Origin of the sequence: Curtobacterium sp. MCSS17_006 (genome assembly GCF_003234215.1) — a bacterium.
Classification (GTDB): Bacteria; Actinomycetota; Actinomycetes; order Actinomycetales; family Microbacteriaceae; genus Curtobacterium; species Curtobacterium flaccumfaciens.
In genome coordinates this window covers 288,358-344,124 of the sequence record NZ_QKSO01000002.1, presented here as the reverse complement: position 1 = coordinate 344,124, position 55,767 = coordinate 288,358, and the positions used below count along the sequence as shown (strand labels likewise).

Genomic DNA, 55,767 nt, shown 5'->3' with positions numbered 1-55,767 from the left:
CGACCGGAGGACGGACGGGAGGCGCGGTGCCAGCTGGCACCGCGCCTCCCGTCCGCCAGTGGGTCGCGTCTACGCGACCGCCGCCTGCACCTGCCGCTGGACGCGGCCGAGCATGCCCACCATGCCGCGGATCCGCAGGGGGCTGACCGCCTCGGAGAGGCCGATGGTCAACGGGTAGTCCGTCGGGACGGCGAGCACCTGCTCGACGGTCAGGCCGGACAGTCCCTGTGCCAGGATCGAGGCGAAGCCGCGGGTGGTCGGTGCCTCGCGCGGGGCGGTGGCGTGCATCCGGACCACATCCGGGGCGTCGCCGTCCTCGCCCACCGTCACGGTGATGAAGACGGGGGACTGGCACTCCTCCACGCGTTCGAGCTCGTCCTCGTGCCCCTGCAGGCGTTCGGGCAGTGCGGGCAGCTCGTTCGAGAACTCGAGCAGGAGCTGCAGGCGGTCCTTCTGGCCCAGGGCGAGGAAGTCGTCGCGGATCTCGGCGAGGGTGGCGGGGAGTGGTGCGTCGGTGCTGGCGTTCATCGGTTCGGAACAGTACCCGGCTCGGATCCCTGCACGATGGGGACGCGGACGGCGCTGCCCCACTCGGTCCACGAGCCGTCGTAGTTGCGGACGTTGTCGTAGCCGAGCAGGTGCTGCAGGACGAACCAGGTGTGGCTCGAGCGCTCACCGATGCGGCAGTAGGCGATGACCTCGTCGGCGTCACCGATGCCGGCGCCGTCACGGTAGACGGCGTCGAGCTCGGCGCGCGACTTGAAGGTGCCGTCGGGGGCGGCGGCCGTCGCCCAGGGGATGTTCACGGCGGTGGGGACGTGGCCGCCGCGCAGCGCGCCCTCCTCCGGGTAGTCGGGCGCGGTCGTGCGCTCCCCGCTGTACTCCGGGGCGCTGCGGACGTCGATGAGCGGCTTGCCGAGGTGCGCGAGGACGTCGTCCTTGAAGGCGCGGACGGGCTCGTCGTGGCGCTCGACGACGGGGTACTCGACGGGCGTGACCGGGGTCTCGTCGGTGGTCAGGGCACGGTCCTCGGCGATCCACTTGCCGCGACCGCCGTCGAGCAGGCGGACGTCCTCGTGGCCGAACAGGGTGAACACCCAGAGGGCGTACGCCGCCCACCAGTTGTTCTTGTCGCCGTAGATCACGACGGTGGTGTCGCGGCCGATGCCCTTGCCGCCGATGAGCTCGGCGAAGGCCGCGCCGTCGATGTAGTCGCGCTGCACCGGGTCGTTGAGGTCGGTGTGCCAGTCGATCTTCACGGCGCCCGGGATGTGCCCCGTCTCGTAGAGCAGGACGTCCTCGTCGGACTCGACGACCACCAGGTCGGGGGCGCCGGCCCCGGCGTCGAGTTGCTCCTGCAGCCACTCGGTGGACACGAGGCGCTCCGGGTGCGCGTAGGCGGCGAACTTCTCGGACGGGTCGACCGGTGCGGTCATCGGGGGTACCTCCAGGGGTGCGGGGGAGCGTGGTGCGGGGCGAGCGTGGTGCGGGGCGAGCGTGGTGCCCGGGTGCGTGCTGCCGGCGCCGGACTAGGATCGGGCGTCGGTGCCTGTGGGCAACGGTACGCGGACGTACCGTGCCCCTGACGCAACGTGACACCCCACGACATGCTTCCCGGAAGGGTTCCCCGATTGCCCGCTCACCTCGTCGACCGTGATCCCCAGGTGACGCCGCAGCAGATGGCTGCGGCGCTCGTGCCCCCGCCGCAGTTCACGGACGCGTCGTTCGACTCGTACCGGCCGGACCCGGACTACGACTCGCAGGCCTCGGTCCGCGATGCCGTCGCCGCGTTCGTGGCCGCGGGTCCCACCGAGGCCCCACGGCGTGGGCTGTTCGGGCGTCGGAAGCAGGCGCCGGACCCCGCGGCGAAGTCCGGTGTGTACCTGGACGGCGGGTTCGGCGTCGGCAAGACCCACCTGCTCGCAGCCGCTTACCACGCGGCCACCGGCCGGAAGACCTTCGGCACGTTCATCGAGTACACCGCACTCGTGGGCGCCCTGGGGTTCCAGGGCACGGTCGACCTGCTCCGCGGCACCGCACTGGTGTGCATCGACGAGTTCGAGCTCGACGACCCGGGCGACACGATGGTGATGACCCGGCTCATCAAGGAACTGACCGAGACCGGCACCCGCTTCGCCGCGACGTCGAACACGCCCCCGGGAGCCCTGGGCGAGGGGCGCTTCGCCGCGCAGGACTTCCTGCGCGAGATCCAGGCGATGTCGGACCGGTTCGACACCATGCGCATCGACGGCCTCGACTACCGCCGCCGTGCCGTGGACGAGTCGGCGCAGGTGGTGTCCGATGTGCCCGCCGCGCTGCCGTCCGGCACCGTGACGCTCGACGACTTCGGCGCGGTGGTCGCCCACCTGGGTTCCGTGCACCCGTCGAAGTACGTCGCGCTGGTCGAGGACCTCGACGCCGTCGGGCTCACCGACGTCCGGGCGTTCACCGACCAGACCGACGCGCTGCGCTGGGTCGCCCTGGTGGACCGGTTGTACGACGCGCAGGTGCGCATCGTCGCGTCGGGCACCCCGCTCGACCAGGTGTACCCCGACGTGATGCTCGAGGGCGGGTACCGCAAGAAGTACCTGCGCGCGGCGTCCCGCGTGGTGGCCCTCACCCGCGCCTGAGCACCCCTTGCCGTCCGGACCGATCTGTCCACGGCGGTCTCCTGCCCCTCGTGCAGGGGACATCGGGCCGTCGGAAACACGACGTTTACAAACGGCGTGGTCGCGTTACATCCGCGAAACAGTTCGTGCTCCCTCGTGAAACCTCGCCTCGCCAGACTCTGTGACACCCGAGGCGGTCCAAGAGCCGCTCGTGCAATCGAGAGGTGAGCAGATGCTTGATCAGGGCAACACGACGTTCGTGTTGGTGATGGCTGCGCTGGTGTTGTTCATGACACCCGGCCTGGCCTTCTTCTACGGCGGCTTGGTGAAGGCCAAGTCCGTCATCTCCATGATGATGATGTCGTTCGGTGCGATCGCGCTCGTGAGCGTGCTCTGGGTGGTCTACGGCTACGCGATCGCCTTCGCCAACCACGGCGACGGCACGGCGGTCTCCGGCGTCGTCGGGTTCTTCAGCATCGACTGGAACCAGATCGGCCTCGGCCAGGCCTTCGAGGAAGCGCAGTCCTCGAACATCCAGGCGGCGTACCCGTCGATGGCCTTCGTCGGGTTCCAGGCGACGTTCGCGATCATCACCGTCGCGCTCATCTCCGGCGCCATCGCCGACCGCGCCAAGTTCGGCGCGTGGATGGTCTTCGCCGGCGTCTGGGTCACGGTCGTCTACTTCCCGGTCGCCTCGTGGGTCTTCAACCTGACCTCCGGTTGGGCCGCCACGTGGGGAGTCATCGACTTCGCCGGTGGCACCGCGGTGCACATCAACGCCGGTGCGGCGGGTCTCGCCCTGGCGATCGTCCTGGGCAAGCGCGTCGGCTTCGCCAAGGGTGCGCACAAGCCGCACAACCCGCCCTTCGTCCTGCTCGGTGCCGCCATCCTGTGGTTCGGTTGGTTCGGCTTCAACGCGGGCTCCGAGGGTGCTGCTGACGGCATCGCCGCGATCGCCTGGGTGAACACCCTCGCCGCCCCGGCCGCCGCCATCCTCGGCTGGCTGCTCATCGAGAAGCTCAAGGACGGCAAGGCCACCTCCGTCGGAGCCGCCTCGGGTGCCGTCACCGGCCTCGTCGCGATCACCCCGGCCTGCGCCGCGCTGACCCCGGGCTGGGGCATCCTGCTCGGCTTCCTCGCCGGCATCGTCTGCTGCTTCGCCATCGACTGGAAGTACCGTCTCGGCTTCGACGACTCGCTCGACGTGGTCGGCGTCCACCTGGTCGGCGGCATCTTCGGCACGCTGTTCCTCGGCTTCTTCGCCAACGACACCGGCCTGATCTACTCCGGCTCGTTCGAGCAGCTCGGCAAGCAGGCGGCCGCAGCGGGCGCCGTCGGCGCGTACTCGTTCGTCCTGGCCTTCGTCATCGGCTGGATCATCGAGAAGACGATGGGCTTCCGCGTCAAGACCGAGGACGAGGTCGCCGGCATCGACACCGCCGTCCACGGCGAAGAGGGCTACGTCCTCTACGAGCAGACCGACGACAGCCCGGTCAGCGTCCGCTAGTCACCAGGCACCACCCGCACGACGGCGGGCCCCGCGCACACAGCAGCGCGGGGCCCGTCGTCGTTGCGTTGGTCGCGTTCTCGACGTGACCACGGCCGGGAGGCGCGGTGCGGGTCCGGCCCGCACCGCGCCTCCAGGCAGATGGTCGCGTCAGCGACCCGTTGGTTCCGTTGGTTCCGTTGGTTCCGTTGGTTCCGTCACCAGGCGTAGTCCTCCGGCGAGGTCTCGTGCCCCGGGAAGATCTCGTCGAGACGGTCCAGCGCACGCTGGTCGAGGCGGATGTCGACGGCGCGCACCGCGGACTCCCACTGCTCCATCGTGCGGGGGCCGGTGATCGGCGCCGTGACGCCGGGCTGGTGCAGCAGCCAGGCGAGGGCCAGCTCGCCGGGCGTGTGGCCGAGCTCCTTCGCGAGCGACTCGTACGACTGCAGCTGGTCACGGTGCGCGTCGACGTACTCGGCGCTGCGGCCGGACAGACGGCGGGAGCCGTTCTCGGTCTTCTCGATGACGCCGCCGAGCAGGCCGCCCTGCAGCGGCGACCAGGGGATCACGCCGAGCCCGTACGCGCGGGCGGCGGGCAGGACCTCGCGCTCGACGTCGCGGACCACGAGGTTGTAGATCGACTGCTCGCTGACCAGGCCGAAGGTGTTCCGGCGCTTCGCTGCCTCCTGCGCCTGGGCGATGTGCCACCCGGCGAAGTTCGACGAGCCGACGTACAGGACCTTGCCCTGCTGCACGGCGACGTCGATCGCCTGCCAGATCTCGTCCCACGGCGTCGCACGATCGACGTGGTGGAACTGGTACAGGTCGATGTGGTCGGTCTGCAGCCGCTGCAGGCTCGCGTCGAGCGACTGCCGGATGTTCAGGGCGCTGAGCTTGCCGCCGTTCGGCCAGTCGGTCATCTCGCCGTAGACCTTCGTGGCGAGGACCGTCTTCTCGCGGCGACCGCCACCCTTGGCGAACCACCGTCCGATGATCTCCTCGGTGGCGCCCTTGCCCACCGAGCCCCCGTAGCCGTTGGCGGTGTCGAAGAAGTTGACGCCGAGCTCGTGCGCCCGGTCCATGATCGCGTGCGAGTCGTCCTCGCTGGTCTCCGGGCCGAAGTTCATCGTGCCGAGCACGGCGCGGGAGACGGACAAACCGGTGCGACCGAGGTGTGTGTAGTCCATGAGACGGGTCTACTCGTGACGCGCTGGTGGCGCCAGGCCCTGGGAGTACCGGTCGGTGCTTGGCTCTCGTTGTGCTGGTCGGAGTAGTCAGGGAGGACCACTCGAGAGGAGCAGCCATGCCAGCCAAGGACGAGATCCCGAGCACCCTGCAGCGGTCCCCGGAGCACGCGCAGGAGATCTTCGAGAAGACACTGGACTCGGCGAACGAGACGTACGGCCCGGGCGAGCGCGCGCACCGCACGGCCTTCGCCGCCGTGAAGCACGAGTACGAGAAGGTCGGCGACCACTGGGAGGAGAAGGAGTCCTCCGGGCCGTCCGACTCCGGTGCCGCCGGTCCGCGTGGTGCTGGCTCGGGCTCATCCGGGAAGACCGAGGGCGGTGTCGACGCGAACGCCTCGAAGGCGCACCTCATGGACGTCGCGAAGCGGCTCGACGTCAGCGGCCGCTCCAAGATGACGAAGGACGAGCTGGTCGAGGCGATCGGCAAGGCGAACGACCGCGCGACCGCTGCAGCGCGGAAGTGACCATGGGCGAGTGGGCGCCGTGCATGCCCCGCTCGGCATGCGGCGGTGGGGTGAGGGGGTAACGTGCCGACGATGAACATCCCAGCACTCCGCGGCAGCCGGATCCTCGGGTTCGGACACCACCAGCCCGAACGCGTCCTGACCAACGACGAGCTCTCGACGATGGTCGACACGAACGACGAGTGGATCCGCACCCGCACCGGGATCCAGACGCGTCGGATCGCCGGGCCGGACGACACCGTGACGTCGATGGCGATCGAGGCCGGACGCCGTGCCCTCGCCGACGCCGGGGTGTCACCCTCGGCCGTCGGACTCGTCATCGTCGCCTCCACCACCCACCAGGACCGCGCCCCGTACACGGCAGGCCGCGTCGCCGCCGCACTGGGCATGACGAACGGGCCGGCGCCGATCGACATCAACACCGCGTGCAGCGGGTTCGAGTACGCGCTCGGGCTCGCCGACCAGTCCATCCGCACCGGTTCGGCCGACGTCGCGCTCGTCATCGGGTCCGAGGTGCTGTCCGGCATCGCCGACTGGACCGACCGGTCGACGTGCGTGCTCGTCGGTGACGGGGCCGGTGCCGCCGTGCTCGGGGTCGCCGAGACGCCCGAGATCGGCCCGGTGTCGTGGGGGAGCGTGCCGCACCTGCTCGACGCCGTGCGTGTCGAAGGGTCGCCGGGGCGGTTCAACCAGGAGGGCCGCTCGATCTACCGGTGGGCCATCACCGAGGCCGAGGGGCACGCCCGCAAGGTCGTCGAGGCCGCCGGGCTCACGATGGACGACATCGAGGTGTTCGCGTTCCACCAGGCGAACCTGCGGATCATCGAGCCGCTGGTCACCGCGCTCGGCGGGGAGTCGAAGTTCGTCATCCGTGACGTCGTCGAGTCCGGGAACACCTCGGCCGCCAGTGTGCCGCTCGGCCTGTCGAAGGCATGGGAGCGCGGTGACCTGCCGGAGGGGGTGCCGGCCCTGCTCTTCGGGTTCGGTGGCGGGTTCGCCCACGCCGGGCAGGTCGTGACGACGCCGGTGCGGTCCTTCTAGGACACGGGGTTCGACACAGACACACGAACGGCCCGGGCAGCGTGCCCGGGCCGTTCTGCGTCAGCGCTTCGGACGCTGGTTCAGCGCTTCGCGCAGGGGTTCATCGCTTCATGCCGCGGTCGTCGTTGCCCGGCTCGGTCCAGAGGTCCTGGTCCTTGCCCGCGCCGCGCTTCCACGGCAGGGCACGCCGGGTCTTCTCGGCAGTCGGTGTGACCGTCAGCACGATCGGGAACTCCGCCGGCGGCATCCCGAACCCGGTCCGCGACGCCTGGATCACCTTGCGCCCGAGGGCGTGGTTCCCCAGACCGCCGACAGCCGCTCCGATGCCGAACGGCAGCGCACGTCCGAGGACGGAACCGCCCTGCCGGATGGCGAAGCGCTTGATGAACTGGTCACGGACCTGTCCGCCGATGCCGTTTACCATCTGCTTCGGGAGTGACGAGGTCACCATCTCGCCCCAGAACGCGGTCCGGACCTGGCCACCGGCGATCTGACCACCGAGTTGCTTGATCAGCTGCGTCCCCGGGGCGCCGAGGATCATCGCCATCACCAGCGTGCGGGCACGCTCCGGGTCGTCCAGCGCGATCCCGTGCACCTCGGTCACCGACTGTGCGAACAGCGCCGTGGTCTCGAGGAACCCGATCGTCTCTGCACCGCTCAGTCCGAGCGCGGCCACCATCCCGACGCCCGGGATCACGGCGCTCGCACCGACGGCGGCACCACCGGTCGTCACGGCCGTGAGGTACTGCCGCTCGAGGATCTGGATGACCTCGGCGGGCGTGGCATCGGGCTTGCGGCGGCGGATCGCCTTGACGTGCGCAACGACGGCCGGCCGCTGCACGCTGATGGCACGGTCGAGCAACTTGACCCATCCGGCGGGTTGCTGTGGTTGCGGGGTTCTGGAGTCGTCTGACGTGGGGGAGACCTGGGCGTTCGGCAGGGGCACGATCGCCTGGTCCTTCGGGGAGCGGGCCATGCGCTCACCGTACGCCGGGCATGTGGGAGGCTCGCTGGATGGACAGCGACCGGACCGCGCGAGCCCTCGACATCGCTCGCCGCTCCGCTGGGTTCCTGACCGTCCACGAGGCCACCGCGCTCGCACCGGACGTCCGCGTGCTCGACCCCGGGTCCGTCCTGATCGGGGCGGGCGTTTCCGTCCGGCCCGGCGCCGTGCTGTACCCGTCCACGACCCTGGAGACCCGTGACGGAGGCGTGATCTCCGTCGCTTCCGGAGCACGACTCGGACCAGGGCCGGTGACCATCGTCGCGTCTGCGGCGACCGTGCACATCGGGGAGGGCGCCGAACTCGGCCCGGGCCCCGTCACCGTCGTCGCGGACGGGTCCGACGTCGTGATCGGCGGTCGGGCACGCCTGACGGCCGGGTGCTTGGTCGAGGGGCCGGCGCGGATCGGCGCGGCGCGCAGGTGCTCGGTCCGGTGTCCGTGCGCGACGTCGAGCTCGAGGACGGCGGCGACCACCGCGAGCCCGACCCGGACCACCGCGGCGGCGTGGTCAAGGGCACCGGGCCGGTCCGTGGTGTGCGCGTGGGACTCGGCGAGGTCGTGGTCGGTGGGGTGGCGCACGCCGGTGAAGCGTCCGGTCGGCCGCGGATCGAGCGTCAGCGCACGTACCACCCGGATGCGCCACGCCCGCGCTGATCGTCGGGCGTGCAGTCTCAGCACGGGACACCCGCACGCCGCAGGGCAGCCCGCACCCGGTCGGGCTGCATCAGGTCGGCCCACGAGAGCCGCACGACCGCGCGGACCTCGGGGAACGACCGGATGAAGTCCTCACGCCGCTTCTCGCGCCAGTGCGCGTCCGCGGTGGAGCGCCCGTCGAGCAGCACCGGGTCCTCGTACTTCGCGCGGCCGTCGACCTCGACCACGACGCCTTGGTCCGGGAACCAGAAGTCCACGATCGCCGTGGCCGATCCGGCCCGGGCGAACACGTGCTGCTGCACCGGCTCCGGCACACCGAGCTCCCGGAACCGCACCCGGCACACCGACTCCGCGGGTGAACCCGACAGCGCCGACCCCATCCCCACCGCGATCCCCGCCTTGTCGTGACCCGCGGGTGCCGTCGTGGCGAGTTCGTCGAGCAGAATCTCGGGCAGGAGACGCCGGTCGTGGAGTGCCTGGTCGATCATCGGCAACGCGAACTCGAGGGTGGACGACCCCGCGATGTCGACGAGGGTCCGTGCCAACGACGTGACGGGCGCTCCGTCGATGTCGGCGGGCGTGGCCGCGGGCAAGTCAGTCCACCGTGAGTCCGTCGTCGGCGCGTGGACGAGCGGTCCGGGGTGGAGCCGGAGGTGTGCGGACGTGTCGGAGCGTTCGCGGCGCGGATCGACGACGTCGAGTTTCGACGGCGGGGCATGGACGAAGGGCAGTCCGTGCACGGCGGCCGCTGCGGAGCGCGCGAACGCCCTCGGTGCGTGGATCATCGGCGCGGTCGCGCGCACCAGGAGCAACAGGTGGTCCTCGGGCCGGAGTCCGACGACTGACGACGGGGAGACCAGGACCCCGGGACGGACCGCGAGCAACTCCCCCCGACGGACCCGGCGCTGCAGGGCCCGGCGTTCGGCGCTGGGCTTGCCGGTCGTGCGGATGAGGGGGATGGTGCGTACGCGGTCGTCCATGGATCAACCATCGATCGCCGGGCCCGGCCACGGGGCGGCGGTGGGCCGATCTGTGGATGACGAGCCGGGCCTCCAGGCTGTGGAGGGATGAGGCGGACGCAACTTGCGACGATGTCGATGTCGGACGACGGCGACTCTGTCGCTGTCCCGCGTGCACAACAGTTGCAAGCGCGGGGGTGCGACATCACCGATGTCGTACGACGTCGACAGTGTCGTTCCGCGTCGACCAGCCCGAAGCCCGCCGGCCCGGCCCGGCCCGCCAGCCCGCCCGCCACCTACACCCGCGCGAGCTCCGCCCGCAGCGGCAGGTCCTGCGCCTCGAGGATGACCTGCGCGCCCACGGCCGTCCGGGCGTTCACGACGATCGGCGCGAGCAGGTTGACCGTGGTGCCGGACGCGCCGGGGTTCGCGACGACGAGCAGCATCGCGTCGGCGGGGTCGGTCAGCCCGAGCCCGGCAGCCTGCTCGTCGGTGAGCTCCGGCGCGTACGACGGCAGGTGCACCGCTGCGTCGAGCAGGAACAGCCGTGCGTCGTCGCCGACGAGCGTGAACAGCCCCTCGGCGCCGACGACCGGCGACAGCTCGAAGGCCGCGGCGGGAGCGAGCCCGAACGGCGGGACGGCGAAGGTCAGGGAGATGCTCATCGGAGGTAGTCCATCAGGGTCGGCTGCAGGACCTTCGCGGTGACGGCGAGGGCTGCCTGGTAGTTGGTCTGCTGCACCTGCAGGTCGAGGACGGCCTTGGCGAGGTCGACGTCCTCGATGTCGGCGCGACGGCTCTCGAGCGAGACGGTCGCGGACTTCAGCGAGTCCTGCGCCGTGAGCGCGGCGGCGTGCCGGATCCCGACGTCGGCCTGGGCGCCGCGGACGGTCCCGAGTGCGCCGTCCACGTCGTTGATCCGAGCGTTCACGTTCACCCCGTTCTGCAGGTCGTTGACGATGGAGTCGATCACCGCGAACACCGAGTCGTCGCCGGAGCCGAAGACCGCGGTGCCGGCGGTGTCGACGCGCACCGTCGTGCCGTCCCCGATCCGGCGGGACACGTCGGTGCCGGCGGCCGCCCAGCCCGTGGCCGGGTCGTAGGCAGCAGCGGCGGTCGACGATCCAGCGAACACCGAACGGGTGCCGTAGGTGGTGTTGGCACGTGCCTCGAGGTCGGCCTTGAGCGACCGGAACTGCGTGACGAACGCGTCGCGGTCGGTGTCGCTCATCGTGCCCGAGTTCGCGGCCCGCACCGTGAGGTCGCGGACGTTGTTGAGCACCGAGTACACGCCGGACAGCGCGCTGTCGGTGGTGGCGAGCCATGCTGCGGCGTCGTTCGCGTTCCGCGAGTACTGCGCGGCAGCGGCCTGCTCCTTGCGGACCTGCATCGACGACGCGGTGCCGACCGGGTCGTCCGAGGGCTTCTGGATCGCACGCAGCGTCGTGGCCTGGTCGGTGAGCTCGGCGACCCTCGCGGCACCGGCCTGCAGCCGGGCCGACGCGGCCGCCATCGACATCTGGGTGGTCACACGGGTGATCACGATCAGCCCCTCCCGACGAGTCCGACGCGGTTGATGATGGTGTCGAGCATCTCGTCGACCGCGGTCAGGACGCGCGCCGCGCCTTGGTACGCGTGCTGGTAGCTCAGCAGGTTGACGTTCTCCTCGTCGAGGTCGACGCCGGCACTCGACTGCTGCTGGGTGCGCGCGTTGGTGAGCGCGAGTCCGGTCATCGTCGATTCCGACATCGCCGACCTGGAGGCTGTGCCCACCCCCGCCACGAACGTCGCCCAGACCTGGTCGGCACCGTCCGACGACGCCCCGAGTCGCGCGAGCGCGTCGGCGAACGAGTCGTCGAGTTCCCCCGCCGCGTTCCGCGTCGCCAGACCACCGGCGTCCGTGGGGACGACGCCGAGCGCCTGGGCGGCCGGGACCCCGGCGGCCAGGGAGAAGAACGGTGCGCCGGTGGTGCCGGCCGGGGTGGTCCCGGCGGCGTGCAGGGCGTTCACGGTGGTGGCGAGTCGCGTGGCCACGGCGTCGTAGGACGCCGAGGCCTCCGCGAGTGCGCCGCCGGTCCCGGTGCCGGACGCCGGTGCGAGGACCGCGAGGGCCCCGCCGATCGACCCGCCGCTCAGCCCGACCGCCCCGGCCGTGCCGGTGGTCCAGGTCAGGGTGACCGCAGTGCCGTCCGCCAGACGCTCGCCGCCGCCGAGCGCGACCGAGCGGGCGTCGGTGCCCTGCACGAGCGGGTTGCCGCCGAGGAGCACGTCGACCGTGCCGTCGGCGTTCGTCCGGGTGGTGCCGCCGGCGAGCGTTGCGATCTGCTGCGTGAGCTGGTCGCGCTGGTCGAGCAGCTCGTTGGCGTTGCCGCCCGAGGCGAGCGCGGTGCGGATCCGGCCGTTCAGGTCGGCGACCTGCTGCGCGGCACCGTTCAGCTGGGCGACCTGCCCGGTCAGGGTGCCGCGCACCGAGGACCACTGCGCGTCGACGGCCTTCGAGCCCGCGGCCAGCGCGGAGACGACGGTGCCGGCGGCCCCGAGCACGGCACTGGCGGCGCCCGGGTCGTCGGGGTGGCTCGCGAGCTCGCTCCAGGACGACCAGAACGCGTCGAGCTTGGCGCTCAGGCCGTCCTTGCCGGGCTCGTGCAACCCGGTCTCGAGGGCGGAGAGCGCCGTGGCGCGGGCATCCGCGTAGGCCGACGAACCGGCGGCGACGCGGACTCCGGCGTCGAGCGTGAGGGATGCCAGGCGGGCGATGCCGTCGACCGAGACGCCCTGGCCGGCGAGGGCCGCGGTGCCCCGCATGAACCCGGTCTGGGTCGCGGGGATCGAGTTCTGCGTCACGCGCTGCCGCGTGTAGCCCGCGGTGCCGGCGTTCGCGATGTTCTGGCCGGTGACGTCGATGCCGGCACGGGCCGCGGCGAGGCCGGAGTAGGCGGTCGCGAGGGATCCGAAGGTGCTGACCACGGTGTTACAGCGTCCCCTCGAACAGGCGGGCGCCGTCCTGGCCTGCTCCGGACGTGCCACTGGCGTCGTAGGTGGCGGCACCGGTGACGGTCCCCGCCAGGGTCTCCTCGGTGGCCTGGGCGGCGGCACGGAGGAACCGGTCGTTCTCGTCGCGCAGTGCGCCGATCTGGGTGGTCAGCTCGACCATCGCGGTGAGGTGCGACGACAGGATCTCGCCCCACGGTCCGTTCGGTGCCGCGGCGACGACGTCGCGCAGGGGAGCGTCGGCGGGGACGCCCCACTCCTCGGCGACCTCGGCGCTCTGCGCGGCGCGCTCCAGACCGGTGCTGCGGAGCCGGTCGAGGACCTGCTCGACCTCGCGGCTGGCGTGCGACACCCAGCGGGAGCGGCCCGCGGTGAGCAGGAGCTGCTCCTCCTCGAGCTTGAAGGTGAGCAGTTCGAGCAGCTCGCGTTCGCGCCAGAGCACGGCGGACAGGTCGTTCACGCTCATCAGCTCCTCCCAGGTGGTGGTTCGTCGGGGTGGCCCCCGGTCCGTCATCCTGCGGACACCGGGACCTATCGACTCGGTGTCCGCGACCGTAAGCCCCGGCGGCCGAGTGGCGTCACCCGTACTCGTCGACGCTGTGACCCGATGACCCCCGACGGGGGACAAGAACGACCGTTCCCGGCCCGGAGTCCCCCCAAATGCCGACCGGGAACGGGGTCTGACACCCCCGCATTGGGGACGGTTGAGCACCTGCTCAGGGCATTGCCAGCCGATACATTCAGAACGCACCCGGGGGACACCCGGAACCGCTCGGGAACGATGCGGGGTGCACCGCTCGGAGGGACCCGGGCGGGTCTTCGGCGTACGCACCGGCCATCCGAGGCCGGCGTCCGTCGCGCCCACGGACGGGTGAGCCGACACACGTCAGGTCGACCAGGGGAACAGCATGGACCGCACCGAACGCAACGCGATGATCGTGGAGCACCTCCCGCTCGTGGGCTACATCGTGGCCGACGTCCGCTCCCGGGCGACGCACCTGGACCGCGACGACCTCGCCGCCGTCGGATCGCTCGCGCTCGTCGCAGCCGCCGAGGCCTTCGACCCCACCCTCGGCGTGCCGTTCGGCGCCTACGCCCGCACCCGGATCGCCGGCGCGCTGGCGGACGACATGCGCTCGGCCGACTGGGCCTCCCGCGGCACCCGGAAGCGGATCCGCGAGACCCTGGCCACGCAGGAGGCCCTGTCCGCTCGCCTCGGCCGGAGCGTCGGTGCGCAGGAGATCGCCGATGCCATGGGCGTCGACAAGCAGACCGCCGTCGACGCGATGAGCGACGCCGCCCGGACCGTCGCGCCGCTCGACGAGACCGTGCACGACCTCGTCGCCGCGGACCTGCCGCTCCCCGGGGACGACCTGCTCGAGACCGAGAAGCGCCGGTACCTCCGCGCTGCGGTCGAGGCCCTGCCGGAGCGGATGCGCTTCATCGTCGAGGCCGTCTACTTCGGTGACCGCTCGGTCACCGACGTCGCCGCCGAGCTCGGCATCACGCACTCGGCCGTCTCGCAGCAGCGCTCCGAGGCGATGCGCCTGCTGCACGACGGCCTCGCCGCCCACTACGGCGACGGCACGACCGTCGAGCCCGCGAGCCGCACCACCGCGGCCCGCCGCAGCGCCTACCTCGCCCGTGTCGCCACGAACGCCGCCGCCGGTGTCGCGCGTGCCGTGCACGACGCCGCATCGGGGCCGGCCGTCGCGGCGAGTTGAGACGTCGGCGGAAATATCTCCGCCGATCCCCTAACGACTCCCGGCAACCGGTCGAGAGTCATCCATGTCAGCCCACGGACGGGCCGACGCACGACCCACATTCACGGAGGAAACCACCATGGGTATGTCCATCAACACCAACCTCTCGGCACTCAACACGTACCGGAACCTCAACGCGACGCAGAACGACCTGTCGAAGTCCCTCGAGAAGCTCTCGACCGGTCTCCGCATCAACCGTGCTGCCGACGACGCTGCCGGTCTGTCGATCTCCGAGGGGCTGAAGTCCCAGGTCGGTGGCCTCACGGTCGCCGCCCGCAACGCGCAGGACGGCATCTCCGTCGTGCAGACCGCTGAAGGTGGCCTCACCGAGACCCACTCGATCCTCCAGCGCATGCGCGACCTGGCCGTCCAGGCCGGTAACGACTCGAACAACGCCGACTCGCGCGCCGCGATCACCACCGAGGTCGGTGAGCTCCAGAAGGAGCTCGGCCGCATCTCGAGCTCGACGAACTTCAACGGCATCAACCTCCTCGACGGTTCCGCTGGTACCGCCAAGGACGGCAAGCTGACCTTCCAGGTCGGCGCGAACGCCGGTGACTCGTCGAAGATCGAGGTCGACCTCGGCAAGGCGAACGTCAAGGACATCGCGGCGAACCTGACCGTGGCCGCCGGGACCGACGCCGACGGCGGTGCGGTCGCGGCGAAGATCAGCTTCGCGAGCAACGCCGACGCGCAGGCCGCGATCACCACGATCGACGCGCAGATCAAGACGGTGTCCGAGGCACGTTCGAGCATCGGTGCAGTCCAGAACCGCTTCGACCACGCCATCAACGTGACGAACGTGGCCAAGGAGAACCTCACCGCTGCCGGTTCGCGCATCACCGACGTCGACATGGCGCAGGAGATGGTCAAGTACACGCGCGACAACATCCTGAGCCAGGCCGGCACCTCGATGCTCGCGCAGGCGAACCAGAGCACGCAGGGCGTGCTCTCGCTCCTGCGCTAGCCATCACGACGTCCGTCCTCCGCGCCCGACCGGGCCCGGAGGACGGACGTCGCCATCCTGACCACCTCCACGACGCCAGGGAGTGTCGACGATGTCCTCGTCCGTGTCCTCGAGCACCAGCCTCGCGATCGACGGTCTGGTCAGCGGTCTCAAGACGACCGACCTCATCAACTCGCTGATGAGCGTCGAAGGGGTCCCGCAGACCCTGCTCAAGAACAAGCTCACCAGCACCAACACGTTCATCTCGTCACTGCAGACGATCAACGGCTTGATCCAGGGTCTCGCCACGAAGGCCGCGGACGCCGCGAAGACCTCGTCGCTCGACCTCTTCGCCGCGACGAGCACGGCTCCGAGCGTCACCGCCGTCACCGGTACCGGGGGGACCGCAGGCTCCATCAACTTCACCGTCGGCTCGACCGCCGCGGCCCAGGTCGGGGTGACGGCAGCCATGTCGACGTGGTCGTCGGCCGCTCAGCCGATCACGGTCGTCGGCGCCGACGGGAAGTCCACCACGGTGACGCCGGCGTCCGGTTCGCTCGACGACGCCGTCACCGCACTGAACAAGTCCGGCGCGGGCATCACCGCGACGAAGGTCTCCGCCGGCACCGACGTCGACGGCGCCAAGCTCCACCGCCTGCAGCTCACGTCCGCCGAGACCGGGGCGGCCGGTGGCTTCCAGGTGTACCGGGGCGGCGCCGATGCCGTGGCCGCGGGCACCGCGACGAACGTCCTCACCGAGACCGGTGCCGCCGTCGTCACGGCCGCGAAGGACGCGAGCGTCACCCTCTGGGCCGGTACCGCGGCTGCGCAGACGGTCACGAGCAGGACGAACACCTTCACCGAGCTCGTGCCCGGGCTCGACGTCACCGTGTCCAAGGCCACCGAGGAGCCGGTCACCGTGACGGTCGCTCAGGACACCTCCAAGGCCCAGGCAGTGGCCTCGGGACTCGTCGACGCGATGAACGCGATCGCGTCGTACTACAAGACGAACACCGCGGTGTCGAGCACCACGAGCGCGACGTCCGGCACCACGACGACGAAGGCGGGGGTCCTGCTCGGCGACGGTGCGACCCGCAACGCCGTGCAGCGTCTCGCGAGCACGCTCTCCGCTCCCGTCGACGGCCGGTCTCCGTCGGCGATCGGGATCGAGATCACCAAGGACGGCAGCTTCACCTTCGACGCCGAGGTCTTCCAGAAGGCCCTCGCGACCGATCCGAAGGCCACGCAGTCGATGCTCTCCGGCGTCGCGGCGAACGTCGGCGCGGCCGCCACCGCGGCGTCCGACAAGTACAACGGGTCGATCACCACCACGATCACCGGGCAACAGGCCGTCGCCAAGGACATCACCACCCAGATCGACAGCTGGACGGACCGTCTGACGTCGCGCCGGGCCGCCCTGCAGACCCTCTACTCATCCCTCGAGACCAGCCTCAGCAAGCTCCAGTCGCAGTCGAGCTGGCTCGCCAGCCAGCTGGCCTCGACGTCGAGCTGACGGGAACGACCATGACCTTCGACTTCCAGGCCGCCGCCTTCCGCCAGGCCGCCCAGCCGCGCACCGTCACCGACCAGCGTCGTGCCCAGTACACGAACGAGGCCGTGTTGTCGGCGACCCCGGCCCAGCTCGTGACGATGCTCTACGACCGGCTGCTGCTCGACCTGCACCGTGCCGAGGCCGCGCAGGTCGCCGCCGACTGGGAGTCGGCCCGCGAGCAGCTCCTGCACGCCCAGGCGATCGTCGGTGAGCTCTCGAGCACGCTCCGGATCGACGTCTGGGACGGCGGCGAGGGGCTGCTCGCCGTCTACAACTACGCCTCCACCTCGCTCATCACGGCGAACGTGCACCGCGACGTGCAGGCCACCCGCGACTGCATCCGGATCCTCGAGCCGCTCCGTCAGTCGTGGCACGAGGCGGCCGCGTCGCTGCCCGCGACGTCCGCCACGCAGCAGCCGACCGGGGGAGCCCTCGGTGTCGCCTGAACCGTCCGCAGCGCTGTCGCCTGAGCAGACCGACGGGCGGGCCGCCTGGGAGGCCCTCCTCGCGTCCCTGGAGCACGACGCCGCCGGGCAGGCGGCCGACTCCACGGCCCTGGCCGGGTGGTCGGAGCCGGCCGGGCTGGGACCGCTGCCGCGGGACCTGGTGGGACGGGCCTCCCGGCTGCTCGCCGCGCAGCGGGACCGGATGACGGTGCTCGAGGCGGACCGCCGCTCGACGCTGGAGCACCTCGGTGCCCTGCGCGCCGTCGACGCCACGCGCGAGCCCCGCGGCTCCGTATACCTCGACGCTTCCGCCTGACCCGCGCCCCCGAGCGACGATGTCGTCGTCGTACGACGGCGACCCTGTCGCTTACGCGCGCTTGCAACTACGGGCGCGCGCAACCGGCGGCGTCGACACGGAGCGACGATGTCGCTGTCGTACGACATCGACTCTGTCGCTCTCGCGCGCGTGCAACTGGTGGCGCGTGCACGGGGCGACGATGTCGTCGTCGTACGACGGCGACCCTGGCGCTTGCGCGCGCGTGCAACTGGTGGCGCGCGCAACGGGCGACGTCATCGCTGTCGTACGACAGCGACTCTGTCGCTCCCGCGCGCGTGCAACGAACCGCGCGCGCAACGAGCGACACCGGCCCGCACCCGCACCCGCACCGCACCGCCCCCCGTTCGGGGCGACGCCTAACGCGGCGGACGACGGGCTCCGATAGCGCCACTCGAGCACGGATCGCTCACCAGTTCGGCCAGGGATCGGCCACCACCGCACGGCGACGTCGCACCGACGACGCCTGACGAGGGGACCCCCGTGTTCGATTCCGTGACGAGCGTCGCGCTGCAGAGCGCACTCGACGGCCTGTCGATGCGCCAGAAGGTGATCGCGAACAACATCGCGAACATCAACACGACGAACTACCACGCCGAGAAGGTCCAGTTCGAGGACGCCCTGGCGAAGTCGATCGTGGACGGCGACGGCGCCACCACGCCGACGATGGCGCGCAGCCTCGAGCCGACGAACACGAACGGCAACAACGTCAACCTCGACGAGGAGACGCTGTCGAACATCGACACCGTGCTGCGGTACCAGTTCGCCACGCAGGCGATGAACTCCGAGCTCACCAGCGTCCGTGCGGCGATGCGGACGAACTCGTGACGACCTTCGACGCGATCGGCATCGCGAGCACCGGCCTGACCGTGCACCGGAAGTGGCTCGACGCCGTCTCGGACAACATCGCGAACGCGAACACCGTGAAGTCGATGGACGACACCGCGTTCCAGGCGCGCTACGTCGAGGTGCAGGAGGGCGCCGGCGTCTCCGGCGCCTACGTCAAGGGCGCCGCGTTCGGCAGCGCCGCCGGCCGTGTGACCTACGACCCGGACAACCCGCTCGCGAACGAGGAGGGCTACGTCCGCATGCCCGACATCGACCTCGGCACGCAGATGGCGGACCTCATCATGGCCCAGCGCGGCTACCAGGCGAACGCCGCCGTGGTCGACCGTGCCAAGACCGCCTACGAGGCGGCACTGCAGATCGGGAAGAACTGATGCCCATCGACGCCGTGAACGGTGTGACCACCAACGCGATGACGAACGCCCTGACGAGTGTGTCGGGGACGTCCAGCGACAGCACGAACGCGACCGGTGCCGCCGGCGCGACGACCGACGGCAGCGGGTTCGCCGCGAGCCTCGGCAACGCCGTCGACGGGCTGCAGTCGCTGCAGAGCGACTCGAAGACCCTCGCGCTCAAGGCCGTGACCGGCAACCTCGACGACATCCACGACGCCACGATCGCCGCCACCCGCGCGCAGGTCACGCTCGAGCTCGTCTCCGCCGTCCGCAACAAGGGCGTCGACGCCTTCAACGAGATCATGAGGATGCAGGCCTGATGCCCGTCGCCGTCAAGAACGTCTTCGCGCGCCTCAGCGCCTACGTGAAGGGCTTCTCCGCAGCCCAGCGCACCATCGCGATCCTGGCGATCGCGGCGCTCGTGCTCGGTGGGATCGCCCTCGCGTCCTGGCTCGGCAAGGCGTCCTACGCCCCGCTCTTCACCGGGCTCGCCGCGGCCGACGCGAGCTCCATCACGGACCAGCTGCAGACCGACGGTGTGCCGTTCCAGCTCACCGACGGCGGCGCGACGATCCTCGTGCCGCAGGCGCAGGTGTACTCGGAGCGGCTCAAGGCGGCGTCGAACGGCCTGCCGTCGTCGAACGAGGGCGGCTACTCGCTGCTCGACGAGATGGGCGTGACGAGCTCGGAGTTCCAGCAGGACGTCACCTACAAGCGCGCCATGGAGGGCGAGCTCGCCAAGACCATCGGCGCGATGGACGGCGTGCAGACCGCAACCGTGCAGCTCGCGATCCCGGAGAAGTCGGTGTTCGTCTCCGAGGAGAAGGACCCGACCGCGTCGGTGTTCATCGCGACCGAGAACGGCACGCAGCTCAGCACCGACCAGGTGCAGGCCATCGTGCACCTGACGAGCGCCTCGGTCGAGGGCATGCAGCCCACCGACGTCTCGGTCGTCGACGCGAAGGGTCAGACCCTGTCCGCCGTCGGCACCGGTGCGACCGGCAGCGGCGCGGACCAGGCCGCCGACTACGACGCGGCGACGAGCAAGAAGATCCAGGACCTGCTCGACACCACGCTCGGTGTCGGCAACGCGACCGTCGTGGTCTCCGGGACGATGAACCAGGAGTCCGGCACCCGGACGTCCGAGAGCTACACGAGCCCGACCTCGGGTCCGGTCGCACTGAACGAGTCGAGCACCACCGAGGAGTACGGCGCCGGCTCCGGCGCGGGGAGCGGCGCGACGGGGGTCCTCGGTCCGGACAACATCGCCGTCCCGAACGGCACCGCGACGAGCGGCACCGGCGACGACGGGTACAAGAACGAGTCGGCGACGAAGAACAACGCCGTCGACCACACCACCGAGACCACGCAGATCCCCTCGGGCGGGCTCGACCGGCAGACCATCTCGGTCGCGCTGAACTCGAAGGCCGACGCCGTGCAGAACGCGAACCTGCAGAGCATCAACGACCTGGTGTCGGCCGCCGCGGGCGTCGACCAGGACCGCGGCGACCAGGTCAAGGTCGCGATGATGGACTTCGACACGAGCGCTTCCGACCAGGCCGCCAAGGCCCTCGAGGCCCAGCAGAAGGCCGACCAGCAGGAAGCACTGTGGTCGTCGATCCGCACCGCCGGCATCGTGATCGGCATCGTCCTCGCCGTCATCGCGATCATGTTCTTCGTCGCCCGCCGCAACCGGAAGCAGGAGCGCGAGGCCGTCGACCTCGGCGAGCTCGACGCCTTCGCCGGTGAGACGTTCCAGCTGCCGCTCGCGATGGACGGCGTCGACGACCGGGCGACGCTCGGTGCCGGTGACGCGCCGACCGCCGTGCTGTCGGCGATGCCCGCCGGTGACGCCCCCACCGAGGTGCTGACGACCGAGGAGATCTCCGCCGAGCGCCGCCGCCAGGACATCTCCGCCCTGGCCGAGCGCGACCCGAAGCGCACCGCCGAGCTCCTGCGCGGGCTCCTCGACGACCGGGCACCGGTGTGAGCGCCCTCATGCCGAGCCCCGGCGGCGGTTCCGGTCCGAGCGACCGTGCGCTGACCGGTGCGCAGAAGGTCGCGCTCATCCTCATGCAGATGGAGACCGACCGCGCCGCCGAGGTGATGAAGCAGTTCACCGAGATGGAGGCCGAAGAGATCTCCGCCGAGATCGTCCGGATGCGCCGCGTCGAGGACACCGTCGTCGACCAGACGCTGTCGGAGTTCCACCGGATCACGATGAGCGGCCGGCTGCAGAAGCGCGGCGGCAAGGAGACCGCCCTCGGGCTGCTCGAGGCGTCGTTCGGCGCCGAGCGGGCCGCCGGCGTGATGGACCGTCTGGCCTCGAACCTCGCCGGCCAGTCGTTCGACTTCCTCGACGACGCCGAACCCGGGCAGGTCATCTCCCTGCTCGAGGGCGAGCTGCCGCAGACGATCGCCCTCGTGCTCGCCCACCTGGGTCCGGGGCAGGCCAGTGCCGTGCTCGCCGGGATCGACGAGCGCGTCCGCACCGACGTCGCCCAGGCCTTCGCCACGATGGGCAGCGCGACCCCCGAGGCCGTCGGCATCGTCGCCGGTGTGCTGCGCCAGCGCGCCGGGGCCGTCGTGTCGCCGCGCGAGAGCGTCGAGGTCGTCGGTGGCATCGCGCCCCTGGTCGACATCATCAACCGCTCGGACGTCGCGACCGAGAAGGCCGTGCTCGAGGGACTCGAGGCCCGCGACCCGGAGCTCGCCGAGGACATCCGCTCCCGCATGCTCACCTTCGAGGACATCGTGAAGCTCGAGTCCCGCGACATCCAGCAGGTGCTGCGCGGCATCGACTCGAAGATCCTCGCGACCGCCATGAAGGGCGCAGCCGGGCCGGTCGTCGAGACCATCCGCGCGAACGTGTCCGAGCGCAACCGCGAGCTGCTCGACGACGAACTGCAGGCCATGGGCCCGGTCCGCGTCTCGCAGGTCGAGGAAGCCCGTGCCGAGGTCGTCCGCTCCGTGCGCGAGCTCGAGGCCCAGGGCGTCGTCACCGTGCACCGCGCCGAGGAGGACGAGCTCGTTGACTGACACCGTCGTGCACCGCGTCGCCTTCCCGGTGCTCGCCGACCCCGCCGGACGCGAGCGTGCGTCGAGCGCGGACGTCCGCGGGCACGCGGCCGGGTACACCGCGGGCCTGCGGGCCGCGCAGGCCGAGACGGACGCCCTGCGCGCCCGGCTCGAGGCAGAGCACGCCGCGCGGGTCACCGCGCTGCAGGCCGACACGGCACGCCGGATCGCGGTCCTCGACGCCGCCACGAACGCCATGCTCTCCACGGTCGCACCCGTCCTGGCGGACGCCGAGGCGTCGGTCGCGAGTGCGGCAGTCGACCTGGCCGAGGCGATCGTCGGCAACGTGGTCCGCGCCTCCAGGCCCGCGCACGACGCGACCGTCGCCGACGGTCCGGACGGACCGGGCAGCCGGGAGGCCCGCATCGCGTCCGGCGCCGAGGCCACCGTCCGGCGGGCACTCGCGTCCGTCGACCGCACGGTCCCGGTGGCCGTCCGGCTGAGCCCGGCGGACGCCGCGCGCGTCGCCGGCCTCGACCTGCCGGTGCCGGTCGTCGCCGACGGCGCCCTGCGCGACGGCGACGCCGTCGTCGACCTGCCGGACGGCATGCTCGACGCGCGCATCGCCACGGCGCTCGACCGCGCCCGCACCGCCCTCGGTGTGGACGCGACGGGAGCCGACCGGTGACCGCCACGCTGCTCCGTCCGCGCGGCCTCGACGAGGCGCTCCTGCGGGCCGCCCCCCAGCGGGTCGGTGTCGTCACGAGCGCCGTCGGCCTGGGGCTGACGATCGCCGGGCTCGACGCCCGCGTCGGCGAGGTCGTCACGGTCGGCGCCGAGGACGGCGAACAGACCGCGGTCGAGGTCGTCGCCACCGATGCCTCGGGCGTCCGCTGCATGCCGCTCGGCCGCCTGACCGGCGTGACCGCGGGCACCCCGGCGCGTCCGACCGGCCGCCCGGTGCTCGTGCCGACCGGATCCGGTCTGTTCGGCCGCGTGCTCGACGGACTCGGCCGACCGATCGACGACCGCGGGCCGCTCGAGGGCCCCGGCGGCGGACCGGTCACCTGGGTCCCGCTCGACCACGACACGCCGAACGCGATGGCCCGGACCCGCATCGACACGCCGATGCAGCTCGGCGTCCGCGTGCTCGACACCCTCACCACCGTCGGCCGCGGGCAGCGCATGGGCCTGTTCGCCGGGTCCGGCGTGGGCAAGTCGTCGCTGCTGTCGATGATCGCGCGCGGGAGCGACGCGGCCGTCAACGTCATCGCCCTGGTGGGGGAGCGCGGCCGCGAGGTGCGCGAGTTCCTGGAGGACGACCTGGGACCCGAGGGGCTCGCCCGCTCGATCGTCGTGGTGTCGACCTCCGACGAGCCGGCGCTCATGCGCCTGCGTGCCGCGTTCGTCGCCACCCGCATCGCCGAGTCGTTCCGCGATGCCGGGCAGGACGTCGTGCTCATGATGGACTCGCTCACCCGCGTCGCGATGGCGCAGCGTGAGATCGGCCTGTCGGTGGGGGAACCGCCGGCCACCCGGGGCTACCCGCCGTCGACGTTCTCGGTGCTCGCCGGACTGCTCGAGCGCGCCGGGACCGACCGCGTCGGCAGCATCACGGGCATGTACACCGTGCTGGTCGACGGCGACGACCACAACGAACCGATCGCCGACGCGGCCCGCAGCATCCTGGACGGCCACGTCGTGCTCGACCGCAAGCTCGCGATCACCGGGCACTTCCCGTCGGTCGACGCCCTCGGCTCGGTGTCCCGCGTCGCCTCGAAGGTCACCCGACCCGAGCAGCGTGCCGCCGCCACCGTGCTGCGGAAGGTGATGGCCGCCCGAGCCGGGGCCCAGGACCTGCTCGACGTCGGTGCGTACCAGCGCGGGTCGAACCCGCTCGTGGACGCCGCCGTCGACCACCAGGGATCGATCGACGCGTTCCTGCGCCAGGGCATGGACGAGCGGGCCACGGCTGATGCGTCCTGGCAGCGCCTCGGCGGCCTCGTGCAGCAGCTGGGGGTGTCGTGATGGCCCGCCGTTTCCCGCTCGCCGGGCTCCTGCGCCTGCGCCACACCGAACAGGACCGTGCCGCCGCCACACTGGCCACCGCGAACGAGCGCGTCCGTGACGCCGCCGACGCCCGGATCGCCGCACGCCGCAGCCTCGCCGACAGCGAGGACGCCCAGCCGATCCAGGACGCCGCCACCCTGAGCGCCGTCGCCGCAGCCCGTGCCGCGACCCGCGGGATGCTCGAGGAGCTCGACGCCGTGGTGCAGAACCGCCGTGCCGACGCCGACCGGGCACAGCAGGACTACACCGCCGCCCGTCGCGCCGCCGTCGGCCTCGAGAAGCTCGAGGGCAAGCACACCGAGCAGCAGGCGGCCGAGGAACTCCGGACCGAACAGAACGCCCTCGACGAGATCGCGGCACGACGCCGCACGGAAGGTGGTGCCCGATGAGCGTCGAAGCGGTGCTCTCCCGGATCTCGGAGATCCGGTCCCAGATCGACACGCTGCGCGGCGGGACGGCCACGGCTGCCCCGAGCGCGTCCGCCACCAGCGGTGCCGCGGGGTCCTCGGCCTTCGCCGACGCCCTCGCGACCGCCGACGGCACGACCGGCTCCGCGAGCGCTGCCGGTGCGACCGCAGCAGCGACCCCGACGGCCACCCGTGCCCCCGCGACCTCGGTGGACGCCGGTGCCGGCACCCTCGCCACCGGCAGCGGTGCGACCGGCGCCGACGTGGTGGCCGACGCGAAGAAGTACCTCGGGGTCCCGTACGTGTTCGGCGGGGAGACGACCGCGGGGATGGACTGCTCGGGCCTGGTGCAGACGGTCTTCAAGGACCTCGGGGTCACGATGCCCCGGGTCGTGCCGGACCAGGCGAAGATGGGCGTCGAGGTCGGCTCCCTGAAGGACGCGCAGCCCGGCGACCTGATCATCCCGAAGGGCGATGGCCACGTCGTCATCTGCGTCGGCGACGGCAAGGTGCTGCACGCGCCGCGCCCCGGCAAGGACGTCCGGATCGTCGACAACTGGTACTCCGACGCCGACATCGCGACCATCCGCCGGATCGTCCCCGCACAGGCGGCCCCGGCGGCCGTCGCCGCGCCGGCCGCCTCGGCAGCGCGTTCCGCGACCGACCTGCAGACCGCCGCGCTGCTGTCCATGATGCAGTCCGGGAGTGCCGCATGAGCCTGACCATCGCCACCCAGCCGTCCGTGCCCACCGCACCGGGCTCCACCCGGGGTGCGGCGTCCGACCCCGCGGCTGCCGGGTCCTTCGGTGCGGCACTGACCGCCGCCGTCGCGACCGAGCGGCGAGCCGGCGACGGTGCTGCCGGGCGGGACGACACCGAGGGCCGGACGGCGGACGGGTCGGCTGCGACGCCGGGCACCACCGCCACGCCGTCCACGTCTGCGGCCACGTCCGCGTCGGACCAGGCGGTGCCGAGCGACGCAACGCCCGTCGACGCGCAGGCGCTGCTCGCCGCCGGACTCGTGACCGTGGCCGCACCGATCGCTCTGGCCAGCCGCGCCGCCGAGACCCCCGACGACGACCCTCACGCCGTCGTGGCCGCAGGGGCGACCGCCGGAGCAATCGACACCACGACCACGGCACCGCCATCGGTGGAGGGGGACACCTCGACGCCGGTCCCGTCGACCCCGGCGCCGACCACCGCTCCCGCCACGGCGACCCTGCAGCAGGCACCGTCGTTGGGCACGGCACGGGGGACCGCTGCCGCAGCCACGACGGGCCCGGCGACCGCCACGACCCCCGCCGTGACACCCGCTGGCACCGCGTCTCCGGCCGCGCCCGCGACGACCGTCGCCGGCGCAACCCCCACGACGACCGCTGCGTCGACGACCGCAGCCGCGACCGACCCGGCGACCACCGCCCCGACGGCCGCTGCCGCGATCGCGGCCCCCGCTGCGACCCGCACCGCCGACAGCGACACCGCCACCGCGACCCCTGCTCAGGCACCGGTCGTGGCGGCCGCCGCCCCGCCAGCCGGCACCGGCTCCCGAGCCGGCCACGGGACGGAGCAGCAGGCGTCGACGCCGGGTGATCCGGGCCTCCCGGCCGTCGCCCCCAGCCGCGGTGGCGAGACGCCGTTCGTCATGTCGACGACGCCGACCGCCGCGCCCGCCGCGGCGACCGCGCCGGCCCCGGCACCGCTCGCCCAGCAGCTGGCGCGACCGGTGTTCTCGCTCGCACAGGCCGGCCCCGGCGAGCACGTCGTCACCGTGCAGGTCGTGCCGGACAGCCTCGGCCCGGTCACGGTCCGCGCGCACGTCACCGCCCACGGCATGCACGTCGAGCTGTTCGCCGCGTCGGACGCCGGTCGCGAGGCCGTCCGCCAGGTCCTGCCGGACCTGCGGCGCGACGCGGCCGGCACCGGTGTGAGCACCACGCTCGACCTGTCGTCGCAGAACCAGCCGCAGGACGCGCCGGGTCGCGACGAGCGCCCGGCCGCGCGTGCGCTGCCTGGCGACCCCGGTCTGGAGGCGCGGGTCACCCCGCGCATGCAGCCCACCGCCCACACGCCCTCCATCCGCACCGCGGGACTCGACGTCCTCGCCTGATCCGGCTCACGAACAGGAACGCACCATGCCCATCGACGGCATCACCGGCAGCGTCGACCCGACCGCGCAGGCCGCGGCCCTCGCCGCGAACTCCACCGCCCAGAAGTCCCAGACGATGGACTCCGAGGTCTTCATGAAGCTGCTCGTCACGCAGCTGCGCAACCAGGACCCGTCGTCGCCGATGGACACCAACCAGATGATCGGCCAGCAGACGCAGCTCGCGATGATGGAGCAGATCACCAACCAGACCACGACGGGGAACGAGAACTTCTCGCTCCAGATGCGCATCGCCGCAGCGAACCTCGTCGGCAAGCAGGTCAGCTACACCGACGCCGACTCGGGCAAGTCCGTCACCGGGACCGCCTCGGCCGTGTCGTACGCGAACAGCGTCCCCACGGTCACCGTGAACGGGAAGGAGGTCGCTCTCGACGTGATCTCCGGCATCACCACCACCGCTCCGGCGTCCTGACGCCCGCTCCTCGCTTCTCCCTCGTACTTCCTCGTACTTCCTCGCTCTTCCTGCCTCTCCGAAAGGACGCACCATGCTCCGCTCGCTCTACTCCGGGATCTCCGGCCTCCGCTCCCACCAGCAGATGCTCGACGTCACCGGCAACAACATCGCCAACGTGAACACCGTCGGCTTCAAGTCGTCGACCACCGTGTTCCAGGACACCCTGTCGCAGATGACCCAGGGCGCCGGCGGACCGCAGACCGGCATCGGCGGCACGAACCCGGCCCAGATCGGCCTCGGCGTGCAGGTCGCCGGCGTCTCCACGAACTTCTCGCAGGGCTCGGCGCAGGCCACCGGCAAGGCGACCGACCTGATGATCTCGGGCGACGGGTTCTTCGTCACCCGCCTGGGCAACGACACCGTCTACACCCGCGCCGGGGCGTTCGACTTCGACGCGAACGGCCGCCTGGTCACCGCCGACGGCAAGATCGTGCAGGGCTACCCGGCCACGAACGGCGTCGTCAACGAGAACGGCCAGCTGTCCGACATCACGCTGCCGCTCGAAGCAGCGGCCCCGGCGGTCCGCACCACCGCCGCCACGGTCGCCGGGAACCTGCCGTCCGAGACCGCCGTCGGCCAGACCATCACCCGTGAGGCCACCGTGTACGACGCTTCGGGTGCCAAGCACACGATGTCGCTCGCGTACACGCGCACCGCCGACGGCTGGGACGTCACCGGGCGCAACGGCCAGGGCACCACGGCGACGACTTCGCTGACCTTCGGCACCGACGGCAAGCTGACCGCCGGCGGCACCCTCGCCGTCGGGGGCATCCGGGTCGACATGGGCGACCTGACCGGGTTCGCCTCGCTCAACACCGCGGCGATCGGCTCGCAGAACGGCCGCGAGGCCGGCGCGCTGCAGGGCTACTCGATCTCGAAGGACGGCACCGTCACCGGCACGTTCTCGAACGGTGCGTCACTCGCGCTCGGCCGCATCGCGCTGGCAACGTTCGCCAACCCGGCCGGCCTCGAGAAGACCGGGGCGTCGGGCTACCGCGCCACGGCGAACTCGGGCGGTGCGACGGTCGGCGGCCCCGGCTCGGCGGGCGTCGGTTCGCTCGCTGCGGGGACGCTCGAGATGTCGAACGTCGACCTGTCGCAGGAGTTCACGAACCTGATCGTGGCGCAGCGCGGGTTCCAGGCGAACGCCCGCATCATCACCACCTCGGACGAGGTGCTGCAGGAGCTCACGAACCTGAAGCGCTAGGCGCGGGGGCGGGCGCGGGTCGCGGGCGTCGCTGCGCTCGCGTCTCGCGTCGCGTCGCGGGCGCTTGGTGAGCAGGAACGGTCGGGTGCTGAAGGGGGACTCGACCGTTCCTGCTCACCATCGTTCGTGGTGCAGGGAGTTCGGCGCCGCTTCGTGACGAAACGGTGTGTCGCCACGTCTCATCGGTGCGATGCGCGAGAACCACGACACCAACCACCAGTCCGACCACCGCTGCTGCAGCGTCTTCGACCGCTGGCGGTGTGATCGACCACGCGGCCACGACGGCGTGCACGAGTCGCGTGCTCCTGGCGGCCGCACGAGTTGGAACGACGCGTTGACCGGGCGTCGGCTCAGGGAGGTCTGAGATCGAACGCTGCCCGGGAGCGCGACGCGTCGTCCGGATCGGCGGCGGTCTGGGCGTGGCCGGATGTATGGTCAGCGCATGCTGACCATTGCCTCGCGGCACGACGTGTTGAACCGTCTCGGGCGCGCGCTCTCCGACCCCACGCGTGCGCGGATCCTGCTCCGGCTGCTCGACGGACCCGGCTACCCGGCGCGGCTCGCCGAGGAACTCGAGCTGACGCGGACGAACGTGTCGAACCACCTGGCGTGCCTGCGCGGCTGCGGGATCGTCGTCGCCGTGCCCGAGGGGCGTCGGACCCGCTACGAGATCGCGGACCGCAACCTCACCCGCGCGCTCGAGTCCCTGGTCGCCGTGGTCCTGGCGGTGGAGGTCGCCGACGACGACGGATGCGAGGTCGAGCGGTGACCACGGCTGCGATGTCGCTCGCACCGGCTCGTGTCGGCGTGCTCCGGCGACGGATCCGGTGGATCGTCGCGGCGACCATCGCCTACAACGTGATCGAGGCCATCGTGGCGATCGCCGCCGGTTCGGTGGCGTCCTCCACCGCGCTGATCGGCTTCGGGCTCGACTCGATCGTGGAGGTCCTGTCGGCTGCGGCTGTCGCGTGGCAGTTCGCCGGGCGTGACCCGGAAGCCCGGGAACGAACGGCGCTGCGGGTGATCGCGATCTCGTTCTTCGGGCTCGCCCTGGTGGTCAGCGTCGATGCCGTCCTGACCTTCACGGGTGTCCGGTCGCCGGAGCACAGTCCGGTCGGCATCGTGCTGGCCGCGGTGAGCCTGGCGGTCATGCCGTTCCTGAGCCTCGTCGAACGGCGGACCGGACGCGAGCTCGGCTCGGCGTCGGCGATCGCCGACTCGAAGCAGACGCTGATCTGCAGCTACCTGTCGGCGGCGGTGCTGCTCGGCCTGCTGGCGAACAGCCTGTTCAGCTGGTGGTGGGCGGACCCGCTCGCCGGACTCGTCGTGGTGGTGTTCGCCGTACGCGAGGGACTCGAAGCCTGGCGCGGTGACGCGTGCAAGCAGCCCGTGTCGGCCCTGACGGGGGAGCGCGAGGGCGAGGGTTGCGACTGCTGCTGAACGAAGTCTGCCCGCGGCCGGCGGTTCAGTCGGCTTCGGTCTCGCGGACGTGGCTGACCGCATCACCGACGATGTGGGCGATGTGCTCGTCGTGCAACGAGTAGACGGCGTTCCGCCCGATGCGCTCGACCTGCACGATCCCCGCGAGCCGCAGCGTGCGGAGGTGCTGGGACACCAGGGGCTGCGACAGCTCGGTCGCTTCGGCGAGGGAGCCGACGTCGGAAGGCTGGGAGATCAACGCCGACAGGATCCGGAGCCGGGCGGGCGAGGACAGCGCCTTGAAGAGTTCGGCTGCTGCTTCGATCCCGTCTGACATGGACTCATGTAAGCGCACGCGCATACGTGCATGCAACACGACGGCCCCGGCGCGGTGCGTCGGGGCCGTCGTGCAGGTCCGTCGATCGGTGCTGATCACGGGCCTGCGCTGATCAGGAGATCAGTGCTCGTCGTAGTGGTCGCCGTGCTGGGCGTGCTTGTGTCCGTCGTGGACGAAGTCGACGTGGTCCTCGTGCTGGACCGTCTCGTGGCCGCAGCCGTCCTGGTGGGTGTGCTCGGCGACGGTGTGCTCTGCGCTGTTCTCGTGCTCGGCCATGGTGACCTCCTGCTGATCGTCGGTTGGGATGCCCTCAGCGTAGATCACATATGCAGAAGTAGCAATACATTTATAGATGAGAACGGATGTCAGCCCGGGAACCGCTGGGTTCCGGCGACGGCCGACGTCGGCAGCGCGTCCCCGGGGATCGCGACTCCGGCGGTGAGTGCCGACGTCCACTCCGCGGTCGGTGCGACCGCGGCGAGGTTCGACTGCAACAACGCCATGAGCGTGCGGTGCACCGTCTCGGCGGACACGGCCCCGCCGGCGTTGACGATGTTGATCGCGCCGGTCGCGTCGGACAGCACCTCGACCGAGACGCCGAGTGCCTCCGCCTCGGCTGCCGAGGCGATGATGCAGTTGTTCGTCATGAAGCCGACCAGGGTGACCGTGTCGATCGACCGCTCGTGCAGCCAGGCGAGCAGGTCCGTGTGGGCGAAGACGGAGCTGAACTGCTTCGTGACCTGATGCCACTGGGGTGTCCGTCGCCGCTCGATCTCGGGGTGCAGGGCGAACGCCTCCGTCGTCGGGTTGAACACCGGCGCAGCGTCACCGGCGGTGTGCTGGACGACGACGATCGGCGTGCCGGCAGCGGTCGCGGCGTCGATCGCGGTCGTGATCTGCGCGAGCGCGTCGCGGACGGGCGGGAACCGGACCTCGAGTGGACCGCTGAAGTACTCCAGCTGGATGTCGACGAGGACGAGGGCGCGCTGGGGATCGGACACGGGAGCTCCTTGGGTCGGTGGGCGTACTCGACGATCCTCGTCCGTCGATGCGCTCGGTGCGATTGGCACGCGTGCGTCGGTACGATGGATCCAGGCCAAACCGGAGGAGTCCCGCGTGCGGATCGCCATCTACGCCTTCGACGGCATCACGATGTTCCACCTGTCGGTCCCGCAGATGGTGTTCGACGAGGTCACCCGGCTCGGTCTCGCCGACTGGGAGACCGTCGTGTTCTCCGACCGGCCCGGTTCGGTCCGGACCGCCGAGGGACTGATGCTCGGTCCGGTGCAGGGGCTCGGCGCCGCGGCGGACGCCGACCTGGTCGTGGTGCCGTCCAGGACCGACGACGGCACCCGACTGCCGGCACCGACGGAACGGGCGGTCGTCGACGCGCACGCCCGGGGATCGGTCGTGGTCGGTCTGTGCCTCGGATCGATTGCCGTCGCCGGTGCCGGGCTCCTCGCGGGACGCAGCGCCGTCACGCACTGGCGCGAGGTCGACCGGCTCGCCGCCGCGCACCCCGACGTCACCGTGGACGCCGACGTGCTCTACGTCGACCACGGTGACGTGCTGACCTCGGCGGGCACGGCGTCCGGGCTGGACGCGTGCCTGCACGTCGTGCGGACGCGGCTCGGCGCCGAGGCAGCGAACCGGGCCGCGCGGAGCCTGGTCGTCGCGCCGCACCGCGAAGGCGGGCAGGCCCAGTACATCGAGCGGCCGGTCGTGCAGCGTCGGGGCGACGACCCGGTGGCGACGGCATCAGCCTGGGCGGTGGAGCACCTGGACGAGGAGCTCGGCGTCGACCGACTCGCTGCGGCGGCCCACATGAGCCGCCGCAGCTTCGTCCGGGCCTTCAAAGCGTCGACCGGCACCACCCCGGCGGCCTGGGTGCGGAGTCGCCGTCTGGACGAGGCCCGTCGGCTGCTCGAGACCACCGACCTGCCCGTCGACCGGATCGCCGCAGCGTGCGGGTTCGGCAACCCGGTCACGCTGCGGCAGAACTTCGCCGTGGCCTTCGGCAGCACACCCTCGAGCTACCGCCGAAGGTTCGACGCGAGGCCCTGACCGGCCGGCTGAACGAGCGCGTTCCATCCCATGACGGCTGCGATGGGAACGCGGAACGGGCATACCTGGTCAGAACGACCGACCGGGTACGCCCGTTTCGACCAGGTGTGCCCGGAGTCGCCCTACGACGACGTGGGCGGTGACGCCACTGATTCGATGCCGTCCAGCCGCGCCTCTTCCGCGTCGTACCCGGCGCGCACCTGACGCAGCACCAGGTCGTCGATCTCGTCGGCGTCGCGCAGGCGCAACAGGGTCCTCGCCTTGTGCTGGACCAGTGCGAGCTCGAGGGCGACCGCGTTGTCGTGCCGCTGCAGCGCCGGGTGGTCGTCGTCGTCCCCTTCGCGGGCCTCGATCACGTCGAGGTGCGCCTCGTAGTCCTTGCGCAGGCGATCAACGGTGGCACGATCGGCTCCGGTCGACCGTGCGAGACGGGGGAGTGCATCGAGCGCCTCCTCGATGGCGGTGCGTTCGGCGTAGCGACGTTCCTCGCTGACGGACTCGTCCTCGGGGAGCGCGGCACGGCGCAGGACGGCCGGCAGCACGAGGGCCTGCCCGACGATCGTGACGATGACCACGCCGGCAGTGACGAAGACGATGAGGTCCCGCTCGGGGAAGTCACCGCCGGACTCGAGGGTGCGCGGCACGGCGACGGCCATGGCGAGCGACACCGCGCCCCGGAACCCGGCGAACCCGCTGACGAGCCGGTCGCGGTGCCCCTCGCGGGGTTCTCCGCCGGTGCGTCGGGTGACGAGCCAGATGGTCCCGCCCGCGGCGTTGAGGAACGCAAACCGCACGATGACGAGCAGCACCGCGACCGCGAAGACGATCCCGGTCCCGCGCAGCAGGTCGGCGGGGTCGAGTGCACGTGCGGCGACCATCGCCTCGATGCCGACCAGGACGAACAGCGCGCCGTTGAGCAGGAAGGTCAGGAACGACCAGAACGCGCGCACCTGCTGGCGGGTCTCGGCTCGGTCGAGCTTGGGACCGACCTGGCTGACGACGATGCCGGCCGCCACGACGGCGAGCACGCCGGAAGCGCCGATGGCCTCGGCGGCCAGGAAGGCTGCGAAGGGCACGAGCAGGGTGACGAGGTTCTCGAGCACGACGGTGTCGACGCGCCGCAGCACCATCGTCCCGATCCACGCGGCCGCGAGCCCGGCGGCGACCCCGCCGATGTAGGACAGGACGAGCATGCCCGACACGCCCCAGAACGTGAGCTCCTGCGTGCCGACGGTGACGGCCACCGCGATGCCGTAGACGACGAGGGTGGTGCCGTCGTTCACCAGGCTCTCGGCGCGGAGCACCGTGACGTTCCGCCGCGGCAGCATCTTCGTGAGCACGCCGACCGCGGTCGCGTCGGTCGGGGCGACCGCGGCGCCGAGCACCCAGGCCGGCCCCCACGGCATCCCGAGAAGGTGCAGCAGCACGGCGACGGCGCCGGCGGTCACCACGACGAGCAGGGTGCCCATCAGGACGATGCCGCGCAGGTTCTTCCGGATCTCGCGGAGCGACGTCGTCAGGCTCTCCCAGTAGAGCAGCGCCGGCAGGAACAGCAGCAGCACGGCCTCGGCGGGGAGCTCGACGTCCGCGAACTCCGGCACGAGCCCGAGCAGCGCGCCGAAGACCAGGAGCAGCACGGGTGGTGCGATCCGGATCCGGTCGGCCACGGCCGCCGTCAGTGCGATGGCGAGGCCGAGCACGACCACCAGTTCCGGTCCCAGCACGTGCACTCCGATCGTCGTCCGACCCGCCAGTCAACGCCGATCCACGGTGGATCCTTCCAGAACAGCCGGACGACGCGCCGCACACAGCCGGACGACGCGCCGCGCACAGCCGAACGACGCGCCGCACCACACCGCACGACGCGTCACAACCCGCCGCTCACACCGCCCGCGGCCGCCGCACCACCCGCCGCCACCACGCCCGCCACGGCAGGGAGCTCACCAGCGCCGACCCGATCACGACGGTCCCGAACCACCCCACGACGACGCCCGGGATCGGCACGAGCAGACTCGCCCACAGCAGCACCGACAGCACCCCGAGGACGTACGCCGCCCCGGCCTTCAGGTACCGAAGCCGCTTGAGCCCCGCAGCCTGGTCGACCCGCGAGGTCAGGCGGGCCAGGAACACCGCGCCCACCCCGATCGCCCCGATGGCGACCGCGGCCTGCTCCAGCGCCCCGAGCCCGTCCGACCCGAGCGGCCCGGACCCCGACAGGCTGTACACGCCGTCGAGGATCTCGAAGAGCATGAACACGACGAGCCCCCGCTCGAACACGACCGTCGACGCGTACAGGTGGATGCGCCAGGCTCCGCGGCCGACCCCGATCGACGCCGTGTCCGACCCGCCGCCGCCGGGGCCGCTGCGCAGCGCCCACGCCGCGGTCCGCTTCGACACGAGGTACGCCGCGATACCGGCCACCCCGCCGAGCGCGACCGGCAGCAGCGCACCGGCGGCCCAGCCGGAACGCGACCCGACGAGCACGGAGGTCACGACGACCCCCGTCGCAGCGGTGACCAGTGACCAGACGCGCGGTCGCGCGACGGAGGCGAGCCGCGCCTCCAGGCTGCCCAGCCACGACCTGCGTGACGCGCGGTCGGTGTTGAACAGGTACTCGGCGAAGACCTGCCAGATGAACGCGGCGCCGAAGGCGGCGAGGGCCGGACGCACCTCGGCCAGGTGTGCGGAGAACGAGCCGGGCGCGAAGACGGCTTCCTCCACCGAGCTGGCCGGGTCGGTCGCGTCACCGACCGCGACGGCGGCCGGCGGCAGGAGCAGGCGCATCGCGAGCACGCCCGCGACGATCCCGAGCGACAGGAACAGCCGCCGGGCGGGGGAGTGCAGCCGGCCGGCGATGCCGGCCATCGGCACGGACGAGTCCGCGGCCATCGCGATCTCGAGGAACGCGAGGGCGACGAAGGCGAGCGCTGCGGCGGGGCCGAGCACCAGCCAGGCCGCCGCGGCGGCCGCGACGGTGTTGAGCAGGGGGACGGTCAGGAGTGATCTCGTGGCCATCTGCCCATCCAGCACGGTCGGGCTGGGCGGCGCATGGAGCGCTCCTGGGCATCGGCCTGGAGGCCCGTGGGGACCCCGCAGAACGGGTGACGGCCCGTCCCCACTTGCGGGGACGGGCCGTCAGGGGGAAACGCAAGACACCGGTGTTCGCGTGCTGAACCGCGGTCTGCGCGTGTTCAACCGGCGAACACCGGTGTCTTGCGGGGGTTCAGCGTCAGTCGTGAAACGTCTCGATGGACGCGCCGAGCGAGTTGAGGCGCTCCTGCAGCTGCTCGTAGCCACGGGCGATGATGCCGACGTTGCGCAGGACGCTCTCGCCCTTCGCCGCGAGCATCGCCAGCAGGATCACGACGGCGGGACGCAGCGCCGGCGGGCAGCTGATCTCAGCGCCGGAGAAGTGCGTCGGCCCGGTCACGTCGAGGCGGTGCGGGTCACGCAGGGTGACGCTCGCGCCCAGGCGGGTGAGGTCGAGCAGGTGGATCGCCCGGCCCTCGTAGACCCAGTCGTGCACGAGCGTGGTGCCCTCGGCCATGGCCGCGATGACGACGAAGAACGGCAGGTTGTCGATGTTCAGGCCGGGGAACGGCATCGCGTGGATCTTGTCGATCGGCGCGTGCAGCTCGGACGGGTACACCGTGATGTCGACGAGGCGGGTGCGGCCGTTGGCGGCGGCGTACTCCTCGGTGACGTCGAAGCGCAGGCCCATCTCGGCCAGGGTCGCGAGCTCGATCTCGAGGAACTCGATCGGCGCCCGGGTCACGGTGAGGGTCGACGCGGTGACGATCCCGGCGGTCAGCAGGCTCATCGCCTCGACCGGGTCCTCGCTCGGCCAGTAGTCCACGACCTCGTCGATCTTGCTCTTGCCGGTGATGCGGAGCGTGGTGGTGCCGATGCCCTCGATCTGCACCCCGAGCAGCTCGAGGAAGAAGCAGAGGTCCTGCACCATGTAGTTGGGGCTGGCGTTCCGGATGACGGTCTCGCCGTCGCGGGCCGCGGCGGCCAGGATCGCGTTCTCGGTCACGGTGTCGCCGCGCTCGGTGAGCACGACCGACTTGGTGGGGACGGCCTGGTTCGCGACGTCGACCTCGTACCAACCGGAGGTCGCCTCGACGTCCACGCCGAACGGACGCAGCGCGATGAGGTGCGGCTCGACCGTGCGGGTGCCGAGGTCGCAGCCGCCGGCGTAGGGCAGGCGGAAGGACTCGTACCGGCCGCTGAGCGGGCCGAGGAACATGAGCACGCTGCGGGTGCGGCGGGCGGCGTCGGCGTCGATCGCGTCGAGGTGCAGGTCGTCGGGGGCGACGATCTCGAGGGTCTCGCCGTCCTCCGACCAGGTGACGCTCGCGCCGAGGCTGCGGAGCACGTCGATGATGCGGTCGACCTCGACGATCCGGGCGACCTTGTGCAGCCGGGTCACGCCGCGGTTGAGCAGCGAGGCGCAGAGCAGTGCCACGGCGGCGTTCTTGCTCGAGTTCACCGCGATGGAGCCGCTGAGCTTCCGGCCGCCCTGGACGCGCAGGTGGGCACGCTGCGGGGCGCCGCCGATCGAGACGATCTGCTGGTCGAGAGCGTCGCTGATGCGGGTGAGCATCTCGAGGGACAGGTTCTGCCCGCCCTGCTCGATGCGGTTGATGGCGCTCTGGCTGGTGCCGACGCGTTCGGCGAGCTGGGCCTGCGTCATGCTGCGGCCCTTGCGGGCGCCCCGGATCAGGGCGCCGACCTCACGGAGGGGTGCTGCGGTCGCCGGAGATGCCGGCGAGACGACGGTGGTGGTGTCGGTCATGCGCGCCACGCTAACACGCTCATGAGATAAAGCGGTGGAAGATCGACACCCGTCGCGCGTCCTGAGGTCTCGAATACGTCACAGTTGGGAATTTCGGGGGACGAAACTGCTCAGGGATCGGTCAGGGTGCCCCGGACGATCGAGTCACCGGAGTGCGCCGGATCGCCGTCGTCGGCCTCGGCCGAGACGTCCACGACCGGGAACTCCGCGGTGTCGACGCCGTCGGGCACCGTGAAGCGGCCCTGGTCGCCGTCGAGGTAGCCGACGCTCACCAGTCCGCCGAGGTCCGACCGCATCATCCAGACCTCGCGCAGCGGACCGGTGCCGGAGCGACCGCGCTCTCCGTGCAGGTCGACGAGCAGGGTCACCCGTCCGTCCTGGTCACGTTCGAGTTCGGCACGGCCGGTCGTCCCCGACCAACCGGGCAGCGCTGCGAGCTCGGTGTTCGCCAGGACGGTCTCGGTGTCGCCGCGGGGGAGTCCGGGGACGATCCCCGACGCCACACCGATGCCGAGGACGACGGCGAGCACGCCGACGCCGGCGATCACCAGCGCCAGGACACGGCGACGACGCGGACGGGATCGGGGTCGGCGGGCCACGGCGAGGTGCTGCGCGTCGGACGGCGTGGCGACGGATGCGCGTTCGGCCGCTCGTCCGGGGTCGGTCGCCGGCGCCGCAGCCTGCTGCGGCGTCCGGGCGATCTCGGCCGCGATCCGGTCCCACACGTGCTCCGGGGGCGCGGCCAGCGTGACGTCCTCGGACGCCCGGGTCACCGCGGCGACCCGCTGCAGCGCGGCGACCTCGTCGCGGCACCGGTCGCAGGACGCCAGGTGCTCGGCGACGTCGTCCGCGGCGACCTGGTCGGAGACCGCGAGCATCGCCAGCGTCTCGTCGTCGACGTGCTTCATTCGATCACCTCCAGACGTGTTCGGAGCCGAGCCAGACTTCGGTGGATGTGGCTCTTGACGGTGCCCAGCGGCAGTTCGAGCCGTTCGGCGATCTCACGATGGCTGAGGTCGTCGTAGAACGCCAGTCGCATCACGCGCCGTGGGACCTCGTCGAGCCGCTCGAGCTCGCCGGCGACCAGGGCGCGTTCGGCCAGGTCGAAGGCCGGTTCCGGCGCCGGGGTGGTCTCCTCGACCACGTCCGGGTCGGCGGCGCTGGCGTGCCGGCGACGCTCGTTCTGCGCGTCGGCGATGCAGTTCCGGGTGATGCCGACCAGCCACGCGCCGAGCGGGGCGCGGCCGGGGTCGTAGCTCGTGCTGCGCTGCCAGGCCTTCACGAAGACCTGCTGCGTGACGTCCTCCGCGGCGGCCGGGTCGGCCAGGGCGCGCAGGGCCAGCGAGTACACGAGCGACGACCACCGTTCGTAGACGGCTCGCAGGGCGTGCTCGCCCCCGGCGCGGAACGCGTCCGAGAGCTCGCTGTCGTCCGGGAGGATGGTCGTCACGTCTTCCTGTCGCTGGCGCGGTCGTCGTCGACCACGATCCGATCGTAGGGGGCGGATCGTCGCCACGGTCAGGCCGGGACCGCGGTGACGATGAGGTTGCTCTCGTAGTGTCCGGTGGCTGCGTCGAACGTCCCGCCGCAGGTCACCAGGACGAGCCGTCGTGGTCCGTCGTCACGGAACACCTCGCCCCAGGGGAGTCCCTGCTTCTCGAGCATGCTGACGGAGTCGATCCGCCACGCGGTCTCGGCACCGTCCGCGTCGGTCAGGGTGACCCGGGTGCCGGTCGGAGCGTCGCCGAGGCGGGAGAACGGGCCGATGCCGTAGCCGACCGCGTCGACGTGGGCCGCGATGACGACGGTGCCCTCGGAGGACGACGGGGCGGCACCGAACCGGTACCAGCCCGCGGTCGCCGGGTCGGGCGGGAGCGCCATCGCGCCGTCCTCGTCGACCCCCTCGGGGCGGATCGGCGCGCTGATCCCGGCGTGGTCGACGGTGATGGTGGTCGGGGCGGGGGCGTCCCGGACCGGGGGGATCGTGGCGGCCTGCTGCGGCACCTCGGTCGAGAACGCCGACGGGACCGGTGTGGGGGTGGTGGTCGGCAGGACGGACGGCTGCCCGCCGGGGGTGGTCCCGGCCGACGAGCACCCGGTCAGGGCGGCGGCCGCCACGGCGACGACGAGCGTCACCGTGGCGGACCGCACGGGGCGTGGCACGTTCAGCGGCGGGTCGCTGCGTGCCGGCGGCGGAGCACCACGGCCCCCATCGCGGCAGCGGCGGCCAGTGCGGCCGCCGCTGCGCCGACCAGGGGCAGGGGGTCCTGGTCGTTCGTGGCCACGAGACCGGCGTTCCCGGCGGGGACGCCGTTCGGCGTGCCACCGAGGTCCGCGATCGTCTGCGTGGCGAGGGCGAGGTTGTCGTCGTCCAGGCTGCCCCAGGCGTAGACGATGGTCGACGAGCCCGCGGTGACCGCGACGTCTGCCGGGCCGATCACGGGGTCGGTGGTCCCGGTGGCGGCGACGGTCGCCGACACGGTGCCGGCCGGCAGCTCGAGGGCCTGCTCGTCGGGGTTCGACAGGTTCGACACGACGGCCTTCCCACCGGCGAGGACATCGACGGCCGGTGCGGCGGCGACGTGCCGGACGACCAGGCGTCCCTGGCCGGCCGCGACGGCCGAGGTGTCGTTGGTGAACACCGTGGCGGTCGGCGACCCGTCCGTGGCGTCGTGGGCGACGGCGGTGTAGTTGCCGCCGGCGTCGAACGAGACGTCCGCCGGGCCGATGATCGGCTTCGACGCGTCGGTGGCGTCCGAGGCGGTGATCGCGAGCTGGTGTGCACCGGCCGGCACCATCATCGGGCCGGCGAGGGTGCCCGGGGTGAAGTCGTCGATGGCACGTTCGCCGTCGAGGTAGACGTCGACGGTGACGTCGGGGACGGCGTGGAGGACCGAGAGCGTCGCCTCGCCGGTGGCGGCGGTCGCAGCGGTCGCGGGCAGTACGGCCGCAGCGGCGGCGAACAGGACACCGGCGCTGAGGCCGGTGGCGAGTGTCTTGCGCATGACGTGTCTCCTTCGGGCCGGTCCGGGCCGGTGCGGACGACGTCGTCCTCGACGTCGTACCCCCACTACCGCCGGAGCACCCCGATCGGATGCAGCGATTTCCTGGGGATCAGCTGAGACGGCGCCAGACCCCAGCGTTGCCCGGACGCGACCAGGTCTCCGGATCGCCCGTGACGGCCTCGTCCCCGGCTCCCCGGTCGGTGAGCCGGTACGCGGAGTCCGGCGTCCACCCGGCGACGACGCTCGCGCGGCGGCCGTCGACCGGCACGGTGAGCCCGGAAGTGCGGAACCAGCCCGCGACGGTTAGGTGCACGACGTCGTACTCGGTGGCCACCGCGGACCAGTCCGGCTGCACCCAGTCGCCCTGCCGTCCGGTCGCCACGGCCCAGTCGTTCCGTCGGGTCGTCCCCGTCACGTCGAGCGGCCAGCGTCGGCACAGCGCGGCCCAGTCGGCGGGACCGTCGACGGTGCACACGCGCGCCGTGACATCGGCGGGCACCGCCGAGACGACGGCGCGTTCCTGCCCGAAGGAGTCCTCGACCGCCCAGAGCGCCAGCGGCCCGGCGGGCGGGAACGGCGCTCGCGTGTGCTGCGCGAGCGGCCACGGCGGCGTGGTCCACCACACACCGCTGGCCACCCCCGGGTTCCCCTCGGCGTCCTCGCGGCGCAGCTCCCGGGACCAGTCAGCGAGCGCCTCTGCCGCTCCCGGACGTCGGGGCTGCTCGTCCTCGTCGAACTCGACGGTCCATGCTCCGCCCTGCGGGTCGAAGAGCCTGCGCACGACCGGGCTGTCGACCGCCCAGCGAGCGAGCCGCCGGAGCGCGGCCTGCAGGTCCGTCCGAGCGAGGAGCGCGTCCAGCGCATCGGGCTGCTGCCACCACAGCGCGCTCTCCGCAGTCGACTCGAGTGCGACCACGACGTCGTCCTCGCCCACGGACGGCAGAGACACCGCCGCGAGTGCGCTCGCCACCGCTGCCAGGTCCGGAGCCGGCTCGGGTTCGACCGCACCACCGATGCCGAAGAGCGTTCGGTCGTCGCCGCGTTCGACGCCGAGGTGGTGCTCCGCCCAGAAGAGCAGGTCGCCGAGTTGCAGGGCGGCCGGGTCGTCGGGGTCCTGGACACCGCTGACGAGCTCCAGGCAGAAGCGCCGACCACGCGGGTGGGCGAGCAGGTCCGAGGCATCGATCACCGAACCAGGCTAGTGACGGCCGCTAACGCACCCGTCGCACCCGCCGATAGTCCTCCGTGCAGGCCCACGGACGGGCCCGCATCCCGCCCCACGGACGGCGGCGGGACGATCGAGAACCAGGACGGGCCATGATCGTCGTCACACGACTGAACGGCAGCGGATTCGCTGTGAACCCCGATCTCGTGGAGCGCATCCAGGAGACGCCGGACACGACGCTCATCATGGTCGACGGCGCGAAGTACATCGTGCGGGAGTCGATGGCCGACGTCATCGACCTGATCGCCGCGTACCGCGCACGCATCGTCGGCATGGCCTACGGCACCGACCAGGCCCCCCGCTCGAGCACGAACACCGGCCCGCTGCCGACGCTCGCCCCGGTCGCCGCGCTCCGCTCCACGCAGCACGGTCGCGCGCTGGACGGGGGTCGCTGACGTGGACATCGCAACGATCGTCGGCATCCTGCTCGCCTTCGGCGCCCTGTTCGGCATGGTCCAGATGGAGCACGTCGAGCTCGGTGGACTCTTCCTGCCCGCCCCGATGCTGCTCGTGTTCGGTGCCACCATCGGCTGCGGCATCGCGAGCACCACGCTGAAGGACGCGATCGCCAGCTTCAAGGCCGTGCCGAAGGCGTTCACCGGCAAGGTCACCCCGCCGGCGTCGGTCATCGACGACGTCGTCGGGCTCGCCGAGACCGCCCGCGCCAACGGCCTGCTCGCCCTCGAGCAGGAGGCCGACAAGCACGACGACCCGTTCATGAAGAAGGCGCTGCAGAACATCGCGGACGGCACCGACGGTGACGAGCTGCGGATCCTGCTCGAGGACGAGATCGAGTCGAACGCGGCCCCGACCCGGAGCGCGAGCGCGTTCTTCATGGGCCTCGGCGGCTTCGCCCCGACCGTCGGCATCATCGGCACCGTGGTCTCGCTGACCCACGTGCTCGCGAACCTCGGCAAGCCCGACGAGCTCGGACCGCTGATCGCCAGCGCGTTCGTCGCCACGCTGTGGGGCCTGCTGACCGCGAACTTCATGTGGCTGCCGATCGGCGGCAAGCTCCGCAAGCTCGCCCAGCTCGAGTCGGACCGCCAGACGCTCCTGATGGAGGGGCTGCTCGCGGTGCAGGCCGGCAGCCAGCCCCGTCTGCTCGGTGAGCGGCTGAAGGCCATGGTCCCGCCCGCCGCCCGCGCCGACACGGGTGGCAAGGCGGGCAAGAAGGCCGATGCGGCCGACGACCAGCAGCTGGCGGCCTGACCGTGAGCGCCAACCCCCGGGGCCGCGGCCGCGGTCGCGCGAAGAAGTCCCACGACGAGGCCGAGCACCCCGACGAGCGCTGGATGGCGTCGTACATGGACATGATCACGGTGCTGATGTGCATGTTCCTCGTGCTCTTCGCGATGTCCACCGTCGACCAGGAGAAGTACATCCAGCTGAAGCAGTCACTCGCCACCGGCTTCGGCGAGGTCGACTCGCAGAAGATCGACACCGCGAGCGGCACCGTCGTGACGAAGGACCAGGTCGAGGACGGCTCCGGCTACTCGACGGACAAGTCCCAGGCCGACCACTCGACCGCGTCGTCGGGCACGAAGGACACCAACGTCGACCCCGCGTCGACGGTGGTGCCGACGACGGCGAGCAAGCAGGACCTCGCCGAGGCGAAGCGCGAGCTCGACGACCTGACGAAGCTCGAGCGTGCGATCCAGCGCAACCTGGCGAAGGCGGGCCAGACCGAGAACGTCCAGTTCACCGTGGACGCCCGCGGCCTGATCGTCCGGTTGATCGGCAGCGAGACGTACTTCGGCACGAACAGCGCGGACCTGTCCGACCAGGCGCGGTCGATCATGGACGCCATCGCGCCGGTGCTGAAGACCTCTGCCCACGACGTCAGCGTCGAGGGGCACGCCGACCAGCGGAACTCGACCGCGCCGTACGCCACCAACTGGGAGCTCAGCGCTGCGCGGGCGACCGGGGTCCTGCGCGACCTGGTCGAGCGGGGCGGGATGCCCGGCGACCACGTGCAGAGCGTCGGCTTCGGGTCGAGCCGGCCGCTGGCGAAGGGCGGCACGGACCGCGACCTCGCCCTGAACCGGCGGGTCGACATCGTGGTCCTGTCGAACGCCGACCAGGACGTCAGCGCCCTCATGCCGGCGCTGGCCAAGGCGCAGGACGGAGCACAGCAGGGCTGAGACACGCAGCGCAGCAGGGCTGGGACACGGAGCGCAGCAGGGCCGAGACACGCAGCGGGCGGAGCGCACCATCGCTGACGCCACCGCCCCACTACGGGGTACAGCACTGACGGGTGCCCCACAGGTGACCGATAGACGCACCCGTGACCGAGACCCTGCCAGCGCCCGAGGTGTACGACTTCGCGCGCCCGTCGACGCTGGCCCGTGAGCACGCCCGGGTCCTCGAGCTCGCCTTCGAGACGTTCGCGCGCCAGTGGGGCACGCAGCTGACGGCGAAGGTCCGCGCGGTCAGCCAGGTCACCTGCGAGCAGGTGGAGATGACGACGTACGACGAGTACGCCGCGTCGCTGCCCGCGCTCACCGGCATGGTGCTGCTGCCGATCACCGGCCTGACCCCGAAGGGCGTGCTGCAGGTCCCGCTCGACGCCGCCCTGACGTGGGTGTCCCACGCGCTGGGCGCCTCGAAGCCGCTGCCGACGCCGGACCGCACCTTCACGCCCATCGAGCAGGCCCTGGTCCGCAAGATCGTCGAGGACGCCCTCGACGACCTCCGCTACTCGTTCGGCGGGCTGCTCGCGCAGGACGTCACGGTCGGCGGGTTCCAGTTCAACAGCCAGTTCGCCCAGGCCGCGCAGAAGGGCGACCTGATGATCGTCGCCTCGTTCTCGATCCGGGTCGGCGACCGCATCGCCCCCGGCACGCTGGCCCTGCCGGCCGAGGCCGTCCTGCCGCAGCTCGGCGAGGCCGCCGCGCACGTGTCGCCCGCCGACGCCCGAGCCCAGCTCGACGCGCAGCTCGAGAGCGTGCCCGTGGGCGTCAGCCTGCGCTTCGCCCCGGCCGCGGTCCTGCCGACGCAGGTCCTGCGGCTCGCCGTCGGCGACGTCCTGCCGCTGCCGCACCCGCAGCACCGGCCCCTCACCATCGCGGTCGACGGCGAACCCGTCGGCACCGCCGCGGTCGGCGCGAACGGCTCGCGCCTCGCCGGCATCGTCGTCACCACCACGAGCACGGAGCAGCACTGATGACCGAAACGACCACCCTCCACACCGCAGCGGCCGAGTCGCTCGCGGCGCAGCTCCCGACGGCCGCCCCCTTGACCGCGGTGCTCCTGCCTGGAGGCGCGACACCGGTCGTGCTCGACGCGGCGACGAACGCCGTGGTCGCCTCGTTCGTCGGCGGCCTGTCGGCCGATCTGGCGCTCGTGCTCACCGACCTCGAGTCGATCACGGCCGCCGGAGGCACCGACCACGGCATCGTGGCCGTCACGGACGTCCTGCGTCCGTCGCTCGAGGCCGCGGCCGGGGTCCTCGGCGTCGGGGTGCTCGGCGAGGCGAACCGCGAGTCGGCCGCGTCGCTGCTGGCCGACCCGGACACCGTCGTGTTCGAACTGACCGCCGGTGGCCTGCCCGCCGGGTGGTTCGGCATCCGGATCCGCGAGAACGGCACGGTGTCGGCGCCCGTCGTGGCGAACCTGCCCGCCGGCAACCTCGGCCGGATCAACAACGTCGAGATGACCCTGACGGTCGAGATCGGCCGCACCCGGATGTCGGTCCGCGACGTGCTCGGCATGGAGCCCGGCGCCGTCGTCGAGCTCGACCGCAGTGCCGGTGCCCCCGCCGACGTCCTGCTGAACGGCCGCCTCATCGCGCACGGCGAGGTCGTCGTCGTCGACCAGGACTACGCGGTCCGGATCACCCGCATCCTCGACGTCGCCGAGAGCGTCTGAGACCCGCGCGTGGACACCCTCGTCGTCACCCTCCGCGTCGCGCTCTCGCTCGGCGTCGTGCTCGCCCTCATGTGGGTGCTGCACCGCGCGAGCCGCAAGCGCTTCTCGGGCAAGCCGTCGGGCCGTCGTGCCGCGACCGTCGAGGTCGTCGGTCGGCAGGGCATCGGCGGCAAGGCGAGCGTCGTCGTGGTCGACGTCGAGGGGGAGCGGCTCGTGCTCGGCGTGTCCGAGCACGGGGTCAACCTGCTCACCAGCGGGCAGGCGCCCGCGCCGGAACTCACCATCGTGACCGGACCGGTGGCGCTGCCCGTGCGTCCCGCCCCGTCGGCCGACGCGTTCGGTCGGGAACTCGCGCAGCAGTCGGACGCCACCACGGGCCTCCCGGCAGACACGGACGACGTGACCCGCACGACCGACGCGACCAGCGCCGTCGCGCCGCTGCCGATGCGCCCGCGCAACCGTCGCCCGCAGCGCGCCGTGCCGAGCGCCCAGCAGCTGCAGGGCTCGATCCTGTCGGTCGACACCTGGCGCCAGGCCGCCGCCGCGCTGCGGAACCGGCGGGCCGGGTGACCGCGGCAGGGCCGCACCGGCTGGCACGGTCGGGTCGACTCGTCGCCCTCGTCCTGCTCGGCCTGGCGGTCGTGGCCGGGTTCCTGATGCTCACGACGACCGGTGCGCACGCCGCCGGTGTCGTCGAACCCACCGCCCCGGCGACCCCGACCGCCCCCGCGACCGGTGACTTCAGCGTCAGCGTGAACGGCCCGGACGGCACCCCGTCGTCGGCCGTGGTGACGCTCATCGGCATCACGCTGCTGAGCGTCGCACCCGCGCTGATGCTCATGATGACCTCGTTCACGAAGATCTTCGTCGTGCTCGCGATGACCCGGAACGCGCTCGGGCTGCAGTCCATCCCGCCGAACCAGGTGATCGCCGGACTTGCGCTGTTCCTGTCGCTGTTCGTGATGGCACCGGTGCTCGGGCACATCAACGACGACGCCCTGCAGCCCTACCTGGCCGGGCACCTCGACTTCAACCAGGCCGTCGAGATCGGCACGAAGCCCCTGCGGACCTTCATGCTCCACCAGACCCGCGACGAGGACGTCGCCCTGATCACCCGCGCCGCCGGGCTCGACAACCCGAAGTCGATGGCGGACGTGCCGATGACGACGGTGATCCCGGCGTTCATCATCTCGGAGCTCCGCAGCGCGTTCATCATCGGGTTCGTCATCTTCATCCCGTTCCTGGTGATCGACCTCGTCGTCTCCGCGGCCCTGATGTCGATGGGCATGATGATGCTCCCGCCGGTCATGATCTCGCTGCCGTTCAAGATCCTGCTCTTCGTGCTGGTCGACGGCTGGGGCCTCATCATCACGTCGCTCATCGAGAGCTACCACGTTGTCTAGGGGGCACGCATGAACCAGCAGGCCGTCATCGACCTCGTGCTCCAGGCGCTCCTGGTGTCCGGCAAGCTCGCCGCCCCGGTGCTCGTCACCTCGCTCGTCGTCGGCTTCGCGATCTCGCTGTTCCAGTCGGTGACGCAGATCCAGGAGGTCACGCTCTCGTTCGTGCCGAAGGCCGTCGCCGTCGCGATCGCCCTGGTGGTCTGCGGCAACTGGATGATCTCGGAGATGATCGCGTTCACGCACGTCGCCTTCGACATGATCCCGAAGCTGCTCGGGGCCGGTTGATGGAGCTCAGCATCGACGCCGACCGTCTGGAGGCGACCATGCTCGCCGGCGTTCGGCTCGTCGCGTTCTTCGTCATCGCGCCGCCGTTCTCGTACCGGGCGTTCCCCGGCACCGTCAAGGTGATCCTCGGGCTGGGGCTCGCCATCGGCGTCGCACCGCGCGTCGCCGTCGGCTACGAGTCGCTCGACACGGGGCCGTTCCTGCTCGCCCTGCTCACCCAGCTCGTCGTCGGGCTGTCCCTCGGGTTCCTGGTGTTCCTGGTGTTCGCCGCCGTCCAGTCGGCGGGTGCGCTCATCGACCTGTTCGGCGGGTTCACGCTCGCGCAGGCGTTCGACCCGCAGTCCCAGGTCAACGGCGCCCAGTTCACCCGCCTGTTCCAGATGACCGCGCTCGCGCTGCTCTTCACCTCGGGCGGCTACCAGCTCATCGTCGGCGGTCTGGTGCGGTCGTTCGACGCCGTGCCGCTCACCGGCACCTTCGCGGTGGACGGGCTCGCGTCGATGCTCGTGACGGCGATGTCGCAGATGTTCCTCGCCACCCTGCAGATCGCCGGACCGCTCGTCGTCGTGCTGTTCCTGGCCGATGTCGGCCTCGGGCTGCTGACCCGCGTGGCACCGGCGCTCAACGCGTTCCAGATGGGCTTCCCGATCAAGATCGGCCTGACCGTCCTGTTCGCCGGCGCGCTCTTCATGGCCCTGCCCTCGGTGGTGTCCTCGCTGACCGGCGACGCCGTCGAGGCGATCACGGGACGGGGGTGACGACGTGTCCGACAGCGGAGAACGTTCCGAACAGGCAACCCAGCAGCGGATGCGCGAGGTCCACGAGAAGGGCCAGATCGGTCGCTCGCAGGACCTCGGCGCGTGGATCGGGATCGCCGTCGCGGCGCTCATGATCCCTGCCGCGATCGGCAACGCCGCGGCCGCCGGGCAGGACCAGCTCCTCGCCGTGCAGCGGGTCATCGAGGACCCCGAGCTCGGTGCCGTGCAGGCCCTGCTCGCCGACGCCCTCGGTTCGATGGGTGCGACCCTCGGCCCGATGCTCGCGGTCGTCGCGGTCGCGGTGCTCGCCGCCGCCGTCACCCAGGGCGGGGTGCACTTCCGCAAGATGACGCCGCAGCCCGACCACTTCGATCCCGTCGCCGGACTGAAGCGCGTGTTCGGCACCCAGGCGCTCTGGAACGGGGCGAAGGCGCTGCTCAAGACCGCCGTCGTCGGGCTCGTCCTCTGGTTCGCGGTGCAGGGGCTCATGCCGGTCCTGATGACGAGCGGCTCGCTGCCGCTGTCGGCCGTGCTCGAGGCCGCCGCCGCCGGGTCCGGCACCCTGCTGCGCGCCGCGATCGTCGCCGGGCTCGTCCTCGCAGCCCTCGACGTGTTCGTGGTGATCCGCCGCAACCGGAAGCGCACGATGATGACCAAACGCGAGGTCAAGGACGAGAACAAGCGGAGCGACGGCGACCCGCTGGTGAAGTCGCAGCGACGCTCCCGTCAGCTCGCGATGAGCCGCAACCGGATGATCCAGGCCATCGGCACCGCGGACGTCGTGATGACGAACCCGACCCACTACGCCGTCGCGATCAAGTACGAGCCGGGGAAGTCCGCGCCCCGGGTGGTGGCGAAGGGGGCCGGCCCGGTCGCCGACGTCATCCGCGCCCGTGCCGAGGAAGAGCGGGTGCCGATCGTCCGCGACGTCCCGCTCACCCGTGCGCTGCACGCCGCGTGCGAGCTCGGGCACGAGATCCCCGTCGACCTGTACACGCCCGTGGCCCGCGTCCTGTCCTTCGTGATGGCGCTCAAGGCCCGCGGCACCGCGGCCGGCACACACGCGCCGCCGCGTCCGACCACCCCGGACGAGGTCGCGAGCGTCATCGACCCCGCCACCCTGACCGGTGACCTCCGCCCCCGCAGGCTCCGCACACCGCGCACCGCAGAGAACCAGACCGAAGGACTCCCCGCATGAACCGCAAGGACCTGCCGAAGCTCGTCGTCCCGGTGTTCATCGTCGGCATCATCCTGCTGCTGATCCTGCCGGTGCCGTCGTTCCTGCTCGACTTCCTGATCATCATCAACATCCTGCTGGCGCTGGTGATCCTGCTCACGACGCTGTTCGTGAAGAAGCCGCTCGACTTCTCGGTGTTCCCGTCCCTGCTGCTCGTCGCCACGCTGTTCCGGCTCGGCCTCAACGTCGCGTCCACCCGGCTGGTGCTCGGCGAGGGGTTCGCCGGTGACGTCATCCAGGCGTTCGGCCACGTCGCCGTCTCCGGGTCGATCATCATCGGCGCGGTCATCTTCCTGATCCTCATCGTCATCCAGTTCGTCGTGGTGACGAAGGGTGCCGAGCGCGTCGCCGAGGTCGGGGCACGCTTCACCCTCGACGCGATGCCGGGCAAGCAGATGGCGATCGACGCCGACCTGAACGCCGGGCTGATCACCGACCAGGAAGCCAAGGAGCGCCGCGCCGCGGTGTCCGCCGAGGCCGACTTCTACGGCGCGATGGACGGTGCGTCGAAGTTCGTCAAGGGCGACGCGATCGCCGGCATCCTCATCATCATCATCAACCTGATCGGCGGCATCGCGATCGGCATGCTGCAGAACGGACTGTCCGCCACCGACGCCCTGTCGAAGTACGGCATCCTGACGATCGGCGACGGCCTGGTCACGCAGATCCCGGCGCTGCTGATGGCGGTGTCGACCGGCATGATCGTCACCCGGTCCGGCGCGGAGTCCGAGATGGGGTCCTCGGCCGCGACCCAGCTGTCGCAGTCGCGGAACGCCCTGATGATCGCCGGTGTCGCCGCGATCGCGATGGGGTTCATCCCCGGCATGCCGATCCTGCCCTTCCTGATCGTCGGTGCGACCCTGCTCTTCACGGGCTGGCGCATCGGCCGGAACGCCGCCCGGGCCGAGGCCGACGCCGCCCAGCAGCAGGCACTCGCGGCCGCGGCACCGACCGGCGACACCCCGGAAGACCTGCTCGAGCAGATGCGCGTGCACGCCCTCGAGATCCTGCTCGCCCCCGACCTGGTCGACATGGTGTCCGGCGCCTCCGACGACCTGCTCGGCCGGGTGCGCGCCCTCCGCCGCAAGATCGCGATCGACATGGGCATCGTCGTCCCGCCGGTCCGCACCCGCGACTCGATCGACCTGCCGCCGTCGACGTACGCCATCCGGATCGCCGGCGTCGAGGCGGGTCGGGGCACCGCGCCCGCCCGCAGCGTCCTGGCGCTCGGCGACCACCTGGACGGCCTGCCCGGCACCTCGACCGTCGAACCGGTCTTCGGCCTGACCGGCAAGTGGGTGCCCGCTGAGCTCCGCCACGCCGCCGAGATGACCGGCGCGACCGTGATCGACCGGGTCTCGGTGCTCGTCACCCACCTGCAGGCGGTCATCGGCGACAACGCCGCGCGCCTGCTCACCCGCGAGGACGTCAAGGTCCTGACCGAGGGCGTCAAGCAGGTCAACCCCGCCGCGGTCGAGGAGCTCGTCCCCGGCATGCTCTCGATGGCCGAGCTGCAGCGGGTGCTGCAGGGCCTGCTCGCCGAGCGCGTGCCGATCAACGACCTCGGCCGGATCTGCGAGGCCCTCACGCTCCGCGCCAAGGTGTCGACCGACCCCGAGGGGCTCGTGGAGTCCGCCCGTGCGGCCCTCGGCCCGGCCCTCGCCGCCCGGCACACCGACGCCGGCACGCTGCGCGTCATCATGATCGACCCGATGCTCGAGCAGTCGATGCTCGAGGGGCTCCGGCCGTCCGAGCAGGGCAGCCAGATCGTGCTCGACGCGCACCGCATCGAGCAGGTCCTGGGCTCGGTCCGCGACGCCGTGCGCTCCGTGGAGGACCAAGGGCTCTCCGCCGTCCTGGTCTGCGCCCCGCAGCTCCGCCCGGCCGTGCACCGCATGGTCGCCGCCCAGTCGAACGGGCTCCCGGTGTTGTCGTACCAGGAGGCCACCGCGGCGGGCTCCACCATCGAGACCGTGGGAGTGGTCCGTGCCGCCGACCCGATTGCAGCGTAGCGGCGCCACGCTCGAGTCCGTCCGCGACGCGGTCCGGACCGAGTTCGGCGCGGGTGCGCGGATCGTCGCGGCCGAACGCGTGACCACGCAGGGCTTCGGCGGACTGTTCCGCAAGGCGCACGTCGAGGCCACCGTCGAGGTGCCGGAACCGGGGGACCAACCCACCGCCCGGGTCGTCATCGCCGACTCGCCCGTGCAGCGCGTCGGCATCGCCGCGCTGCTCGCCGACGCCGAGGCGGCCGAGGCCCGCATCGCCGGCACTGACGGCACCGCGACGACGCGGGCCGATGCCTTCGCGTCGGTGCTCGACGGGTTTCAGGCGGACGGCATCACGCCGAGCGCCCCGCGCCCGACGCGCGCGCCCGCCGAGCCGGACGTGCCCGCGGGGGTCGACCCGCGCCTCCAGGCCGCCGTCGACGCGCAGACGGTGGTCGACACGCAGGCGGTGGCCGTCGCGCAGCCGGTCGTCGAGACCCGGTCGGGAGGCCCGTCCCGCGTCCTCGACGCGCCCTCGCCTCCTCCGGTGGCCCGGTCCACCGCGCCCGCCGTGCGGTCTGCGGACGGCGACCTGGTGCTCCTGGTCGGGCGGCCGAACGACGTCGACGCGGCCGCCGGGCTCTTCGCGGTGCGGCACACGCTCCGGCCGACGGACGCCGCCGACCGCCGTGCCGCGATCCTGGCGCGGGCCGACGGCGTCCGCGACGGTCACGCCGTGCTCGCCGTCGCCGCGTGGGACGACCGGACGACCGGCGACGCGCTGCAGGCCGACCAGGTGTGGGTCGTGGTCGACGTCGGTCGGAAGCCGGCGGACTCGGCCGCGATGGTGTCCGCGGTGGCCTCGCGGCTGCCCGTGGTCGGTGTCGTGGCGATCGGTGCGGGGGAGACCGCCACGCCCGGGTCGGTGGACCTGCTGGGGCTGCCCGTCGTGTCGCTAGGCTGAACCGGTGCTGGTACTCACGCGGAAGGTCGGCGAGCGGATCCTCGTCGGCGACGACATCGTCATCACGGTGCTCGACTCCCGGGGCGACGGCGTCCGGATCGGCATCGACGCCCCGCGCGGCGTGAAGATCCAGCGCGAAGAGGTCGTGCGTGCGGTCGCCGAGGCGAACGCCGAGGCCGCCGCTGTCGGTGACGACGCCGAGGCGCAGCTGCGCGCGGCGCTCGGGGCGCGTGGCGGGGCTGCCGCGGACGGCTCGACCCCGTCGGGACCGACCGGCTCCTAGGCGTCCCACGCAGCCACGCCCGTCACGGGCGCGGCTGCTCGTCGATCACGGCTGCGGCTGTGTGTCCGTCACGGGCGGGGCTGCACGTCCGTCACGGGCGGGGCTTCTTCTCCTGTTCGGGCAGCCGGCCGGCGGCGGCCTCGGCGGCGAACCAGGCGCGGGCCTCGTCCTGTCGGGCCTGCTCGGCACCGAGCGCGATCGGCGCCCGGACGTGACCGGGCTCGTACCCGAAGGTCTCGATCAGCTGCGGCACGATCGGTCGGACCCGGGCGACGAGCCGGTCGATGTACGCGGACACCGCACGGGCACGCTGCGCCGACAGCCGGCCGTGCAGCAGGTACCAGTCCAGGTGCTGCTCGAGCAGGCCGAGCGCGAACAGGTCGCGCAGCCACACGAGCACGCGGCGGGTGTCGCCCTCGGTGACCTCGTCGAGCGCCTCGGTGAAGGCGTCCCACTGCATGAGCTCGGCGTGCGCCTTCGACGCCTCGATGAGCTCGTGCTGCGAGCGGTTCAGCAGTCGGGCGGCGCGGGCGCGGTCCTTGCCGGCCGACGCGAGGCGCATGCCGATCTCGGCGACCATGGTGTCGACCCGACCGGCGAGCAGTTCGCGCTGCGTGCGGGGATCCTGCAGGTCGGCGACGCTGGCGGCCAGGGACCCGCGGTCGGCCACGGTCTGGCCGAGGCGGCGGATGCCGGACGCGTCCGCCAGCTTCGACGCCGCGACGGCCGCCACGAACTTCGCAGTGGACGCCGGGTCCTTCGGGGCCTTCGCGCGGAACTCGGTGAGCAGGCGCTTGCCGACGAGCTGCAGCAGCACGGTGTTGTCGCCCTCGAACGTCACGTAGACGTCCAGGTCGGCGCGGAGCCCGGTCAGACGGTTCTCGGCGAGGAACCCGGCACCGCCGCAGGCCTCGCGGGCCTCCTGCAGGGTGTCGAGCGCCGACCAGGTCGACATCGACTTGAACGCTGCGGCCTGGGTCTCCAGGTCCTCCCGGCGCTCCGGGGTGTCCTCGCGCCCGCTGAAGACGTCGTCGAAGGTGCGCAGGAGCTTCTCGTGCGCGAACGACTGCGCGAACACCGTCGCCAGGCGCGGGATGAGCCGGCGCTGGTGCCGGCCGTAGTCGAGCAGCACGCCCTCGGTGCCGTCACCGGTGGGGAACTGCCGGCGCTGCATCGCGTACGTCAGGGCGATCTGCAGCGCGATCTTCTGGGCGACGACCGCGGCGCCGTCGAGCGACACCCGGCCCTGCACCAGGGTGCCGAGCATCGTGAAGAACCGGCGGCCGGGCGAGGCGATCGGCGACGAGTAGGTGCCGTCCGCGGCGACGTCGCCGTAGCGGTTCAGCAGGTTGGTGCGGGGGACCCGGACGTGGTCGAACGCGAGCCGGCCGTTGTCGATGCCGTTCAGTCCGCCCTTGGGGCCGTCGTCCTCACCACTGACGCCGGGCAGGAACGCCCCGTCGGCGTCGCGGAGCGGGACGTAGAACGCGTGCACGCCGTGGTCGACACCGGCGGTCACGAGCTTCGCGAACACGACGGCGGCGTGGCCGTGCAGGGCCGCGTTGCCGATGTAGTCCTTCCACGCACCACGGAACGGCGTGTGGATCTCGAACTCCTCGGTCGCGGGGTCGTACGTGGCCGTCGTGGCGATGCTCTGGACGTCCGAGCCGTGGCCGGTCTCGGTCATCGCGAAGCAGCCGGGGACCTCGAACGAGACGATGCCCGGCAGGAACTCGCGGTGGTTCGCCTCGGTGCCCAGGTGGTGCACGGCCGACCCGAACAGTCCCCACTGCACCCCGGCCTTGATCTGCATCGACGGATCGGCGACGACGAGCTCCTCGAACGCCGCCAGGTTGCCGCCGTGGTTGCTCTGGCCGCCGAACTCGGCGGGGTAGGGACGCTGGATCGCCCCGGCGTCGACCAGGGTCCGGAGCTGCTCGAGCACGCGTGCCCGGTGCTCGGGGATCGGCTGGCCCTCGATCTTCTGCATCGCGGGGTCGAGCGCGAGACGCCGGGAGATCCGGCGGTCCTCGGCCCAGCGTCCCAGCAGGAGCTCCTGCACCAGCTCGACGTCGATGCGGACGTCGGTGTCCGTCCCGGCGGTCGGGGTGCCCGCTGCCGGGTCGCCGGCGGCGTCGGCGTTCGGCGCGGCGTTCTTCGCCTCGACGTCCGGCGCGGTGTCGTTGCCGCTGGCGGGGGTGGTGCGCTGGGCGGGTGCGGTGTCGACCATGGGCGGAGTCCTCCTGAACTGCGGTGTCCGTGTTGCACCGTCCACGCTAGACACCGGTGCCGACAGCGGCGGGAACGCCGTGCGGGCGCACAACCCCGTGTCGCCGGTGCCGTCACGAGGTCGTGGGAACCCTCCAAAGACATGAGCGGGGTTCGACGATTGGGCGTGCGCACCCGGCCAGGGGCAGACTGGCCGCCATGTCACGTACCACCCCCGCGGACCGCGAAGGCCGTCCCGGACGCACCTTCTTCGGGCAACCGTTCGAGCTCTCGACACCGTTCGCCGTGGAGCTCTGGGAGCGGTTCTCGTTCTACGGGATGCAGGGCATCGTCCTCATCTACATGTACTACACGGTCACGCAGGGCGGCCTGGGCATCGACAAGGGCATCGCCACCGGCATCATGGGTGCCTACGGCGGCGCGGTCTACCTGTTCACGATCATCGGAGCGTGGATCGCCGACCGACTGATCGGAGCTGACCGGACCCTGTTCGGCAGCGCGATCGTCGTGATGCTCGGGCACATCGCCCTCGCGCTCATCCCCGGGGTGGCCGGGGTCGGGGTCGGCCTCGTGCTCATCGCGCTCGGCTCCGGCGGACTCAAGGCCACCGCCACCACGATCGTCGGCGGCCTCTACAGCCGCGAGGACCCGCGCCGCGACGCCGGCTTCTCGCTCTACTACCTCGGCGTGAACCTCGGGGCGTTCTTCGGACCGCTGCTCACCGGGCTGCTGCAGAGCTCGCTCGGCTTCCACTGGGGCTTCGGCCTGGCCGCCGTCGGCATGGCGGCGGGCCTGGTGCAGTACGCGATCAGGCGGAAGAAGCTGCCCGAGGTCGTCCGCCACGTGGCGAACCCCGTCGACCGCCGCCGTCTGCCGCTCATCGGAGCCGGCGTCGTCGTCGCGCTCGTCGTCATCGTCGTCGCCGTGCTGACCGGCCTGCTCAACGTCGGCAACCTGCCCACCGTCGTGGTGGCGGTCGTCGTGCTGGCCACCATCGGCTACTTCGTCGTCATCCTGTCGAGCGGCATCACCCGTGACGAGCGGTCGCGGGTCTTCGCGTTCATCCCGCTGTTCATCGGCAGTGCCGTGTTCTGGTCGCTCTACCAGCAGCAGTTCACCGTCGTGACGGTCTACTCCGACGAGCGCCTCGACCGCTCGCTGTTCGGCTGGGAGATGCCGGTGTCGTGGGTGCAGTCGATCAACCCGGTCTTCATCATCGTGCTGTCCGGCGTCTTCGCGGCGCTGTGGACCAAGCTCGGCGACCGCCAGCCGTCCACCCCGACGAAGTTCGCCCTCGGCACCGGGATCATGGGGCTCGCGTTCCTGCTGTTCCTGCCGTTCACCGGCTCGGGCGAGAACGGCACGCCGCTGCTGGCGCTCGTCGGCATCCTGCTGGTGTTCACGCTCGCCGAGCTGCTGCTCTCGCCGGTCGGCCAGTCCGTCGCCACGAAGCTCGCGCCGCCGAAGTTCCAGACCCAGATGGTCGCGCTGTTCTTCCTGTCGGTGTCGCTGGGCACCGCCGTCACCGGGGTGCTGTCCCGCTACTACGACCCGGCGAACGAGGCCCCGTACTTCACGATCCTCGGTCTGGTCGCCGTCGTGGTGGGCGTGGTCCTGCTGCTCCTGGCCAAGCCGGTGCTGCGGCTCATGCGCGGCATCCGGTAACCTGAGCGGAGCCACACGCCGACGCAACCAAGGAGTCACCACCCATGCTCGAACTCATCGCAGGGATCATCATCGGCGTCGGCGTCCTCGGTGGCGTCGGGTGCTGCATGGCCGTCGCGGCCATGATGAAGAGCGGCTCCGAGGAGTACTGAGTCCGGACCCGGACTACTCGCCGCT

At 71.7% G+C, this 55,767-nt stretch carries 61 protein-coding genes (1 of these 61 only partly in view); 39 read left to right on the top strand and 22 right to left on the bottom strand.

All coding sequences use genetic code 11. The annotated features are described in order from the left end of the window. Positions 1 to 69: 69 nt before the first annotated feature. Both DEJ21_RS03880 and DEJ21_RS03875 read right to left on the bottom strand, forming a co-directional pair. Positions 70 to 528 (bottom strand): SufE family protein, encoded by a 459-nt coding sequence (locus DEJ21_RS03880; RefSeq protein ID WP_027465483.1) that lies wholly within the window; start codon positions 526 to 528, stop codon positions 70 to 72. Next, positions 525 to 1,436: a sulfurtransferase gene (locus tag DEJ21_RS03875; RefSeq protein ID WP_111223746.1), complete on the bottom strand. Its 912-nt coding sequence runs from the start codon at positions 1,434 to 1,436 to the stop codon at positions 525 to 527. Before DEJ21_RS03875 ends, DEJ21_RS03880 begins: the two co-directional genes overlap by 4 nt. Positions 1,437 to 1,607: 171 nt before the next feature. Between DEJ21_RS03875 and zapE the strand changes: the two genes are divergently transcribed. Next, entirely contained in the window at positions 1,608 to 2,630 is a 1,023-nt protein-coding gene (gene zapE / locus DEJ21_RS03870) for a cell division protein ZapE (RefSeq protein WP_111223745.1), read from the top strand. A 211-nt stretch (positions 2,631 to 2,841) separates the two neighbouring features. Then, complete coding sequence (locus tag DEJ21_RS03865) at positions 2,842 to 4,116, top strand: ammonium transporter (protein WP_111030006.1); 1,275 nt, start codon at positions 2,842 to 2,844, stop codon at positions 4,114 to 4,116. Between the two features lie 197 nt (positions 4,117 to 4,313). Here DEJ21_RS03865 and DEJ21_RS03860 read toward each other — a convergent pair whose 3' ends face one another. Next, on the bottom strand, positions 4,314 to 5,285 hold the full coding sequence (locus DEJ21_RS03860; protein WP_111103786.1) for an aldo/keto reductase: 972 nt from the start codon (positions 5,283 to 5,285) through the stop codon (positions 4,314 to 4,316). A 116-nt stretch (positions 5,286 to 5,401) separates the two neighbouring features. Here DEJ21_RS03860 and DEJ21_RS03855 point away from each other — a divergent pair, with 116 nt between their 5' ends. Together DEJ21_RS03855 and DEJ21_RS03850 are read left to right on the top strand one after the other, a co-directional pair. After that, a complete protein-coding gene (locus DEJ21_RS03855; RefSeq protein ID WP_111223744.1) occupies positions 5,402 to 5,809 on the top strand; it encodes a ChaB family protein in 408 nt (135 codons plus the stop codon). A gap of 72 nt (positions 5,810 to 5,881) precedes the next feature. Continuing rightward, complete coding sequence (locus tag DEJ21_RS03850; RefSeq protein WP_111022822.1) at positions 5,882 to 6,850, top strand: beta-ketoacyl-ACP synthase III; 969 nt, start codon at positions 5,882 to 5,884, stop codon at positions 6,848 to 6,850. 100 nt (positions 6,851 to 6,950) lie between these two features. On the opposite strand, the gene DEJ21_RS03845 is transcribed toward DEJ21_RS03850, so the two are convergent. Further along, positions 6,951 to 7,826 (bottom strand): hypothetical protein, encoded by an 876-nt coding sequence (locus DEJ21_RS03845; protein WP_181435769.1) that lies wholly within the window; start codon positions 7,824 to 7,826, stop codon positions 6,951 to 6,953. A 466-nt stretch (positions 7,827 to 8,292) separates the two neighbouring features. Here DEJ21_RS03845 and DEJ21_RS17930 point away from each other — a divergent pair, with 466 nt between their 5' ends. Then, positions 8,293 to 8,508, top strand: a complete 216-nt coding sequence (locus DEJ21_RS17930) for a hypothetical protein (protein WP_181435768.1) — start codon at positions 8,293 to 8,295, stop codon at positions 8,506 to 8,508. Between the two features lie 17 nt (positions 8,509 to 8,525). Here DEJ21_RS17930 and DEJ21_RS03835 read toward each other — a convergent pair whose 3' ends face one another. From DEJ21_RS03835 to DEJ21_RS03815, 5 genes are all read right to left on the bottom strand, one after another. Then, positions 8,526 to 9,488: a hypothetical protein gene (locus DEJ21_RS03835; protein WP_111223742.1), complete on the bottom strand. Its 963-nt coding sequence runs from the start codon at positions 9,486 to 9,488 to the stop codon at positions 8,526 to 8,528. A 275-nt stretch (positions 9,489 to 9,763) separates the two neighbouring features. Continuing rightward, on the bottom strand, positions 9,764 to 10,132 hold the full coding sequence (locus tag DEJ21_RS03830; protein WP_111223741.1) for a flagellar assembly protein FliW: 369 nt from the start codon (positions 10,130 to 10,132) through the stop codon (positions 9,764 to 9,766). Further along, entirely contained in the window at positions 10,129 to 11,010 is an 882-nt protein-coding gene (locus DEJ21_RS03825) for a flagellin (RefSeq protein WP_111223740.1), read from the bottom strand. The genes DEJ21_RS03830 and DEJ21_RS03825 overlap by 4 nt, the downstream gene beginning before the upstream one ends. A 2-nt stretch (positions 11,011 to 11,012) precedes the next feature. Beyond that, positions 11,013 to 12,434, bottom strand: a complete 1,422-nt coding sequence (gene flgK / locus DEJ21_RS03820) for a flagellar hook-associated protein FlgK (RefSeq protein WP_111223739.1) — start codon at positions 12,432 to 12,434, stop codon at positions 11,013 to 11,015. 4 nt (positions 12,435 to 12,438) lie between these two features. After that, positions 12,439 to 12,924 carry a flagellar protein FlgN gene (locus DEJ21_RS03815; RefSeq protein ID WP_071403931.1) on the bottom strand — a complete coding sequence of 162 codons (486 nt, stop codon included), beginning with the start codon at positions 12,922 to 12,924 and terminating at the stop codon, positions 12,439 to 12,441. 442 nt (positions 12,925 to 13,366) lie between these two features. Between DEJ21_RS03815 and DEJ21_RS03810 the strand changes: the two genes are divergently transcribed. The 19 genes from DEJ21_RS03810 (at position 13,367) to DEJ21_RS03720 (ending at position 29,500) form a co-directional block, all read left to right on the top strand. Beyond that, the gene (locus DEJ21_RS03810) at positions 13,367 to 14,182 is read left to right on the top strand and encodes a sigma-70 family RNA polymerase sigma factor (protein WP_027465507.1); all 816 of its coding nucleotides are present in this window, start codon (positions 13,367 to 13,369) and stop codon (positions 14,180 to 14,182) included. Between the two features lie 118 nt (positions 14,183 to 14,300). Next, the gene (locus DEJ21_RS03805) at positions 14,301 to 15,188 is read left to right on the top strand and encodes a flagellin (protein WP_181435767.1); all 888 of its coding nucleotides are present in this window, start codon (positions 14,301 to 14,303) and stop codon (positions 15,186 to 15,188) included. A gap of 103 nt (positions 15,189 to 15,291) precedes the next feature. Further along, positions 15,292 to 16,680, top strand: a complete 1,389-nt coding sequence (gene fliD, locus DEJ21_RS03800) for a flagellar filament capping protein FliD (protein ID WP_181435766.1) — start codon at positions 15,292 to 15,294, stop codon at positions 16,678 to 16,680. Between the two features lie 11 nt (positions 16,681 to 16,691). After that, positions 16,692 to 17,165, top strand: a complete 474-nt coding sequence (gene fliS, locus DEJ21_RS03795) for a flagellar export chaperone FliS (RefSeq protein WP_111223736.1) — start codon at positions 16,692 to 16,694, stop codon at positions 17,163 to 17,165. Beyond that, positions 17,155 to 17,481 (top strand): hypothetical protein, encoded by a 327-nt coding sequence (locus DEJ21_RS03790; RefSeq protein ID WP_111223735.1) that lies wholly within the window; start codon positions 17,155 to 17,157, stop codon positions 17,479 to 17,481. Before fliS ends, DEJ21_RS03790 begins: the two co-directional genes overlap by 11 nt. A gap of 501 nt (positions 17,482 to 17,982) precedes the next feature. After that, positions 17,983 to 18,327 carry a flagellar basal body protein gene (locus tag DEJ21_RS03785; RefSeq protein WP_017886135.1) on the top strand — a complete coding sequence of 115 codons (345 nt, stop codon included), beginning with the start codon at positions 17,983 to 17,985 and terminating at the stop codon, positions 18,325 to 18,327. Continuing rightward, on the top strand, positions 18,324 to 18,719 hold the full coding sequence (locus tag DEJ21_RS03780) for a flagellar basal body rod protein FlgC (RefSeq protein WP_017886136.1): 396 nt from the start codon (positions 18,324 to 18,326) through the stop codon (positions 18,717 to 18,719). Before DEJ21_RS03785 ends, DEJ21_RS03780 begins: the two co-directional genes overlap by 4 nt. Continuing rightward, entirely contained in the window at positions 18,719 to 19,060 is a 342-nt protein-coding gene (gene fliE / locus DEJ21_RS03775; protein WP_027465513.1) for a flagellar hook-basal body complex protein FliE, read from the top strand. The genes DEJ21_RS03780 and fliE overlap by 1 nt, the downstream gene beginning before the upstream one ends. Next, positions 19,060 to 20,730, top strand: a complete 1,671-nt coding sequence (fliF, locus tag DEJ21_RS03770) for a flagellar basal-body MS-ring/collar protein FliF (RefSeq protein WP_111223734.1) — start codon at positions 19,060 to 19,062, stop codon at positions 20,728 to 20,730. Before fliE ends, fliF begins: the two co-directional genes overlap by 1 nt. Continuing rightward, positions 20,727 to 21,779 carry a flagellar motor switch protein FliG gene (fliG, locus tag DEJ21_RS03765; RefSeq protein WP_244993480.1) on the top strand — a complete coding sequence of 351 codons (1,053 nt, stop codon included), beginning with the start codon at positions 20,727 to 20,729 and terminating at the stop codon, positions 21,777 to 21,779. Before fliF ends, fliG begins: the two co-directional genes overlap by 4 nt. Further along, complete coding sequence (locus DEJ21_RS03760) at positions 21,772 to 22,446, top strand: hypothetical protein (RefSeq protein ID WP_111103772.1); 675 nt, start codon at positions 21,772 to 21,774, stop codon at positions 22,444 to 22,446. The genes fliG and DEJ21_RS03760 overlap by 8 nt, the downstream gene beginning before the upstream one ends. Next, entirely contained in the window at positions 22,443 to 23,786 is a 1,344-nt protein-coding gene (locus DEJ21_RS03755) for a FliI/YscN family ATPase (RefSeq protein ID WP_111223733.1), read from the top strand. The genes DEJ21_RS03760 and DEJ21_RS03755 overlap by 4 nt, the downstream gene beginning before the upstream one ends. Beyond that, a complete protein-coding gene (locus DEJ21_RS03750; protein WP_071403924.1) occupies positions 23,786 to 24,217 on the top strand; it encodes a flagellar FliJ family protein in 432 nt (143 codons plus the stop codon). The genes DEJ21_RS03755 and DEJ21_RS03750 overlap by 1 nt, the downstream gene beginning before the upstream one ends. Then, positions 24,214 to 24,951 carry a C40 family peptidase gene (locus DEJ21_RS03745; RefSeq protein ID WP_111223732.1) on the top strand — a complete coding sequence of 246 codons (738 nt, stop codon included), beginning with the start codon at positions 24,214 to 24,216 and terminating at the stop codon, positions 24,949 to 24,951. The genes DEJ21_RS03750 and DEJ21_RS03745 overlap by 4 nt, the downstream gene beginning before the upstream one ends. After that, a complete protein-coding gene (locus DEJ21_RS03740) occupies positions 24,948 to 26,342 on the top strand; it encodes a flagellar hook-length control protein FliK (protein ID WP_111223731.1) in 1,395 nt (464 codons plus the stop codon). The genes DEJ21_RS03745 and DEJ21_RS03740 overlap by 4 nt, the downstream gene beginning before the upstream one ends. A gap of 25 nt (positions 26,343 to 26,367) precedes the next feature. After that, a complete protein-coding gene (locus DEJ21_RS03735) occupies positions 26,368 to 26,811 on the top strand; it encodes a flagellar hook assembly protein FlgD (protein ID WP_071403921.1) in 444 nt (147 codons plus the stop codon). Positions 26,812 to 26,884: 73 nt separating this feature from the next. Continuing rightward, complete coding sequence (locus DEJ21_RS03730) at positions 26,885 to 28,060, top strand: flagellar hook protein FlgE (protein ID WP_110863826.1); 1,176 nt, start codon at positions 26,885 to 26,887, stop codon at positions 28,058 to 28,060. 442 nt (positions 28,061 to 28,502) lie between these two features. Beyond that, the gene (locus DEJ21_RS03725) at positions 28,503 to 28,829 is read left to right on the top strand and encodes a helix-turn-helix transcriptional regulator (RefSeq protein ID WP_111223730.1); all 327 of its coding nucleotides are present in this window, start codon (positions 28,503 to 28,505) and stop codon (positions 28,827 to 28,829) included. Further along, on the top strand, positions 28,826 to 29,500 hold the full coding sequence (locus DEJ21_RS03720; protein ID WP_375342393.1) for a cation diffusion facilitator family transporter: 675 nt from the start codon (positions 28,826 to 28,828) through the stop codon (positions 29,498 to 29,500). Before DEJ21_RS03725 ends, DEJ21_RS03720 begins: the two co-directional genes overlap by 4 nt. Positions 29,501 to 29,525: 25 nt before the next feature. Here the strand turns inward: DEJ21_RS03720 and DEJ21_RS03715 are convergent, their stop codons facing one another. From DEJ21_RS03715 to DEJ21_RS03705, 3 genes are all read right to left on the bottom strand, one after another. Continuing rightward, the gene (locus DEJ21_RS03715) at positions 29,526 to 29,816 is read right to left on the bottom strand and encodes a helix-turn-helix transcriptional regulator (protein WP_111030022.1); all 291 of its coding nucleotides are present in this window, start codon (positions 29,814 to 29,816) and stop codon (positions 29,526 to 29,528) included. A 120-nt stretch (positions 29,817 to 29,936) separates the two neighbouring features. Then, a complete protein-coding gene (locus DEJ21_RS03710) occupies positions 29,937 to 30,092 on the bottom strand; it encodes a hypothetical protein (RefSeq protein WP_017887460.1) in 156 nt (51 codons plus the stop codon). A gap of 89 nt (positions 30,093 to 30,181) precedes the next feature. Beyond that, positions 30,182 to 30,817 (bottom strand): isochorismatase family protein, encoded by a 636-nt coding sequence (locus tag DEJ21_RS03705; protein WP_111223728.1) that lies wholly within the window; start codon positions 30,815 to 30,817, stop codon positions 30,182 to 30,184. 115 nt (positions 30,818 to 30,932) lie between these two features. Between DEJ21_RS03705 and DEJ21_RS03700 the strand changes: the two genes are divergently transcribed. Continuing rightward, on the top strand, positions 30,933 to 31,880 hold the full coding sequence (locus DEJ21_RS03700) for a GlxA family transcriptional regulator (RefSeq protein ID WP_111223727.1): 948 nt from the start codon (positions 30,933 to 30,935) through the stop codon (positions 31,878 to 31,880). A gap of 122 nt (positions 31,881 to 32,002) precedes the next feature. On the opposite strand, the gene DEJ21_RS03695 is transcribed toward DEJ21_RS03700, so the two are convergent. From DEJ21_RS03695 to DEJ21_RS03660, 8 genes are all read right to left on the bottom strand, one after another. After that, complete coding sequence (locus tag DEJ21_RS03695; protein WP_111223767.1) at positions 32,003 to 33,604, bottom strand: Na+/H+ antiporter; 1,602 nt, start codon at positions 33,602 to 33,604, stop codon at positions 32,003 to 32,005. Positions 33,605 to 33,761: 157 nt separating this feature from the next. Then, positions 33,762 to 34,895, bottom strand: coding sequence for a DUF475 domain-containing protein (locus tag DEJ21_RS03690; protein ID WP_111223726.1), 1,134 nt, complete (start codon positions 34,893 to 34,895; stop codon positions 33,762 to 33,764). Between the two features lie 214 nt (positions 34,896 to 35,109). Further along, on the bottom strand, positions 35,110 to 36,678 hold the full coding sequence (locus DEJ21_RS03685) for a UDP-N-acetylglucosamine 1-carboxyvinyltransferase (RefSeq protein ID WP_171907747.1): 1,569 nt from the start codon (positions 36,676 to 36,678) through the stop codon (positions 35,110 to 35,112). A gap of 110 nt (positions 36,679 to 36,788) precedes the next feature. Then, positions 36,789 to 37,586: an anti-sigma factor domain-containing protein gene (locus DEJ21_RS03680; protein WP_111223725.1), complete on the bottom strand. Its 798-nt coding sequence runs from the start codon at positions 37,584 to 37,586 to the stop codon at positions 36,789 to 36,791. After that, complete coding sequence (locus tag DEJ21_RS03675) at positions 37,583 to 38,128, bottom strand: RNA polymerase sigma factor (protein ID WP_071244624.1); 546 nt, start codon at positions 38,126 to 38,128, stop codon at positions 37,583 to 37,585. The genes DEJ21_RS03680 and DEJ21_RS03675 overlap by 4 nt, the downstream gene beginning before the upstream one ends. Before the next feature lie 68 nt (positions 38,129 to 38,196). Continuing rightward, entirely contained in the window at positions 38,197 to 38,829 is a 633-nt protein-coding gene (locus DEJ21_RS03670; protein WP_181435765.1) for a class F sortase, read from the bottom strand. 14 nt (positions 38,830 to 38,843) lie between these two features. Beyond that, complete coding sequence (locus DEJ21_RS03665; protein ID WP_111223723.1) at positions 38,844 to 39,683, bottom strand: DUF4397 domain-containing protein; 840 nt, start codon at positions 39,681 to 39,683, stop codon at positions 38,844 to 38,846. 109 nt (positions 39,684 to 39,792) lie between these two features. Beyond that, positions 39,793 to 40,872 (bottom strand): hypothetical protein, encoded by a 1,080-nt coding sequence (locus DEJ21_RS03660; RefSeq protein WP_111223722.1) that lies wholly within the window; start codon positions 40,870 to 40,872, stop codon positions 39,793 to 39,795. A gap of 167 nt (positions 40,873 to 41,039) precedes the next feature. Here DEJ21_RS03660 and DEJ21_RS03655 point away from each other — a divergent pair, with 167 nt between their 5' ends. The 13 genes from DEJ21_RS03655 to csrA all read left to right on the top strand — a co-directional run bounded on the left by DEJ21_RS03655 (position 41,040) and on the right by csrA (position 51,696). Continuing rightward, positions 41,040 to 41,303, top strand: coding sequence for a flagellar FlbD family protein (locus DEJ21_RS03655; protein ID WP_372495779.1), 264 nt, complete (start codon positions 41,040 to 41,042; stop codon positions 41,301 to 41,303). A gap of 1 nt (position 41,304) precedes the next feature. Continuing rightward, positions 41,305 to 42,120, top strand: coding sequence for a motility protein A (locus DEJ21_RS03650; protein ID WP_111022847.1), 816 nt, complete (start codon positions 41,305 to 41,307; stop codon positions 42,118 to 42,120). 2 nt (positions 42,121 to 42,122) lie between these two features. After that, entirely contained in the window at positions 42,123 to 43,052 is a 930-nt protein-coding gene (locus tag DEJ21_RS03645) for a flagellar motor protein MotB (protein WP_110863814.1), read from the top strand. 143 nt (positions 43,053 to 43,195) lie between these two features. Further along, positions 43,196 to 44,074, top strand: coding sequence for a flagellar motor switch protein FliM (locus tag DEJ21_RS03640; RefSeq protein WP_111223721.1), 879 nt, complete (start codon positions 43,196 to 43,198; stop codon positions 44,072 to 44,074). Continuing rightward, a complete protein-coding gene (gene fliN, locus DEJ21_RS03635) occupies positions 44,074 to 44,778 on the top strand; it encodes a flagellar motor switch protein FliN (protein ID WP_111223720.1) in 705 nt (234 codons plus the stop codon). The genes DEJ21_RS03640 and fliN overlap by 1 nt, the downstream gene beginning before the upstream one ends. A 9-nt stretch (positions 44,779 to 44,787) precedes the next feature. Then, positions 44,788 to 45,348, top strand: coding sequence for a flagellar biosynthetic protein FliO (locus DEJ21_RS03630; protein ID WP_071403903.1), 561 nt, complete (start codon positions 44,788 to 44,790; stop codon positions 45,346 to 45,348). After that, positions 45,345 to 46,181, top strand: coding sequence for a flagellar type III secretion system pore protein FliP (gene fliP / locus DEJ21_RS03625; RefSeq protein WP_027465540.1), 837 nt, complete (start codon positions 45,345 to 45,347; stop codon positions 46,179 to 46,181). The genes DEJ21_RS03630 and fliP overlap by 4 nt, the downstream gene beginning before the upstream one ends. 9 nt (positions 46,182 to 46,190) lie before the next feature. Continuing rightward, positions 46,191 to 46,466, top strand: a complete 276-nt coding sequence (locus DEJ21_RS03620) for a flagellar biosynthetic protein FliQ (RefSeq protein ID WP_017887433.1) — start codon at positions 46,191 to 46,193, stop codon at positions 46,464 to 46,466. Further along, positions 46,466 to 47,224 carry a flagellar biosynthetic protein FliR gene (locus DEJ21_RS03615; RefSeq protein WP_071403902.1) on the top strand — a complete coding sequence of 253 codons (759 nt, stop codon included), beginning with the start codon at positions 46,466 to 46,468 and terminating at the stop codon, positions 47,222 to 47,224. Before DEJ21_RS03620 ends, DEJ21_RS03615 begins: the two co-directional genes overlap by 1 nt. Positions 47,225 to 47,228: 4 nt before the next feature. Next, positions 47,229 to 48,422 carry a flagellar biosynthesis protein FlhB gene (locus DEJ21_RS03610; RefSeq protein ID WP_111223719.1) on the top strand — a complete coding sequence of 398 codons (1,194 nt, stop codon included), beginning with the start codon at positions 47,229 to 47,231 and terminating at the stop codon, positions 48,420 to 48,422. After that, a complete protein-coding gene (locus tag DEJ21_RS03605) occupies positions 48,419 to 50,473 on the top strand; it encodes a flagellar biosynthesis protein FlhA (RefSeq protein WP_111223718.1) in 2,055 nt (684 codons plus the stop codon). The genes DEJ21_RS03610 and DEJ21_RS03605 overlap by 4 nt, the downstream gene beginning before the upstream one ends. Then, positions 50,448 to 51,413: a hypothetical protein gene (locus DEJ21_RS03600; RefSeq protein WP_146247691.1), complete on the top strand. Its 966-nt coding sequence runs from the start codon at positions 50,448 to 50,450 to the stop codon at positions 51,411 to 51,413. Before DEJ21_RS03605 ends, DEJ21_RS03600 begins: the two co-directional genes overlap by 26 nt. Before the next feature lie 4 nt (positions 51,414 to 51,417). Beyond that, a complete protein-coding gene (csrA, locus tag DEJ21_RS03595; RefSeq protein WP_111223716.1) occupies positions 51,418 to 51,696 on the top strand; it encodes a carbon storage regulator CsrA in 279 nt (92 codons plus the stop codon). Between the two features lie 91 nt (positions 51,697 to 51,787). On the opposite strand, the gene DEJ21_RS03590 is transcribed toward csrA, so the two are convergent. Beyond that, positions 51,788 to 53,926 carry an acyl-CoA dehydrogenase gene (locus DEJ21_RS03590; RefSeq protein ID WP_111223715.1) on the bottom strand — a complete coding sequence of 713 codons (2,139 nt, stop codon included), beginning with the start codon at positions 53,924 to 53,926 and terminating at the stop codon, positions 51,788 to 51,790. 197 nt (positions 53,927 to 54,123) lie between these two features. Here DEJ21_RS03590 and DEJ21_RS03585 point away from each other — a divergent pair, with 197 nt between their 5' ends. Beyond that, entirely contained in the window at positions 54,124 to 55,590 is a 1,467-nt protein-coding gene (locus DEJ21_RS03585; RefSeq protein WP_181433121.1) for a peptide MFS transporter, read from the top strand. A gap of 165 nt (positions 55,591 to 55,755) precedes the next feature. On the opposite strand, the gene DEJ21_RS03580 is transcribed toward DEJ21_RS03585, so the two are convergent. Further along, positions 55,756 to 55,767, bottom strand: partial view of a hypothetical protein gene (locus DEJ21_RS03580; protein WP_111022856.1) — the final stretch only. 303 nt of this gene lie beyond the right edge of the window; the window shows 12 of its 315 coding nt (coding positions 304–315); the start codon falls outside the window, past its right edge; the stop codon is at positions 55,756 to 55,758.

Excerpts from the sequence above, each read along its gene's own strand:
- DEJ21_RS03880 (WP_027465483.1), bottom strand. The coding sequence starts at position 528 with ATGAACGCCAGCACCGACGCACCACTCCCCGCCACCCTCGCCGAGATC.
- DEJ21_RS03875 (WP_111223746.1), bottom strand. The coding sequence starts at position 1,436 with ATGACCGCACCGGTCGACCCGTCCGAGAAGTTCGCCGCCTACGCGCAC.
- zapE (WP_111223745.1), top strand. The coding sequence starts at position 1,608 with ATGCTTCCCGGAAGGGTTCCCCGATTGCCCGCTCACCTCGTCGACCGT.
- DEJ21_RS03865 (WP_111030006.1), top strand. The coding sequence starts at position 2,842 with ATGCTTGATCAGGGCAACACGACGTTCGTGTTGGTGATGGCTGCGCTG.
- DEJ21_RS03860 (WP_111103786.1), bottom strand. The coding sequence starts at position 5,285 with ATGGACTACACACACCTCGGTCGCACCGGTTTGTCCGTCTCCCGCGCC.
- DEJ21_RS03855 (WP_111223744.1), top strand. The coding sequence starts at position 5,402 with ATGCCAGCCAAGGACGAGATCCCGAGCACCCTGCAGCGGTCCCCGGAG.
- DEJ21_RS03850 (WP_111022822.1), top strand. The coding sequence starts at position 5,882 with ATGAACATCCCAGCACTCCGCGGCAGCCGGATCCTCGGGTTCGGACAC.
- DEJ21_RS03845 (WP_181435769.1), bottom strand. The coding sequence starts at position 7,826 with ATGGCCCGCTCCCCGAAGGACCAGGCGATCGTGCCCCTGCCGAACGCC.
- DEJ21_RS03835 (WP_111223742.1), bottom strand. The coding sequence starts at position 9,488 with ATGGACGACCGCGTACGCACCATCCCCCTCATCCGCACGACCGGCAAG.
- DEJ21_RS03830 (WP_111223741.1), bottom strand. The coding sequence starts at position 10,132 with ATGAGCATCTCCCTGACCTTCGCCGTCCCGCCGTTCGGGCTCGCTCCC.
- DEJ21_RS03815 (WP_071403931.1), bottom strand. The coding sequence starts at position 12,924 with ATGAGCGTGAACGACCTGTCCGCCGTGCTCTGGCGCGAACGCGAGCTG.
- DEJ21_RS03810 (WP_027465507.1), top strand. The coding sequence starts at position 13,367 with ATGGACCGCACCGAACGCAACGCGATGATCGTGGAGCACCTCCCGCTC.
- DEJ21_RS03805 (WP_181435767.1), top strand. The coding sequence starts at position 14,301 with ATGGGTATGTCCATCAACACCAACCTCTCGGCACTCAACACGTACCGG.
- fliS (WP_111223736.1), top strand. The coding sequence starts at position 16,692 with ATGACCTTCGACTTCCAGGCCGCCGCCTTCCGCCAGGCCGCCCAGCCG.
- fliE (WP_027465513.1), top strand. The coding sequence starts at position 18,719 with ATGCCCATCGACGCCGTGAACGGTGTGACCACCAACGCGATGACGAAC.
- fliF (WP_111223734.1), top strand. The coding sequence starts at position 19,060 with ATGCCCGTCGCCGTCAAGAACGTCTTCGCGCGCCTCAGCGCCTACGTG.
- DEJ21_RS03750 (WP_071403924.1), top strand. The coding sequence starts at position 23,786 with ATGGCCCGCCGTTTCCCGCTCGCCGGGCTCCTGCGCCTGCGCCACACC.
- DEJ21_RS03745 (WP_111223732.1), top strand. The coding sequence starts at position 24,214 with ATGAGCGTCGAAGCGGTGCTCTCCCGGATCTCGGAGATCCGGTCCCAG.
- DEJ21_RS03740 (WP_111223731.1), top strand. The coding sequence starts at position 24,948 with ATGAGCCTGACCATCGCCACCCAGCCGTCCGTGCCCACCGCACCGGGC.
- DEJ21_RS03735 (WP_071403921.1), top strand. The coding sequence starts at position 26,368 with ATGCCCATCGACGGCATCACCGGCAGCGTCGACCCGACCGCGCAGGCC.
- DEJ21_RS03730 (WP_110863826.1), top strand. The coding sequence starts at position 26,885 with ATGCTCCGCTCGCTCTACTCCGGGATCTCCGGCCTCCGCTCCCACCAG.
- DEJ21_RS03725 (WP_111223730.1), top strand. The coding sequence starts at position 28,503 with ATGCTGACCATTGCCTCGCGGCACGACGTGTTGAACCGTCTCGGGCGC.
- DEJ21_RS03715 (WP_111030022.1), bottom strand. The coding sequence starts at position 29,816 with ATGTCAGACGGGATCGAAGCAGCAGCCGAACTCTTCAAGGCGCTGTCC.
- DEJ21_RS03710 (WP_017887460.1), bottom strand. The coding sequence starts at position 30,092 with ATGGCCGAGCACGAGAACAGCGCAGAGCACACCGTCGCCGAGCACACC.
- DEJ21_RS03690 (WP_111223726.1), bottom strand. The coding sequence starts at position 34,895 with ATGGCCACGAGATCACTCCTGACCGTCCCCCTGCTCAACACCGTCGCG.
- DEJ21_RS03685 (WP_171907747.1), bottom strand. The coding sequence starts at position 36,678 with ATGACCGACACCACCACCGTCGTCTCGCCGGCATCTCCGGCGACCGCA.
- DEJ21_RS03680 (WP_111223725.1), bottom strand. The coding sequence starts at position 37,586 with ATGAAGCACGTCGACGACGAGACGCTGGCGATGCTCGCGGTCTCCGAC.
- DEJ21_RS03665 (WP_111223723.1), bottom strand. The coding sequence starts at position 39,683 with ATGCGCAAGACACTCGCCACCGGCCTCAGCGCCGGTGTCCTGTTCGCC.
- fliN (WP_111223720.1), top strand. The coding sequence starts at position 44,074 with ATGACCGAAACGACCACCCTCCACACCGCAGCGGCCGAGTCGCTCGCG.
- DEJ21_RS03620 (WP_017887433.1), top strand. The coding sequence starts at position 46,191 with ATGAACCAGCAGGCCGTCATCGACCTCGTGCTCCAGGCGCTCCTGGTG.
- DEJ21_RS03615 (WP_071403902.1), top strand. The coding sequence starts at position 46,466 with ATGGAGCTCAGCATCGACGCCGACCGTCTGGAGGCGACCATGCTCGCC.
- DEJ21_RS03605 (WP_111223718.1), top strand. The coding sequence starts at position 48,419 with ATGAACCGCAAGGACCTGCCGAAGCTCGTCGTCCCGGTGTTCATCGTC.
- DEJ21_RS03590 (WP_111223715.1), bottom strand. The coding sequence starts at position 53,926 with ATGGTCGACACCGCACCCGCCCAGCGCACCACCCCCGCCAGCGGCAAC.
- DEJ21_RS03585 (WP_181433121.1), top strand. The coding sequence starts at position 54,124 with ATGTCACGTACCACCCCCGCGGACCGCGAAGGCCGTCCCGGACGCACC.